At 39.6% G+C, this 57,671-nt stretch carries 41 protein-coding genes and 1 pseudogene (2 of these 42 cut by a window edge); 20 read left to right on the top strand and 22 right to left on the bottom strand.

Annotated elements, in window-relative coordinates; all coding sequences use genetic code 11:
• From fliB to ACSLUH_RS00475, 3 genes are all read left to right on the top strand, one after another.
• A protein-coding gene (fliB, locus tag ACSLUH_RS00485; RefSeq protein WP_448563465.1) for a flagellin lysine-N-methylase crosses the window boundary here: on the top strand, window positions 1–1,097 show its 3' portion. 169 nt of this gene lie to the left of the window's left edge; only the last 1,097 of its 1,266 coding nucleotides appear in the window; the start codon falls outside the window, past its left edge; the stop codon is at window positions 1,095–1,097.
• A gap of 352 nt (window positions 1,098–1,449) precedes the next feature.
• On the top strand, window positions 1,450–2,838 hold the full coding sequence (locus tag ACSLUH_RS00480; protein WP_448563463.1) for a Na+/H+ antiporter NhaC family protein: 1,389 nt from the start codon (window positions 1,450–1,452) through the stop codon (window positions 2,836–2,838).
• 311 nt (window positions 2,839–3,149) lie between these two features.
• Window positions 3,150–3,671, top strand: coding sequence for a hypothetical protein (locus ACSLUH_RS00475; protein WP_448563461.1), 522 nt, complete (start codon window positions 3,150–3,152; stop codon window positions 3,669–3,671).
• Window positions 3,672–3,677: 6 nt separating this feature from the next.
• On the opposite strand, the gene ACSLUH_RS00470 is transcribed toward ACSLUH_RS00475, so the two are convergent.
• From ACSLUH_RS00470 to ACSLUH_RS00460, 3 genes are read right to left on the bottom strand one after another with little or no spacing between them, the layout of a single operon-like run.
• Complete coding sequence (locus ACSLUH_RS00470) at window positions 3,678–4,049, bottom strand: hypothetical protein (RefSeq protein ID WP_448564000.1); 372 nt, start codon at window positions 4,047–4,049, stop codon at window positions 3,678–3,680.
• A gap of 35 nt (window positions 4,050–4,084) precedes the next feature.
• Window positions 4,085–4,501, bottom strand: coding sequence for a DUF3995 domain-containing protein (locus ACSLUH_RS00465; RefSeq protein ID WP_448563459.1), 417 nt, complete (start codon window positions 4,499–4,501; stop codon window positions 4,085–4,087).
• On the bottom strand, window positions 4,494–4,871 hold the full coding sequence (locus tag ACSLUH_RS00460; RefSeq protein WP_448563457.1) for a hypothetical protein: 378 nt from the start codon (window positions 4,869–4,871) through the stop codon (window positions 4,494–4,496). Before ACSLUH_RS00460 ends, ACSLUH_RS00465 begins: the two co-directional genes overlap by 8 nt.
• A 101-nt stretch (window positions 4,872–4,972) precedes the next feature.
• Here ACSLUH_RS00460 and ACSLUH_RS00455 point away from each other — a divergent pair, with 101 nt between their 5' ends.
• Entirely contained in the window at window positions 4,973–5,533 is a 561-nt protein-coding gene (locus ACSLUH_RS00455) for a TetR/AcrR family transcriptional regulator (protein WP_448563455.1), read from the top strand.
• 114 nt (window positions 5,534–5,647) lie between these two features.
• Here ACSLUH_RS00455 and ACSLUH_RS00450 read toward each other — a convergent pair whose 3' ends face one another.
• The 5 genes from ACSLUH_RS00450 to ACSLUH_RS00430 all read right to left on the bottom strand — a co-directional run bounded on the left by ACSLUH_RS00450 (window position 5,648) and on the right by ACSLUH_RS00430 (window position 13,025).
• The gene (locus ACSLUH_RS00450; protein WP_448563453.1) at window positions 5,648–6,997 is read right to left on the bottom strand and encodes a sensor histidine kinase; all 1,350 of its coding nucleotides are present in this window, start codon (window positions 6,995–6,997) and stop codon (window positions 5,648–5,650) included.
• Window positions 6,997–8,361 carry a sigma-54-dependent transcriptional regulator gene (locus ACSLUH_RS00445; RefSeq protein ID WP_448563451.1) on the bottom strand — a complete coding sequence of 455 codons (1,365 nt, stop codon included), beginning with the start codon at window positions 8,359–8,361 and terminating at the stop codon, window positions 6,997–6,999. Before ACSLUH_RS00445 ends, ACSLUH_RS00450 begins: the two co-directional genes overlap by 1 nt.
• Window positions 8,362–8,525: 164 nt before the next feature.
• Window positions 8,526–11,027: an FtsX-like permease family protein gene (locus ACSLUH_RS00440; RefSeq protein ID WP_448563449.1), complete on the bottom strand. Its 2,502-nt coding sequence runs from the start codon at window positions 11,025–11,027 to the stop codon at window positions 8,526–8,528.
• Window positions 11,028–11,045: 18 nt separating this feature from the next.
• Entirely contained in the window at window positions 11,046–11,768 is a 723-nt protein-coding gene (locus ACSLUH_RS00435) for an ABC transporter ATP-binding protein (RefSeq protein ID WP_448563447.1), read from the bottom strand.
• 9 nt (window positions 11,769–11,777) lie between these two features.
• Window positions 11,778–13,025 carry an efflux RND transporter periplasmic adaptor subunit gene (locus ACSLUH_RS00430; protein WP_448563445.1) on the bottom strand — a complete coding sequence of 416 codons (1,248 nt, stop codon included), beginning with the start codon at window positions 13,023–13,025 and terminating at the stop codon, window positions 11,778–11,780.
• A gap of 272 nt (window positions 13,026–13,297) precedes the next feature.
• On the opposite strand from ACSLUH_RS00430, the gene ACSLUH_RS00425 reads away from it, so the two are divergent.
• Together ACSLUH_RS00425 and ACSLUH_RS00420 are read left to right on the top strand one after the other, a co-directional pair.
• Entirely contained in the window at window positions 13,298–14,002 is a 705-nt protein-coding gene (locus ACSLUH_RS00425) for a hypothetical protein (RefSeq protein ID WP_448563443.1), read from the top strand.
• Between the two features lie 659 nt (window positions 14,003–14,661).
• On the top strand, window positions 14,662–15,342 hold the full coding sequence (locus ACSLUH_RS00420; RefSeq protein ID WP_448563441.1) for a hypothetical protein: 681 nt from the start codon (window positions 14,662–14,664) through the stop codon (window positions 15,340–15,342).
• 200 nt (window positions 15,343–15,542) lie between these two features.
• Here ACSLUH_RS00420 and ACSLUH_RS00415 read toward each other — a convergent pair whose 3' ends face one another.
• Window positions 15,543–18,056: a cadherin-like domain-containing protein gene (locus tag ACSLUH_RS00415; protein ID WP_448563439.1), complete on the bottom strand. Its 2,514-nt coding sequence runs from the start codon at window positions 18,054–18,056 to the stop codon at window positions 15,543–15,545.
• Between the two features lie 291 nt (window positions 18,057–18,347).
• Between ACSLUH_RS00415 and ACSLUH_RS00410 the strand changes: the two genes are divergently transcribed.
• The gene (locus ACSLUH_RS00410; RefSeq protein ID WP_448563437.1) at window positions 18,348–20,660 is read left to right on the top strand and encodes a S8 family serine peptidase; all 2,313 of its coding nucleotides are present in this window, start codon (window positions 18,348–18,350) and stop codon (window positions 20,658–20,660) included.
• A 7-nt stretch (window positions 20,661–20,667) separates the two neighbouring features.
• Entirely contained in the window at window positions 20,668–21,210 is a 543-nt protein-coding gene (locus ACSLUH_RS00405; protein WP_448563435.1) for a serine protease external chaperone, read from the top strand.
• 263 nt (window positions 21,211–21,473) lie between these two features.
• On the opposite strand, the pseudogene ACSLUH_RS00400 reads toward ACSLUH_RS00405, so the two are convergent.
• From ACSLUH_RS00400 to ACSLUH_RS00385, 4 genes and pseudogenes are all read right to left on the bottom strand, one after another.
• Window positions 21,474–21,614, bottom strand: a pseudogene (locus ACSLUH_RS00400) (transposase); the annotation flags it as partial.
• A gap of 473 nt (window positions 21,615–22,087) precedes the next feature.
• The gene (gene pepN, locus ACSLUH_RS00395; RefSeq protein ID WP_448563433.1) at window positions 22,088–24,769 is read right to left on the bottom strand and encodes an aminopeptidase N; all 2,682 of its coding nucleotides are present in this window, start codon (window positions 24,767–24,769) and stop codon (window positions 22,088–22,090) included.
• Between the two features lie 416 nt (window positions 24,770–25,185).
• Window positions 25,186–25,521, bottom strand: a complete 336-nt coding sequence (locus tag ACSLUH_RS00390; RefSeq protein ID WP_448563431.1) for a hypothetical protein — start codon at window positions 25,519–25,521, stop codon at window positions 25,186–25,188.
• 94 nt (window positions 25,522–25,615) lie between these two features.
• A complete protein-coding gene (locus ACSLUH_RS00385; RefSeq protein ID WP_448563429.1) occupies window positions 25,616–25,915 on the bottom strand; it encodes an EF-hand domain-containing protein in 300 nt (99 codons plus the stop codon).
• 352 nt (window positions 25,916–26,267) lie between these two features.
• Between ACSLUH_RS00385 and ACSLUH_RS00380 the strand changes: the two genes are divergently transcribed.
• The 6 genes from ACSLUH_RS00380 to ACSLUH_RS00355 all read left to right on the top strand — a co-directional run bounded on the left by ACSLUH_RS00380 (window position 26,268) and on the right by ACSLUH_RS00355 (window position 33,980).
• Window positions 26,268–27,755, top strand: a complete 1,488-nt coding sequence (locus ACSLUH_RS00380) for a HAMP domain-containing sensor histidine kinase (RefSeq protein WP_448563427.1) — start codon at window positions 26,268–26,270, stop codon at window positions 27,753–27,755.
• On the top strand, window positions 27,752–28,306 hold the full coding sequence (locus ACSLUH_RS00375; protein ID WP_448563425.1) for a hypothetical protein: 555 nt from the start codon (window positions 27,752–27,754) through the stop codon (window positions 28,304–28,306). Before ACSLUH_RS00380 ends, ACSLUH_RS00375 begins: the two co-directional genes overlap by 4 nt.
• A complete protein-coding gene (locus tag ACSLUH_RS00370; protein WP_448563423.1) occupies window positions 28,306–29,682 on the top strand; it encodes a sigma 54-interacting transcriptional regulator in 1,377 nt (458 codons plus the stop codon). The genes ACSLUH_RS00375 and ACSLUH_RS00370 overlap by 1 nt, the downstream gene beginning before the upstream one ends.
• 305 nt (window positions 29,683–29,987) lie before the next feature.
• On the top strand, window positions 29,988–30,833 hold the full coding sequence (locus tag ACSLUH_RS00365; protein WP_448563421.1) for a collagenase: 846 nt from the start codon (window positions 29,988–29,990) through the stop codon (window positions 30,831–30,833).
• 155 nt (window positions 30,834–30,988) lie between these two features.
• Complete coding sequence (locus tag ACSLUH_RS00360) at window positions 30,989–31,726, top strand: hypothetical protein (protein WP_448563419.1); 738 nt, start codon at window positions 30,989–30,991, stop codon at window positions 31,724–31,726.
• 601 nt (window positions 31,727–32,327) lie between these two features.
• Complete coding sequence (locus ACSLUH_RS00355; RefSeq protein WP_448563417.1) at window positions 32,328–33,980, top strand: M10 family metallopeptidase C-terminal domain-containing protein; 1,653 nt, start codon at window positions 32,328–32,330, stop codon at window positions 33,978–33,980.
• Window positions 33,981–34,105: 125 nt separating this feature from the next.
• Here ACSLUH_RS00355 and ACSLUH_RS00350 read toward each other — a convergent pair whose 3' ends face one another.
• The 4 genes from ACSLUH_RS00350 to trhO form a co-directional block, all read right to left on the bottom strand.
• Window positions 34,106–34,435, bottom strand: coding sequence for a hypothetical protein (locus ACSLUH_RS00350; protein ID WP_448563415.1), 330 nt, complete (start codon window positions 34,433–34,435; stop codon window positions 34,106–34,108).
• Window positions 34,436–34,492: 57 nt separating this feature from the next.
• Entirely contained in the window at window positions 34,493–34,942 is a 450-nt protein-coding gene (locus ACSLUH_RS00345) for a GNAT family N-acetyltransferase (RefSeq protein WP_448563413.1), read from the bottom strand.
• A gap of 54 nt (window positions 34,943–34,996) precedes the next feature.
• On the bottom strand, window positions 34,997–35,380 hold the full coding sequence (locus ACSLUH_RS00340) for a Clp protease/crotonase-like domain-containing protein (protein ID WP_448563411.1): 384 nt from the start codon (window positions 35,378–35,380) through the stop codon (window positions 34,997–34,999).
• Between the two features lie 77 nt (window positions 35,381–35,457).
• Window positions 35,458–36,429 (bottom strand): oxygen-dependent tRNA uridine(34) hydroxylase TrhO, encoded by a 972-nt coding sequence (gene trhO / locus ACSLUH_RS00335; RefSeq protein ID WP_448563409.1) that lies wholly within the window; start codon window positions 36,427–36,429, stop codon window positions 35,458–35,460.
• Between the two features lie 183 nt (window positions 36,430–36,612).
• Here trhO and ACSLUH_RS00330 point away from each other — a divergent pair, with 183 nt between their 5' ends.
• The 6 genes from ACSLUH_RS00330 to ACSLUH_RS00305 all read left to right on the top strand — a co-directional run bounded on the left by ACSLUH_RS00330 (window position 36,613) and on the right by ACSLUH_RS00305 (window position 47,277).
• Window positions 36,613–37,614: a hypothetical protein gene (locus tag ACSLUH_RS00330; protein WP_448563407.1), complete on the top strand. Its 1,002-nt coding sequence runs from the start codon at window positions 36,613–36,615 to the stop codon at window positions 37,612–37,614.
• Window positions 37,615–37,933: 319 nt separating this feature from the next.
• Window positions 37,934–40,303 carry a DUF748 domain-containing protein gene (locus ACSLUH_RS00325; RefSeq protein ID WP_448563405.1) on the top strand — a complete coding sequence of 790 codons (2,370 nt, stop codon included), beginning with the start codon at window positions 37,934–37,936 and terminating at the stop codon, window positions 40,301–40,303.
• Between the two features lie 318 nt (window positions 40,304–40,621).
• Complete coding sequence (locus tag ACSLUH_RS00320; protein ID WP_448563403.1) at window positions 40,622–44,293, top strand: collagenase; 3,672 nt, start codon at window positions 40,622–40,624, stop codon at window positions 44,291–44,293.
• Between the two features lie 284 nt (window positions 44,294–44,577).
• A complete protein-coding gene (locus ACSLUH_RS00315; RefSeq protein ID WP_448563401.1) occupies window positions 44,578–45,015 on the top strand; it encodes a universal stress protein in 438 nt (145 codons plus the stop codon).
• Between the two features lie 231 nt (window positions 45,016–45,246).
• Window positions 45,247–45,858 (top strand): LysE family translocator, encoded by a 612-nt coding sequence (locus ACSLUH_RS00310; protein WP_448563399.1) that lies wholly within the window; start codon window positions 45,247–45,249, stop codon window positions 45,856–45,858.
• Window positions 45,859–45,954: 96 nt separating this feature from the next.
• The gene (locus tag ACSLUH_RS00305) at window positions 45,955–47,277 is read left to right on the top strand and encodes an amidohydrolase family protein (protein WP_448563397.1); all 1,323 of its coding nucleotides are present in this window, start codon (window positions 45,955–45,957) and stop codon (window positions 47,275–47,277) included.
• A gap of 80 nt (window positions 47,278–47,357) precedes the next feature.
• Here ACSLUH_RS00305 and ACSLUH_RS00300 read toward each other — a convergent pair whose 3' ends face one another.
• The 5 genes from ACSLUH_RS00300 to ACSLUH_RS00280 form a co-directional block, all read right to left on the bottom strand.
• Window positions 47,358–53,369: an Ig-like domain-containing protein gene (locus ACSLUH_RS00300; RefSeq protein WP_448563395.1), complete on the bottom strand. Its 6,012-nt coding sequence runs from the start codon at window positions 53,367–53,369 to the stop codon at window positions 47,358–47,360.
• Between the two features lie 399 nt (window positions 53,370–53,768).
• Window positions 53,769–54,527: an alpha/beta fold hydrolase gene (locus ACSLUH_RS00295; RefSeq protein ID WP_448563393.1), complete on the bottom strand. Its 759-nt coding sequence runs from the start codon at window positions 54,525–54,527 to the stop codon at window positions 53,769–53,771.
• The gene (locus ACSLUH_RS00290; protein ID WP_448563391.1) at window positions 54,524–55,597 is read right to left on the bottom strand and encodes a M14 family zinc carboxypeptidase; all 1,074 of its coding nucleotides are present in this window, start codon (window positions 55,595–55,597) and stop codon (window positions 54,524–54,526) included. The genes ACSLUH_RS00295 and ACSLUH_RS00290 overlap by 4 nt, the downstream gene beginning before the upstream one ends.
• A gap of 166 nt (window positions 55,598–55,763) precedes the next feature.
• Window positions 55,764–56,387, bottom strand: coding sequence for a hypothetical protein (locus ACSLUH_RS00285; protein ID WP_448563389.1), 624 nt, complete (start codon window positions 56,385–56,387; stop codon window positions 55,764–55,766).
• An 81-nt stretch (window positions 56,388–56,468) separates the two neighbouring features.
• Window positions 56,469–57,671, bottom strand: the 3' portion of a protein-coding gene (locus ACSLUH_RS00280) for a serine hydrolase domain-containing protein (protein WP_448563387.1). 615 nt of this gene lie beyond the right edge of the window; 1,203 of the gene's 1,818 nt are visible here — the last part of the coding sequence; the start codon falls outside the window, past its right edge; it ends in the stop codon at window positions 56,469–56,471.

The following is a 57,671-nucleotide window of genomic DNA, read 5'->3' as shown; positions in this document are numbered from 1 at the left end:
CCAATGAGCATTTAGAGTACACCAGAGAGTCTGAACACTCTTGGGGTAAAATAAAACTCAAAGACAATGGCTTTTGTCCTTTTCTTGATCAAAAAGGTTGGTGCGAGATCCACAAACAGCTCGGTCATGAAGCCCTATCTAAAACCTGTCAAAATTATCCGAAAAGCATGCTGATGTTTGGTAACCAAATCGAACCGACGCTAAGTATTTCATGTCCAAGCGCTGCTGAAGCCGTGTTATTTAATCCATCGGCATTTATGTTTAAACGCACCGAACGCATGTTGCAAGATCTTAATCACAACACCCTCGGTGGTTACACAGAAGATACCCTCCCTGCATGGATGCCAATACTGAGAGATTTTTGTTTTTCCGTGATTTTGTTTGAGGAAATTCCTGTAGAGCACCGCTTGTTCGCTATTGGAATGACCTTAAAACAAGGTGAGCAACATATAGATGACGTTAATCGTTTAGTTGAGTTTCTCGGGACAGCAGAAGAAATGACCGCTGACGGTTCGTTCAGTAAAATGTATGATGACTTACCGGTAAAAGACCCATTTAAATGGGTGATGTTTGCCAACCAAAGTTACAAGCTTGATGAAGAAGCGAAACTATATGCCCAAGTACAAGTTGCGCCAAAAAACTCTGAAAATCAAACCCGATTTGATCAAGTTCGAACCCCCATGTTTGAACTCATTGAACAACGCAAAGCCGATCATCCAGATGTTAAAGAAGTCGATTTATTTTTAGATATTTTCAAAGCAGGTAACGAAAAGGTCGAAACGTATTTAGCTGATAAACCACATACGATAATCAACTATTTGATTTATTATTTTTTCCACAATCAGTTTATGTTCAACCACAATAAAACGCCATTCCAGTTCTTCAAAATTCTCAGTGTCGACTTATTCATGCAACGCTGCTACTTGGCGGCACTCGCCGAGAAGCATGGTGAAATGAATGACCAATGGTTTATTCAAATGTTTCAAACCTATGCTCGCAGACGCCAACACGATAACTATTTTGTCGAGAATATGGAAATCCAGTTAAAAAACTCTAACACCGATGGCGCTGGCGATATTTTTAGTTTATTAAAATAGGCGTAACTTAGACGAGAATTCCATACGAATGTGGCCCATTAGGGCAACGCAGAACGCAGTTGCCGAGAATGACCATTCTCGGCAATCAATGCCTTGCCTAAAAGTCATTAAATCCTCGCTAAGAGGCTTAATGTTTCTGCGGATGGTATAAATGCTATCTTCAGGGTAAAGCACACAATACTTTACCGACAACGTTTACTGCCTTGACGTTAAAATAACGACAAAGCATGCTCTGCGCTAGCCTTTCCTGCAGCAATATATTATGGTTACGCTTTAAAAATTCGTTGTTTTTACAACAAACCACCACATGAATATATATTGCCAACAATAACAATAATAATTAGGAGCACTTGTGTCTGATTGGATCACCATAATCCCCCCCATTTTAGCGATTGTTATCGTACTCTGGAAAAAAGAAGTCATCCTTGCTTTGTTACTTGCCATGGCAAGCTCTGAATTATTGCTGTTACTCAATACGGGTAGCTCAAGTCCCGTGGCGGAGTTTGGTTTGGCAACCGTAGAACGAGTGGTCAATGTGTTTAGCTCCGCCGGCAACACTCGTATCCTAGTGTTTTCATTATTGGTTGGTGCATTGCTTGCCTTTATGCGCTACTCAGGAGGTGTCACGGCAACGGTCAATGTTTTGATTGAAAAGGGGCTCAGTGGCAGTGCTCGACGATCACGCTTTTTAGCGTTTTTTACCGGTGTGGTAATTTTTATTGAATCTAACTTAAGCGTGTTGATGTCAGGTATACTCGCTCGAGGCTTATTTGATAAGTTTGGTATGAGTCGAGCAAGACTTGCTTATATCATTGATAGTACTAGCGCACCTATTTGTATTTTACTGTTGTTGAATGGTTGGGGCGCCTATGTATTAGGATTAATGGGTAGTTATGAGTTTGATGAGTCAGTGGTTTCTATCCTGATCCAAACCATACCACTCAACTTTTATGCCCTTATCACCTTACTGATTGTCGTTTATACCTGTTGGACCGATAAAACCCATGGGCCATTAAAACAAGCTGAGTTAACGCAACATAAAACCACGACTAAGCTTGAATTGGATATTCCAGCGAGTAAGCCTCGCTATATGCTTATCCCATTGTTGACCTTGTCGGTGTCTATGGTCGCCTTTATGTTTATTACAGGTAATGGAAGCTTTGTTGAAGGTTCTGGTTCAAAATCAGTACTTTACGCAACCGTTATGGCATGTCTTGTCGCTTATATTATGATGATAAGCAGTAAACGCTTTAACCATCAACAAATGACAAAAATAGGCTTTGAAGGTATGGCTGAACTACTGCCTTTAGTCGCCATTGTTTTGCTGTCATTAGCATTAGGTGCTAGCCTAAAAGCCCTTGGCACTGGTGCATTTATCTCTGGGTTAGTCGCAGAAAATCTGCCGTTATTTCTCGTACCGGCAGTATTGTTTTTAGCGGGTGGCTTAATGTCATTTACCACGGGAACCTCTTGGGGAACATTCGCAATCCTAATTCCAATTGGCATGCCACTGGTGATCAATTTAGGTTTACCGGCACCACTTTTACTAGCAGCTATTTTAGGCGGGGGAGTATTTGGTGATCATTGCTCACCAATTTCAGATACGACGGCAGTCAGTGCGGTAGCTTCTGGGTGTGATTTACTTGAACACGTAAAAACCCAATTACCTTATGCACTGTTTGCGGGTGGATTAACCCTTGGTTGTTACTTAATTAGTGGCGTGTTGTTTATCGGTTTTTAAATAACCTCAGGTTTGTATAAGAAATAGCACGAAAACAATAAAATCAAACGCTTAAGCTCACTGTCATTTTCTAGCTGGCTACTTTTTACTTAATTCAAGGGGTATTGTTGTAGGAATAGCCCGCAATTTCACCACAATATAACGCAGAAGTAAGTAAAATAGGCGTTAGAAATGCATTCCTTATGCAGAGCTGAGGTTAAATAACAATATTAAGGCCACAAACCGTTACAAATTTTTACAGACCTTCAAAAGGGTTTTAACGTACAGTAATGGTATTATCAAAAGTCTCGTTAAGGTGCATGGTGAATAAATTGAAACATCCACTGTTGATCAAGCAGTTAATATGGTTAACGATGCTTTTCAATGTTTCAGCATTCGCTGAGCATTTTGTCGGTCAGTGGCATGTTTTTGTGCATCAGAAGCAGGTCATTGCCCAAACCGTCGATGGCCATCATAAACTCCAATTAATTAAAGACCATAATGCTGATGTTAAGGTGGTATTGTCATTACACAACTTTCAAGGTTTTGGTACCAAACACGAAGTATTAGAATACCACTCCCCTACTTACGGCCTTATCCGAACGGTAGATTATCACCACAACGATCAACAAATTAGCTTGTTATCTTCCTATGAAACTAAACGCTTTATTGCCAACCTTAAAGATATTGCCAGCCATCCATTATTGTTAGATGAAAATTTAGCGGAGTATTTTAATGAAAGAAAGCTAACGATTAGTTTTGTTGATCACAAAAATTCCATCTCGTTAACACAAGCAAAGTTTTCAACCATCGAAATCGATGAAGTATTGCAAAAAATGGAGCAATTGCTATAGATTGCTCTAAAAATAGAGTCCCGCTCCGATTAACGCACTGACAAGCAAAAATGCTATCCAAGCGTAATGCTTCGCGCTCGAGCCACATAACGCGATGATAAAATGAACAAAAAACGTGATCATGATCACATGCCCCACTGAGGTTTTATCCACTTCTGGCTGTGCTAATTGAATAACGATTACCGCAAAACCTATCCACGCAATAGAGGTTAAATGCCAGGCAAAACGCAATGTTCTTTTAGTAAAATCATCACTACCAAACAGTTTCGGCAAATTATCTCGTCGAAATAAGCGCGTAAGAATATAACGCTCGCCTAAATATGTATGAATAACGGCAAGCGCAATTAATAAAAAGGCAGCGACATAAAAGGTTAACACCAATGCTATCTCCTAAAGGCTATTCACTAGCCAACTTAAATTAGTAGGCTCCATACACCTAAGCCAAGTAACAGAATCATAGGTGAATAAAAAGCTCTATTCATTCGGCGAAACACATGCTCTTGCGCTATATAGCGGTCAAACAGGTAAGGGTAAATCGCGCGCACAACCAATATCGCTCCCATAATCCACCCCGCTAAAACGGCATATTGATGAGCTACTAATAAAGGAATAAAACCAGAAAGCATGGCCACCAGTAAAACCCCGATAAATATAATCAGCGTTACTAACCAAGTTAACCATGCTGAAGGCATCTTTTCGATTCCTTTGATCCCAACCACGGCTTTAGCCAATGCTGCTTCATTTGCTATGGGCCACCATATTCTCATTGCCCATAAAAGGTGCAAGATAGCAACACTCAATAAAATAATGATCAATATAATCTCAAGCATGGCGTCTTCTCTTCCAATCAACGACAAGTAACAACGTCGGTACTAAAAACAATAACCACTGTGGCATTACCAGTACACTATTAAAAGTGGCGATACCGTAGTAAACAAACAAAACGCTAAAAGCGCCAAATATAGCTACCACTAATATTTCTAGTTGTATATTAACGTGCTTTGCACTCCAAAAAAGGCCAATAGCACAAAAGACAAGTAGCACGGAAACAAAATGCCAAATAACGGCTGACACCGCTTTAAGTTCAATAGATAAACTACTCGCTTGAATAAGATGATAAATCGCACTGCCGCCACCAATAATGTGAATTAAACAAATAACAGCCGATAACACAGCTGAAACCATGACTAACCTACGCATAAACACTCCTTCATTCTGCTTCTTTTACTTACCATACGGTTGCGTATGTTTACTCAAAAACGTTATCCTGTCAATACGCTAACGTATGGTTTATTTTTACGATGTCAAAAAAACTTTCCCCGGTAGATTGGATCAAAGCAGGTTTTAGGTCATTAACCCAACACGGTCCTGAGGCTTTAAAAGCCGAAAAGTTATCGCGTTATATTGGGTCAACCAAAGGAAGTTTTTATTGGCACTTTAAAGACGTAACCGACTTTAAAACCATGATGATCAATCACTGGATAGAGCAGGCATATACCGCTATCACGCATGACGTCGACGCCATCAGTGACCCTAAAGAGCAGCTGATAAGATTAATGACCTTAGCCTCACAAACCCCAAAAGAATATGGCGGCACACAAGTAGAAGTTGCAATTCGAGCGTGGGCGCGCTCAGATAAAACCGTACTAGATGCCGTTATCAAGATTGATAAACTGCGAATTAACTATCTCGATACATTACTAAAAAAAATAGGCATTCATGCTGAAAATGAGGCACAATTGATATACGCATCCTATTTGGGATATTTGTCGTTGGTTAATATTGATGAGAGAGAAATATATCAAGGCTTAACACTCTTAGTTAATCAGCTTTTATCGAGAGGTAAAAATAGGCAGAGTTAACGGATACAGTAACGATGACAAGTATTAATGACTATTCAATAAGTTCTTATCACTGTTTTAACCATCACGAACTAACGTGACACTGCGTTAAGTGGTATTAATATCAAAACTACGCTAAGCAGTAATAATAGGTAAAGTAACCAACGCAGTAGCACCAGGTTCTAACTGATTATTTTTTAGCGTTAAATCTCCATCGTGATTAAACATAATTTGTCGACTCAACACTAAGCCAATACCACTGCCTTGTTTTTTAGTAGTATAAAAAGGCACAAATAAATTCTCTGGGTTAGAAATCCCCTTGCCATTATCACAAATGCTGATGGTCAATGTTTCGTAATCTACTCGCCAATCAATAACAATTTCACCCGTGGTATCCTGAAAAGATTGTTGCGCGTTCTTTAGTAGGTTGACTAACACCTGCGCCAATTGAGTGCGGTCCGCATAAACTTCAATATCATCAGCGTTTTTTTTACTATCTATTAAGGAGACATTGGCTTCATTAAACAGGGTGATATGCTCTTCAAGCAGCCCTTTAAGCGAAAACAAGGTTTTAGTCGGTTGAGGTAACCGTGTTAGCGATTGATACTCTTTGATAAATCTATCGAGTGTCAAAGCCCTGTTGGTCATTATCGATAAGCCTTCAATCAATGATGTCTTTTGCTGTTCAGAAATTTCTGGCTGCGCAACGATTTGACCAAGTGACTCACCAATCGATGCAATCGGGGCTAGTGAGTTATTTATTTCATGACTCATAACTCTTAATAATCGCTGCCATGCTATTCGTTCTTCGTTTTGCAGCAATTGTTGAACATCATTGATGAACAATAACGTTTGAGCTTCACCGTGTAAGCGATAGGTATCAGTTTGCAAGTAAACTTTTTTTTCAATATGTTGCGTATTCAGTGTCACTACTTTTTGCTGAACGTTGCCTAATAACTTTTTATCGATTCCCAGCAGTTTTGCTGGCATACCAATCACGTCATCACCTACTTGCAGCAATTGTTTCGCTTTAGGATTAAGTAACGTCACGGCAGCATTTTGATCAAAACAAACAACCGCAACATTGATATGTTCTATTACTTTAGCCATCGCCAAGTGATGCTCTTTCGAGAGGAGTCGTTGCTCAGATAACTCGATCGCCGCTTTATTTAATAGTAGGTTTAATTCGGCCAATGCTCCGCTATTAACCTTTGAGTTAGGGCGCATACTGGTATCACCAGTGATCAACGCTTCAACGACGTTAGTTGTTGTTCTAAGTTGATTTCTTAATTTACGCCACAGCAGCAAATGGCCAATGGCAATGACCGTGAAAACAAAAAGCAATAGTATAATTTTTAAATAGATTGAGACGTCACTAATTAATAAGAAAATACAAAGCAGTAAGCTTGGCAATAAGGCAAGTATCAAACTAAATCGCGTGATATTGTCTTCAAAAGAAGTTGTTTTTATGGGGCGACTATTCATCAGTTTAGATGATACTTATCTAAACGCCGATAATATGCACTTCGCGATAATCCGAGTGATTTGGCGGTTAATAATGGATCTTTATCAAATTGCGATAAGCGCTCTAAAATAACTTGCTTTTCAATATCCGCTAAGGTCGGTTGTTGCTTAGACATATCAAGTGATACTTGCACTTTTGGAATGTTTAAGTCTTCAACGGTTATTTGCTCTCCTGTCGCTAAAAACAGCGCCCGCTCAATCGTATGAGATAACTCACGAATATTACCTGGCCATTGATATGCAACTAAGCTCTGCTTGGCATCAGTAGAGAAACTTAATATTGGTAAGTTATACTTTTTTGCAAATGAAATCAGAAAAGATTCTGCTAATGGCAAAATATCTTCTTTACGCTCTCGCAATGCAGGAATATGAATTTCAACAGTATTGAGGCGATACAATAAATCTTGTCGAAATGACTGCGCCTTAACGTATTCCCCTAAGTTAGCATTGGTTGCAGAAATTAAGCGAACATCTGCGGTTAAGGTAACATGGCTACCCACTCGCTCAAAATGCTTTTCTTCTAGAACGTGCAATAGTTTAGCTTGCTGTTTTAAATCAATATTGGCTATCTCATCAAGAAACAACGTTCCTTTTTCAGCTAATTCAAATCGACCGATGCGATCGTCTTTTGCATCAGTAAATGCCCCTTTAACATGACCGAACATTTCACTTTCAAAAAGTTGCTCGCTAACCGCGCCCATATTGACTGATATAAAGGTTTTCTCGCATCGAGGTGAATGTTGATGGAGATACTTTGCTAACATCGATTTACCGGTACCATTCTCGCCTGTGAACAACACATTCATATCACTTTTGGCGATACGTCGTATTTGTTCCAATACCTGAATCATTTTCGACGACTGAGCAATAACATCGATTTCTTGCTGCTTCTTCAATAATGCATTTTCTTGACTTAGCTTAGCGTTGCTGCGGCGAACCTCACCAACCGCTAGTTGTTGGTCAATTTTGGCCAACAAATTATTATTTCGCCATGGCTTTTCGATAAAATCATTAGCACCATTTTTTAGCATTTCAACCGCAATATCGATACTGCTATAACCTGTCATCGCGATAACAGGGACATCAGGATCTGATAAGCGAATACGCTTGAGCAACGATAAGCCTTCAGCACCTGACGTGGTGTCTTGGCTATAATTTAAATCGATAAGAATACATGAAAATTGTTTACGCTCAATCAAACGTAACACTTCATCTGGAGAGGATACAGTGTTCAAGTGATAGCCAGACGGCATTAATGCCAATTTTAGCGCTGATAAAACATCAGCATCATCATCGGCAATTAAAATACTTGGTTTTGGATTCATTACGTTAATTTACTTTACCTTGTGACCTTGTCTAGCCATTGTTCTGACTTACCTCATTACGATACGTACCGATTAATCGCACTCATCGATAAAACATACTTCTATGAAACATACATAGTCATGAAAAAACAGGTGGCAGTTGCCACCTGTTCAACTCATGTCAGTTAATCATAATGCAACGCATCGCTAGGTTCCATGCTCAACACCGATTTCGTTGGAATATAAGTTGCGATCATCACCATAAAAATAATTAAACTAGGAATACCCAATAGCGCGATACCATAGCTTTCAGGGTTGATAATCAGAGTATTCGACATATAGTTGATCAATATCATTGCCAGGCTAATACCTAACGCTAAACCTATCAGTAGTTGCCAGGAAGCTTGCTGAATAAACATATTCATCACGCGCCGATCGGAAGCCCCCACTGCACGGCGGATCCCAATTTCTTGCGTTCTTTGTAATATATTGTTTGACGCCATGGCATAAATACCACTAGCGGCTAAAACGACAGCAATGATCCCGCAAAATAAAAATATCTTACTGACCGACAACAATAGTTTCATGGGCTGTTCAATCAAACTGGCATAGCTTTGAATATGATAAATGCCAACATCGGGGTCGACATCAGCTACCGCTTGCGTCAGTTCGGCAATAGCTGCCTGTTCACTACCACTATAATGCGCAGCAACATAAATACGCATCATGCCAATATTATCATTTGGGTGGTAGGAGTTATAGCTAGCACTGGACGAGCGCATGGTTGAACCATGGTAAGTATCAGAGACAACACCGACGATAGTATTCCATGTGTCGCTGGCGCCATTTCTGCCAACTCGGCGGATACGTTTACCTACAGCATCGCCATTTGGAAAAAAATCTCGAGCAATTGATTCATTGATAATAAGGTTATAAACCCCGTCTTGGGTATCGCGATGATCAAAGTTACGCCCAGCCAAAAGCTTCATACCTAAAGCGTCCCAAGAGCCACGAACGATAACCTCGTTGTTACTGTAAGGGTTTTCATTAAAAACTTCAGCAGCTCGACCTTCTATTTCAAAAAAACTAGTGCCTTCACCCGTACCGGGTAATTGCGTCATCATTGCGGCAGCATGAAAGTTAGGCTTATTTTCAATCGCCGATTTAATATCAGCAAAAACTTGCGCTCGTTGCAACCTATCTTGATACTCATGCTCAGTATTGTTTCTAACCGGATACTTTTCTGGTGGTAATTGCAGTCGCGCCGTTAAGCGTGAGTCTGTCTCAACGCCATAATCAGCTTGGCTGGCAAAATAACCTGTGGTTAGCAAAACGGTTGCCATCGTTAAAACAACACAAGATAAGACAATTTCTGAAATAACCAAGGCTTTCCCCGTTGCCGCTGCTTTTTTCCCAAGCGCCCCACGAGTACCATCTTTAATTACCGCGTTAAAATCATTTTTCATGGCATTAACCGCAGGTACTAAGCCCGTCACTAAAATCATTGCCACAACCGAGAAGAATAAAATAACGATAGCGTTGGTATCTATCGATAAGGTCCACCAGAACGGTTTTTGTTGGTCAACCGCAAAGGTGTTATCAAAAAGGTTGTTAGTAATCTCAATACCATATGCTGCGAACAATAACGCTAATACGCCGCCAGTGATACATATGACCACGCTTTCCCATAGCATTTGCACAATAAGTTTTTTGCGCGGAATACCTAGCGCAACGCGAATTGCCACCTCCTTGATACGCTCATTAACCCGCGCCAATAGCAAATTGCTGACGTTGATGCACGCCAATAGCAAAATTAAAAACACCACCACCAAAAGTGCAACAAAGACATTATAGTATTGGGTGATACTCGCTTGCTTATAGGGTTTAACCTGTAAGTAGCGACTGCCAACAGGAATACGATAGCGAAACTGTTCGTCAATTGTCGCTTCAATCTCTTTATTGACAGCATCCAATCCTGCTTGCGCATCATTAACACTGACACCTGAAGCTAATCGAGCATAGCCATAAACGCTCGTGTGTGACGGCGCAGTAGGATTAATCATTTGCTCTGATAATGGCTGCCAAATTTGCGCGGTATCAGGAAAGGCAAAGCCTTGCGGCATTACGCCAATTATTCGCCCTTGCATTGCATCTAACGCTAGAGGTTGATTGATCACATTGATATCACCATCAAAATACCGTTGCCATACGTCGTAACCTAATATCACGACAGACTCTGCTCCTTCGACAAAGTCATCTTGAGTAAATGCGCGGCCAGCAACAGGTTGAACGTTTGCAAACGAAAACAAATTCCAACTCACATAAGAAGCATTCATTTTCTTTGCCGTATGCAACGCTTTGTGTTGACTATTGCTGCCACCAATAAAGGTCGTACCTTGGGTATAAAAACCATACTGCTCAAATATTCCTAATTTCTTCGCGGCAAGGTTGACATGATAAGGATCAACACTACTTCTAAATAAATGGCTATGATCAAATTGCCCTTCTATCGCAACGACTTCTTGTTCTCCGTTAAGATACATTGGTTTAAATACAAGACTACTAAGCAATGAATAGCTATAAACCGTTAACCCCAAACCGATTGCAACGATTAACACCGTAAGCGCTGTAAACAGTGGCTTTTTTAATAACATTCTAAGTGAATACTTTAATTCAATTGAAACCATAAGTTGTTCCCTACCCGACTAGACGGCAATTGCATTGCGAGTTTCAACGGCTTTATCTGAGACAACTTTACCATCAAAAATTTCAATAATACGCTCTGCTCGACTAGCTGAACGAGGATCGTGCGTGACCATACATATAGTTGCACCATTGGCATGCAGCTTATCTAGCAAGTCCATGACCGCATTGGCATTTTTTGAGTCAAGGTTTCCCGTCGGTTCATCCGCTAAAATAATATCGGGTTTACCAGCAATAGCCCTTGCAACCGCAACCCGTTGTTGTTGTCCACCTGATAATTGCGATGGAAAGTGATTGGCACGATGCTGCATATCGACTTGTTCCAATGCATCTTTAACGAATTGTTTTCGTTCAGACTTACTAATATCGTTACGGTATGACAACGGTAACTCGACATTTTCAGCAACCGTAAGATCGCTGATCAAATTAAATGCCTGAAAAATAAAGCCCACTTTTTCATTGCGAATACTAGCGCGCTGCTCGTTGTTTAGATGGGTGACATCGTGACCTGCTAATTCATACAAGCCCCCCGTTGGCGTATCTAGTAAGCCAAGAATAGAAAGTAAGGTCGACTTACCACAACCTGACGGGCCTGATATCGATAAGTATTCACCTTTATTTATCGTTACATTGATATTACTCAATGCATGGGTTTCAACATCGTCAGTATAAAAAACTTTCTCTAAAGCATTTAGGTTCACTAATAGGTTAGATTGTTGTTGCATTGCTGTTCCTTATTGTATCGCTTGTATTTGTTTTTCTTTCCACGACGACACGTCAGATACTACCACTTTATCTCCCGCGAAAAGACCGTTTTTTATTTCAATATGAGTTTGAGACGACCGCCCAAATTGCACTTCGGTTAATGACACTTGATTGTCATTATTAACAACATAGACTTCACCCAGCTCTTGTGGTTTTGCAAACATTGGACGCTTTACATAAAGAGCATTGCTGAGATTTGCGACATGAATAATCCCATCAACGCTAAGCTCTGGACGTGCTTCATCTGGTAAAGCTCCTGTTAACTCAATGTCCACTTGTACCGTGCCGTTGGTGACTGCTGGATCTATGCGGATCACTTTGCCAGCAACTTGATTGGTTTTAGTATCCACGGTGACTGTTTGATTAAGCGCGACTTGGTAAATGTGCTTTTCTGGAATACGTATTTCAGCAATAAATTCGTCTTTTCGCGCTAACTTGGCAACATTAGCCCCTGCTACAATCTGTTGGCCAAGTTCTAACGGCATTTCCTGAACAATGCTATCAATTGAGGCTTTTATCGTTAACCCATCAACTAACTGCTGCATTCGAGCAACACTGCGCTCCATTCGCTTTAGCCTAGCGGCAAACGCGCGTTTCTGAGCTTGCAGATTCTCGCGTGATTTTGCCAAACGTTTTTGCTCTAAATGCCAGCGTTGCTTTAGCTGTTCAACTTCTATTTTGACTTCTTCATGCTCAACTTTAGAAATGGCAACAATACCCTGATTTAATAACGTTTTTTGTGCATTTAACGTCAACAACGCTCGCTCATAGTTAAGTTGGCTATGAACAACGAGGGTTTCTTGATCCAGTACTTGTGATTCTAAAGCAACTTGTTGAGCATTGAGTTGAGCCTGTGTTTCTTCAAGCTCCCACTGACTTTCTAAAAATTGCTGGGTTAAATTAGGGTTACTCATTGCGATAATTGGATCGCCAGCTTTTACCGCTGATCCCGCTTTTATATACAAGTTCTCGACGCGACCATTAACTTCAGTCGCCACCCAATGCACTTCTTTGGGAACCAATACACCAACACCGCGAACATTGAGTTTTAAATCACCTTGCACAACAGTATCTAGCAATACGCTTTTTGCAGTAACCTTGTTTGAAGAGCCCTGTGCAACAGAAATAGCCAAGATAACCACGGCAATAACCGCAGTAGCGCCTAGTGCTTTCATCGGCAGTTTAGTTTTCTTGGTTGAGTTTCTAACAATATCCATAAATATTCTCTAATGAATTTTTCATTGATGTTGCAGAGCTAATGCCAAAAAAAATTAAAACAACAAAAACAAATGGTTATAATTATCAATTAAAATATTCGCCTAGGAAAATCTCGAAAATGGGATAAAAAGAAGTCTTAAAAATATCGATTTTGGGATGTTTGTTATGAGCAAGCTTTTTGATGGTAACGAGCGATAAACAGTTGTTGATAGTATTTTTCAAATGACTTTGTCATAATCTTTGCGATCAATTTTCCGTTAAATAGTGATATATGCTGAAAAAATTATTCAATAAACGTTATCTGCTCACCTTAATCCTTTCGGTTTTTATTGGTTTGGCTTTCTTTACGCAACGACAAATCATTGCATGCCATACAGTAACCTTGTCAGGCTACAGTGAAATTGCCCCCAATATTCTCATTTCTCCTTCAATTAATGACGCTGATACCATTGTACGAACAATCAAAAGCGCTAAAGAACGAATCGAGCAAACCTTCGGGCCTGTAACAGCGAATTCTCGAGTCGTTATCGTCAACAATGCCGAACAAGCCGCTTCTTTATGGTCTAATCAAACTGGCAGCACCATATATTCTCCCTTTGGTAGTTGCGTTGTCCTCGGCCCTAAAGGGCAAAATACCGATGTTGCCGCCCATGAACTCTTTCACGCCGAAGTGTTTCATCGAGCCGGATGGTTTACTCACTTTACACAAGTGCCTATTTGGTTTAATGAAGGGATTGCGTTACTCGTCGATCATCGTAAACCGTTTAAACAAGAAAATATCGATATCAGCGAACAAGATATTGTGACGGTTAAACAAGCGTTTTCTAGCCAAGCATTTTTTAACACTAACAACATAGTAAAACGTTACCAAAGTGCGCGCATGGCCACCGCTGACATCAACCCAGCAACGTTTTATCAAAATTTAGAGCGACTTGCTCACGGTGAACAATTTCAAGATGTTTTTAAGTCGCTTTGATATTCTCCTCTAAGCTGGAGTTTTAGCGGCTCTTTTGTCAACCTTAAGCTTAACTATAAACAACAGCGCATAGGCAACGGAATATAATTTTGCCTACCGACACTGTAAAAAAATTGTAAAAATATCGTAAAAATGTTACAGAAAGATATAACCGACTGTTTGAAAAGAGTTTTAAATAAACAATAAAATCCCAATTTTTAATTAACGCCAGCTAAGTAAACTACCAGCCGTCAATTTGTCAATGGACTCAGTTTTATGAGTCATTAACGAAAATAGAGACAAAACAGCTTTTATCTAATGATCTACTGTCTCAAATTTATTTAATGTTCAACAAACTGAAATTGGCTGAGACATGAATAAAATGGCGATATTTATCGGCGACAATAGGAGTAGTAAATACGTGATTTAGGCCTAATAGAAGCGGCACAACTCAATGGTGGTTAAATTGAAATTGAAAGAATTAGCGCGTTAGCAATCGTCTCATGGATTTTAGCTTGGCTGAAATACGTTTCATCATCAAAGAGTTGAATTAAAAAAAACAGAGCAAGTTGTTAGTGTCATTGCTGAAACGCTTGCAATCTACCAATGCGGCTTCAAGTTTTTTGTTGTAAAACTTAAAAGCAATCAATATTTAACGTAATTTAAGGTGCGATATAATTATGTTCAACTCTGTCATTTTATTTTTAACAGTTACCACTCTATTGCTTTTATCGGGTTGCTCGACAATGGGCACCTTTGCGAAAAGCACATTTGCCTCAGCTAAAAATGTTTATGCATTACAACCAGAGTCCGTTCGAAACAATTATCCCCATTTTGTGAAAAAGAAATTTTATACTTCTGAGCTTCTTACGACAGAATATGATTATTGGCGGTTGAGAATTTTAGCAAACAAAGAGCTCAATTTAGAAAATTGGCATGAACCAATTCTCGTAGAATTAGCGTATGAGGTTAACCAACAAAGGTTAAAGCAAACCGTTGAGCTCATTCTCATTGAGAAATCTTACGCAAAAAATTCAGAGGAATTGGTTGTTCAATATGATTTTTCATTTAGCAAGAACGGCGCATCATTTTGGCAAGAGTACCAACAGCAATTATTTGCATTCAATAAGCCATGGTTCAATTTTCCTTTATCACCGCAACTACCAATAAATATTAGAAAAAGCATCATTGCAATTCACTACAATTATGCGCCTAACTGGGGATACCTATCACTTAGAGAATTTATGGACTTGTATGACCTCATGACCGACAAACATTGGAATGAATTTTGTGAGTGGAGTGATTATCGCTACAACATGGCAACCGTATGTGGCAACATTTCATACATAGAAACCGATTGAAAAGTAAAACGTTATCAAAGTGCTCGCATGGCAGTGAACGATATTGATCCAAAAAGCGTTTACGAAAAGCTTGATCGCATTAGAAACGGTGAAGCATCATTCAGTACAGTATTTTAAACCTTAGCATAAAAAAGCCACAGCAAAAGCTGTGGCTTTAATAGTTTACGTTTACCTTTAAACGTTAGTTGACAAAATCTACGCTACCTAACATTTTTAAGGTTGAAAAAACGTGTTCTGACAGTGCTAACAATCCAAAGCAATAACAAGATATACGGCGAGCTTGTACCGCCTGAAGAATTTGAACTTTCGGTCGATGTAGTCTTTGGTTTTTCTGCAACATTGATGGTGACTTTAGCTTCCGATAAAGCTTGTGATTTATCTGTAACCCGAAATGTAAATGAATCACTTCCAACATAGTTAGCAGAGGATTGATAACTAAAACTACCATCACTATTCAATGTTAAACTTCCATAACTAACATTTTCAACCAATGTAAACGTCAGTTCATCATCATCAATATCATCAGCGTTTAACTGCCCTGATACCACTTGCCCTGAATGTCCAGAATAATCACGACTGATAGCTTTAGGGGCGTCATTGATATAATTCACAATAATAGCTATTTGTTTTTCACTATACCCGCCATATTGATCTGTAACTTTTACTTTTACGGCATCTTCACCAAAAAAATTTTCCTCTGGTACATAGACTAACTCACTGCCCTCTGTTACCTCAATTATTCCATTAAGCGGCTCTTCAACTATATCAAAAGACAAAGCGTCATTTTCCAAATTTTCAATGGTTAACGGTTCAACAATTTGAGTATCCTCGTCTAATGTTAATGTATCAGTCAAGATTTTTGGCGCTTCATTAATTTGGTAAGCAGTTAACTGTCCTTCATTAGACGACATAAGATTATTCTGGAAAACCGCTAAACTAAACCAATCGTAGTTGTTCACCTCTTTTACTATTTCTTTTGTAACATAAGCATTCTCAGGATCTGAGATATCAATAATGCTGGTTTTCTCAAAACTATCAAATATCAACCAATTTTTATATTTAACTTGGCTATATGCGTTATGCCAATTTAAAAAGTTTTCAACAGTTTGCACAAGTATCGGTTCACCTTCATTAGACAATTTCCAAACATTTAAATCATATCCATATGAGTCATTTTCTCTTGGCTCAAAAAGATAACTTCCCTCTATAAACGTTTTAGAAGAAGCTCCTTCACTTAAATACCTCTGCTCGATAATAGTTCCGCTATCATCAAACACAAAATAATAAAGACCTTTTAAGGAAGAGCCAAAAACCTGGTTTCCTTTAACTGAATAGTGGTGACAATAATCTAGGCAAATATTCGCTGGCGAACTAAACATTAGTTGAGGGGTTAAAGGAATGGTTAAATCAAAGATTTCTAAAACATTGCTTGCTTGACGGATCAGCTTGTTATCCTGCACCTGAAAAAAATAAACGCCATTGTAAGCCTCTTTAAAAGAATCTAAATATTCTAGTGAGTAACCTTCTGTGGCTTGATAAATATTGCCTCTGCCTGTGTAAATATAATCACTGTGTACATCCATTTTTTGATCGTGAACAAATGGAAAAACATCATCGATAGTATCTTTAAGCTGAAAAGAGTTTTCGTTAAACTCAAACAATAAAAGAGCGTCATTGTTTGCAATTAAAGAGTCACCGATAGCCTTTGGATTTTTAATATTTGATTGGCTATAACGACTTAACCTTTGGCCATCTTGATATAACGCAACTTCAGAATCTGATGTAAAAGCGGTTATACCTTGTCCAAGTGCAAAGTTTGGCAAATCAGGAGTGAATTCTGATGATAGTAATGATAAATAGTTATCCTTTTTCAAACTATATCGATTTAACTGATATTCCTTTTTAACGAATAACATATCATCGATAATATCAAAACTTAGATAATGAGGGTTAACCTCATCCCCCTCTAACTTTAAAACTTTATAAGAAACCGCATTTAGGTCGGAAAAATCCATTTCAAAAATGTTGGAGGGAGTAAAATAGTAAACAACGTTATCATATGATTTAGCCCTACTTTTAAAATCGTTAGCACGACCATCCCTTGCTGCACTATATATTGTTGACAAAAAGTTTTCGTCTTCCAGCGAGAGTAAATATTCAGTAGTTAAACCACCAACAAATAAATAATCTTTTGTTAATGCAATATTTATAAGACGAGAAATACCAAACTCTGACGATACTATGCCAGTCTTGGTTTTAATTGGTGTATCTAAGCTAGACATATCGTAAGTTAAAACTTGGGGTTGTTCACGCACTAATAAGAAAAGTTGTTGGTTGCTCATAGTATAATCGATAAAGCCATCGCCATCTTGATACGTGATACTAGATAGCAACCGAGGTTCACCCATTGAAGAAATATCAATAGTCACAAACTCTCTTTTAGTAAGAACAAACAGAATGTCCCCTATTTTTTCAAACTTTATAATGCTCTCATTTGAATTAATCGGTATTTTAGCTTGTTTCTGGAGTTTTGACGGTATGCTGACATCAAATACAATAATGCCATCGCTAGCAACATAAAGTTTGTCATCTTCATAAATGACATCACCATAAAATTTGTCGCCCCAAGTTCCTTTAAGAACAAAATTTACTTGATTCGCATAAAGCTCAATCGACAATAAACAAAGAACAAGGGCAAAAATAAATTTTTTCATATTAAATATTACTAAAATGTTAATAAGACTTTAACTTTAAATATACCATATACTGTATACAATTAAAAAGGGTTTACTCACGCTAATGTATTGACAGTGCATAGCCTTTGGTTCTACTCTACTAATGGTAATCACTTTAGCCATATCCCTTATAAATACTGACCAAGCCCCATTCCACCTCTCGACTTAAAAAATAATGTTACAGAGAAATAAAACTTTTGTGAACGCAGTGTTGTATCCCACATAGGTTTCGGTTATATTTTTTGTTTAAAATAATAATTAAGGAAACTTATGAAAAATAATAATCTGAAATTATCAGTGTTATCTACAGCTATCATGCTTACCCTAGCAGGCTGTGGCGGGAGTGACACTAAACCTAGATCTCCAATTAAAGTAGATAAAGCACCACAAGCTAGCAATATGACAATCACTGGCGCTCAACAATGGACCCCTACAACAGGCCAATTGGCTGCAAGCGATGCTGACAATGACAGCATTTCTATTGCGTTCTTCGAAGGTGGTGAAGAGGTTATCGAAGATAATGGGGTTTATACGTTCAGTCACGGTACACTAGAACTTACTAGTGACTTGGAGTATAGCTATGTTTCTTTCACTGGTGAAGCCGCTACCATTGAATATACCGCAACGGCAAACGGTAAATCTGCCTCTGCAACGATCAGCATTTCAGAAGTTTCTGGTGATCCTCTAGCTTATCAGCAATGGCACCTAAGAAATTCAGGCCAAAAAGCTTATGCCTTAAGCGACGAAATGAAAGCTGGCCTTATTGAACTTTACATTAATGAAGGTGACAGTGAAGAAGACGCAACAACCAAAGTAGAAGAGTGGTTTGCGGAAGAAGAAGCTAAACTTATCGCTGGTGAAGATATTAATGTTCTAGGCGCATATGCTCAAGGGGTAACTGGTGAGGGGGTAACGGCAGTTGTTGTTGACACTGGTTTAGAACTCGCGCATGAAGACTTAGAGCCAAATGTATTACCAAACCGCTCTTTAAACTTAAATGAGGGTGCTATTTATAAAACAGACCCAACGTCTACATCAAATTCTGGTGACCACGGTACGAGTGTTGCAGGTTTGATTGCGGCAAAAGCAGGAAATGGCTTAGGTGGTCAAGGTGTTGCGCCAGACGCGAGCCTTATCGGTATGAACTACTTAGGTAGTGGTAAAGTGTCGCAAACAGAATTTTTAATTCACGGCTTCCCTGGGAGCGGTATTAGTAAAAGTGAAAATGTTGGTGTATTCAACCGCAGTTATGGTTTGGGGTGGCCAACACACTTTAGTTATTCAGAACTTGATGAAGCCATTGAGTCTTACCCTAACCTTCAACTTCGTAACGGCAAAGGTGCTGTTTCAATGAAGTCAAGCGGTAACTCATTCGAATATGACGGCAATGAAGGATCGCTATGTGCAGAAAATGGTGCTCAAGATCTAGGCTTAACTTGTTACAATGCGTCATTCGAGCCTAGCCAAGTGCACCCTTATTATTTAAGTGTTGCAGCGGTAAATACTGACGGTAAACACACTAGCTACTCTGCAGCTGGCGCCAACGTTTTTGTCTCAGCACCATCTGGTGAATTTGGTCGTTGGGCACCAGCGATGGTTACTACTGATCAAATGACTTGTTTAAGCGGTTACTCAGGTTTCAACGGTAGTACTGTAGCGTTATGGGAACTAATCTATGGTACAGACTTTGCTAAATCTCAATACCCATTTGATTATCCAGGCCACGAAGAAAATTTAAGCTGTAACTACACATCTACGTTTAACGGTACTTCTTCAGCTGCGCCAAACGCATCTGGTGTTGTAGCACTAATTCTAGCAGCTAACCCTTCATTAACTTGGCGTGATGTTCGTCATATCTTAGCATCAACCAGTACAATGAACGATCCAGAAAATGAAGCTATTAGCTATAAAATTGGCGACGTTGACTTTATTGCCCACCAAGGGTGGATAGAAAATGCTGCTGGTTTCCACTTCAATAATTTATATGGCTTTGGTCGTGTAAATGCTGGTGAAGCAGTTGCTATGGCTAAGTCTTATGACAAAGATTTAGGCGAACAAGTAATCACTGATTGGATTGGAGCAGGCTCTGCGGTTGATGAAGATGCTATGACTAGCGAAATCCCAGATAATAGCGCTACAGGCTTAACTTATAAAGTTACTGTAACTGACGATTTAGCATTAGAGGCAATGCAATTTAAGTTCGATATCAGCAACGCAGAAATGTGGTATGGTGATCATAATGGTTACCAAACTACGGCAGGTATGGACTTAGCGATTGAAGTAACCTCTCCTTCTGGAACTAAGAGCGTTCTTTTGTCAGGTAAACAAGCCATCACCTATCCGGCATACTCATTTGAAAATGGTGAACAGCCGGGCTATATTCTTAAAGACGGTGTATTTTTATCTAACGCCTTCTACGGCGAGTCTAGCCAAGGTGAGTGGACATTTAGGATACTAGATACTTCAGCTGAGACCTTTGAAACCGAAAATGGTGGTGGAATGGGTTACCTAGGTTATAAAAACAATGCGGCTGCAAGTATCTTAGAAGGTATCGCAGTTAGAGCATACGGTCATGAGAAGTAGGAGAAAAATGATGAAATTTAATAAATTAACAGCGATAACGGCAAGTGTATTATTAACTACATCAGTTTTTGCTCACGCTAATCTAGATAAAGATTTACGCTTAGAAAAACCAGTAAATAAAGTGACAAAGTATAAGTATGAAAAAGCAGACTTTGGCTCTTATGTTGTCCAGAGAGATTTGGCTTATGTATCAGCGTCAGTAGCAGATACAGATAGCGTAATCTCTACAAATGGTAATATGGCCGTAGTTAAAGCTAATACACCTGTTGAATATATTGGGAAAGGTACCTTAGTAAGAAATACTTTTACCAATAAAATATCACCTTTATCGGGTAATATTTCAGTATTGCTTAAACCAGGTGTTACAGCACATGACGTTAGTGCCGCAACAGGTTTAGAAGTTGTTTCTGCTTATGCTGACACTCAAATCGCTGTACTTAAAGTAACTGGCAAGCAAGATTTAGTTGAAGCACGTAATCAATTAAAAGCTTCTGGTTTGGTAAAGGTCGCTAAAATTGAAGTATTAGAGATCTTGCATAAAGCACAATAATGCTCCAAATGGAACTAAAAAGTGCATCTAAATGATGCTCTTCAGATTACAGACAAACCCCGTCATTTTTGCGGGGTTTGTTTTTATGAGTAGCAGTAGGCAACGATCGGGATATTTTTCTAGCAGAGTCGTTTTCTACTCTATTTCGTTTTAGGAGCTTTTTGGCGCTTATCTGCTCTGATTAGCGTGTTAATTTCTCGAATTTTAGTTTTACAGGGGCATCCTTTACAGACTCCCCCTATCTGGGGAATACTTGATAGCGTCATTGCTATCTTCTTCATATTTTGTGCTGTCGCAACCATATATGCCTTAATTTGAAAATTATTTCTACCTCGGTATCTTACATATCGGTGACCATGGCGTTGTTTTGCATCGGCAAATCTTCTTTCAACGGTTTCGCATCGTTATTTGTATAGCTGTTTGTCAAGGCCCGCTATACCAACGAGTTTAAATAACTGGTCGGCGGACAAACATCCTCAATGCAGTAGATGCCTTATACTTCATCTCGAATAAACTCAACGCCAATATACTTGTTTAGTTTGCAAACTAGATGATTAGCTAGCATTCACATGTCTAGGCTAATCAATTCTAGCTCGTATTGGTGTGGGGAAGGCTCTCTTAACATGGCTTATCTTGGTAATTGTCCATGTTTTAATGAGCTCAAAGTCCTAGGGTCTGTTGACCTTTGTTTATCTTTTCTGCGAAAGGCTATTTTTGATAATAGCAAAGCATCATGAGCGATGTTTGGTTATTCCAAATGAGCAAGTGCTAATGTCGTTAGTATTAAAAATAGTCATTGCCCCTTTGGTTAAGATCTCGGGGCTAAGGCTAAAACCGCTACAAAAAAATAGCGGTTTTTTCGTTCTACTTATCGGTATTACTTAATGGTCATCTTATCTTTAATCATTAAACAGCGCTTATCGTTCTGATGAGTCACTAACAAAGCTCTGCGAGTTCCCGAAGACAAGTCAGTATAATCTGCGATTGCTTTTTCTAAACGAGCGACACTCTTAGCTGAACATGTTGCAGGGATCATTGAACCCGCGTAGGTGCGCATAAAGACATGATCATGGGCTTTATCAACTTCAGGTAACATGGCCAATCGACTATCTGCGGTTAACTCATCAAGTTCTCCTTGCTCTGAAAGATACATAGAGCCCATCGCTGAGCGCAATTTAGCATATGGCATTGCATTTTCTGTCGCATGAATATTGGCTAACCACTCTGCTTTAATTTCTGCGTCCGGGCGGCTAACTAGAGCCGATATCGCTGATTTTATTCCAGTATCTGAGTTATCACGCTGTTTTTCAGCCGTTAATAATTCATCAGCTTTCGGATGCTGATAACGGTTTAAATGGCTAACAATATTCCAACGTTGATCTTGATTGACAACTAGATTTTCAACAACTTGCTTGCCTTCCAAAATCGCCAATAAGTTATCGAGCCCTTGCTCAGAAACTGCAAATGAGCGGTAATAACCAAACCAACGACGTAATTTGTTTTTATCGTCAACATTTGCCAAGGTGTTTTCCCAAGTCATCTTCTCTAAACGTTGACCAACTTCTTTAACGTACGGATGAGACACCCCATAAAAAGTTTTCAAATAACCAAAGCTTTGTGCCAATTGAGATAAGGCTTGTCCCAAAATGGTGTAATCGGTTTCCAAAGGTGCATTAATAATGGCGGTGTCGATAAAATCATTTAATGGTAACTGACCTTCTCTGACACTATCCCATAATGCTTGCCATAACATGGAGCGCAATAATGGATCGCTGACGGTACTTAAATTACTTTGGGCAGTCTCAAAAGAGGTTTTATCTAAATTGACTTTAACAAAGCCCCAATCCTCATAGTTGGGATAAACTAGATCCGGACAGTCCTTCCCTATTAAATCTTCAACAGAAGTTGAATTACCTTGATAAGCTACGCCAACTTTATCAGACAACTCAACCTTGCCATCTTTCACGTTAAACAAACCTATTTGTACAAATTGCTCACGCAAGGTTGGGTAATTTTCATCTGCTGATTGCAACAAATCAAATTGACTTATTTTTCCATCACTACAACTAAAGTTTGCTTGTATGGTGTTTACCCCTGCTTTGTATAACCATTCTTGTTTCCATGTATCGAGATTTTTACCTGATGCACTAGCAAGGGCGTCTATAAAATCATCTAACTCTGCATTTTGGTAGGCATTTTTAGCTAAGTAATTGTGAATACCTCGTCTAAAGATTTCCTCACCTAGCATATGACGTAGTTGCTTAAGTACAGAAGCGCCTTTTTGATAGGTAATCGCATCAATGTTATCAAATGCATTAGCTGACGAAGGCACAGGGACTTCAATCGGATGAGTCGTTATTTGTTGATCTTGGCGATAAGCAGCTTGTTTACCATAAGCATAAAATGAACGCCATGCATCTTTAAATTCTGTTGCTTCTGCTGTGGCAAATGTCGCCATAAATGCAGCAAAACTCTCATTTAACCACAAGCCATTCCACCACTTCATCGTCACCAAATTACCAAACCATTGATGTGCCATTTCATGCATAATCACTTGCGCTAAATATTGCTTTTGGCTTTTACTCATTTCACCATTGGTTAAGAACCCCCCTTCACCAAAGGTGATCGCTGCTGCATTTTCCATCGCACCGTAGATAAAGTCAGGTACTATCACTTGGTCATACTTTCTAAATGGATAGTCGATACCATAATAATCTTCAAAAAACTTTAAGCCCTGATGGGTATATGTAAACCAGTCACTTGGAATAACTTGATCTTTCACCGACTGGCGAGCAAATAAACGCAATGGATATTTGCCAGAGTTATCTTCAAATTTATGGTAAGGACCCGCATGTAACGAAAAGTTATAGGGACTTAATTTTAACGTAGTATCAAACTGCCAAACTTTTTTGTCACCATCTAGACGAGCCGATGTCTCTTTCATCGCAGTAAATACCTGCCAATCTTTCGGGGCAGATACCGTCATCTCAAAATTCGCTTTAAGATCCGGCTGATCAAACAAAGCAAACATTTGATGTGCAGCTGCAGGCTGAAAGTGAGAATATAAATAAACGAGGCCGTCGCTAGGATCGGTAAAGCGGTGTAAACCTTCGCCATCCGTACTATGTAAACGATTAAAACTCACTTCAACTTTATTACGGCCTTTGATTAAATGAGCCGCAGGCAAGCTGATAAACCAGTTATTGTAATCAGGTTCAATTTGCTTACCATTGATAGTTAACTTAGTAATGTTAGCTTCATTAAGATCTAAGGTTAATGGATGGTCAGCATCGTTGAGATCAAAAATAACTGTTGATGTTGAAGAAAAGCTATCCCCACCAGTCAAATCAAAGGTTAATTGATAATCAACATTCGATACACGTGCAGAGCGTTTCATCGCTTGCTCTTCACTTAAGTAGGCATCTTGAGCTCTAGGAACAAATGTTGACGCTTTTATTGATGATGACGCGGTTTGCGTTGCATTATTTGCTTGTTCATCATTACCACAGCCCCCTAGAGTGAGCGCTGATGCGATGAGCAAAGAGATTGATTTTTTCACGAGATCTTCCTTTAGTAAGCACATTGCAAGGTCATCCCAATTAGCCGATGACGATGTACTTATTTTAATTATTGTTATAGGGGGATCGAACCTAACAACTTCCAGCAGGTTGTCAGCCAAATCATGACGTTATAAGATCTGGTGACCTTATTTAGCTCGATACCGTCTGAACCTTTAAAATAGGATAAAGGTTTATTGTTCAAGCATTCCACTATAAGGGATTTATTATCGAAGTTAAAGCAGTTGAAAGCACTTAAGCCATTGGTTTAAAACAAGCTGGGAATGATTTGCAAAAAAACAGGAAACATTGATAGCAATTAACCATTCATCGCAAAATTTAGTGATTTAGTCTTAGTTACTTAGGCTATTTTACACAAAGCGTTACAACTCTCTTTAGGCCGCAGAGATGCCAATCGTTAATTAACTAATTGCAATAACAGTGCTGAGCTTTTTTCTTTTAAGTTAACCACTTCGGTGATCAATTTATCCTGCTTGAAACGATCAAAACTCGCATTAGCAACACCAAGAGAGCGACAAAAATCCATAACGGTATCAAAATCTTTTCGTGTAAAACGATGATTTTCTTTAGTCATTAAACCATCGATATAGGCATTATCACCATTAATGGTAATTTGACTAATAGCTTGATAGGGTTGACCATATTCCTTTACTTTTAAGGCTCTTACCGCCTTAACTTCAAAAATCCAATTATCCATTTGAATATATCTGGGCATTGAAGAAGTTTTTTGCATCAGTTTCCCTTAAAAAAAAGCCAGTTACAAGGTTAGGGAATAACTGACTGTGAACAGAGAGTGAACAACGGTTGACGTTGGTAGTTTTATGGTTTTATTGTGTTTTTAGTGTATTTGAAAAAGCTTTTAGTTCTTGTTCATTCAAGCCCGCATCAGCATTAGTATCAATTGAATCAAAACGTTTGATCAACAATTCATCTTTGCTAACCGCAACCTCAGCTTTGCTCAATAAGCCGTTATTATCTTTGTCAAACTTTGCTAATAACTCAGAGAACTCAACTTGGGTAGTTTCAATGGTTTTTACAACATCATTGGCTTGCTCATTGGCACTGACATAGAAAGCAGCAATAGAACTCGTTACAACAAATAAGCTAACACTTTTTAAACTAATCATTATTTTTCCTCTTTTATTAATGGGACTCAATTGAAGTTAAATATTCTGAGACCAACTTAGTCGATTGAGACATTGCACAGGACGTGCCAAATCATAAAACATTGATTTATAATAATTAATTTATTTTTGAGGTGTCCTAACTGTCGTCAATTAACAACAGCTAAGAAAAATAAAAAATCATATTAGACGAGGCTTAGGTTAACATGATGATTATTTCATTTATTTTCATATAGTTAGAAAACATCACAACAAAACAGCCCACTGTCGCCAATAGGCGACAGTGTTGTATTTGTGATAGAGTTACTCTACAAATGCACCCACTAAGCGTATCAAAGCGAAGGGACTTATCTAGGTGTTACATTTTTATCAACGACTTAATTGGTCAATAAAGCGCATTACCTTACTGGGGTTTACTTTAGTCGTTATGCCGTTAATTCTTTCGATGATCATGAGCGCTCATCAAATTAACACCTTATCAAAACAAGGTACTGATGCAATTTTTAATGTCGCGAGCATTTTAGATAGTAGCCGAGCAGTGAGTCGCTCACTCGCTCGCACTGAACGTTTCGCTAGTCAATATATTGTTTTGCAATCACCCGATGTCTATCAACAGTTTCAGTCTCAGTATTTACTGTTGAACAACCATTTAACACATGATTTTAAAGCAATAGAAGATCCAATCTTTAATGATACGCGCGCTCAGTTAATTAGCGGCTTAGCTTCTTTTAATCAACAATTAAGCGTAACCGAAAACAAACAGATATCACTCGACAATGCTCAACAACAGTTTGCCCAATTAACCAAGCTTAGTCAGCACCTCGCAGAGCGAGCGGATTTGCTTATTGGAGAACAAGCTAAATTAGTTAATCAATCGGCGGAAAAAATCAAAGGTACTTTACTCAATAGCTTAGTCGTTATTCCGTTCGTTCTGATTTTAGCAGCAATATTTACCATATTGATCACGCGGCCGTTAAAACAATTAACTCGCCAGATTAATCAATTAGAGAAAGGTCGTTTTGAACAGCATATTCGAGCTAAAGGCTCATTAGAAGTTGTCGAAATCGCGAATGCTTTAGAATTGATGCGAGCGAGGTTGCAAGCTCTCGAATTGCAAAAGTCGAGCTTTATTCGACATATCTCTCATGAGTTAAAGACGCCTTTAGCGGCAATACGAGAAGGCACTGAGTTAATCTACGATCATAGTGTTGGCAAACTTAACAGTGAGCAACAAGAAATTACTGAAATCATTCGACTAAATGTGACTCGCTTACAGCAATTAATTGAGGATTTGCTTAACTTCAATATTGTTTTAGATTCAACAAGCCTACAAGATAGGGAAACGATTAATATTGAGGAAGAGATTGATAAGGCAATTGACCTACGCAAGCTCGACTTCAAGGTTAAAAATATCGAGATAATTCGTTTAAGCTCACCTATTAAGTTTGCATGTAATCGCAAACAACTGAGTGTCATTCTCGATAACTTGCTATCTAATGCCATTAAGTTTTCACCTAAGGACGGAAAAATTACCATTGATGTCTCGAGTGAGCATCACCGTCTCAATATTGCCATTGAAGATCAAGGTCCTGGTATACAAGAATCAGATCGACAGAAAATATTTGAAGCCTTTTACCAAGGGAACGATTTTAAGCAAGACAAAATTAAAAGTAGTGGTTTGGGACTAACGATAGTTAAAGAGTTACTGCTGCGATTAAATGGAACAATTAACGTTGTCAGCCAAACGAGCGCACCAACTATGACCCGTTTTTGCGTGTCTCTACCGCTTATTCTAACATCAGAAGCCAAGTTTTCTGACCTAACAAAAGAACAAATAGCATGACGAATAAACAGATAACATATCAGTATAGGTTAATTTTATTACTCGTTTGCAGCGCTTTCGTCACTGGATGCCAGCTAACCTATAATGAATCCAATTATTCACAATATGGTAGTTATTATCTATGGATAAAAAGCTTAGCGCAGCCTGAATTACTTGAAGAAATAAAAACACAACAACAGCTTGAACAGCAAGGTATCACTGGAGCTGAGTTTAATTTGTTGCTGTTGCACAGTTTACCGCAATCACCAATTCACAACCCATACACAGCGAAATCAACACTTAATCGAGCGTCATTGATTGAGCAAGCAAAGAATCGTTTTAATGTCGAAGATTATGCCTTTATCGTCATGTTAAAAGATCAACTCAATCAACAGTTGCTCTTGCTCAACAAGCTTATCGACAGAGAGAATCTCGTTAAAGAGAGCTCTATGCAACTTATCCAACAGCAGCAAAACTTAGAAAAATTAGAACAAAAATCTTTGAAACTACAACAACAAATAGAACAATTAAAAGCCATCGAACAATCCATTAATGAACGAGGAGGTGCATAATGAATACAGATAATATGATCAGTGGCGAAAAAGTCCTCGTTGTTGATGACGACCCAAGCCTTTTAAGATTACTTAGCATCCGACTCAAAGCAGCAGGTTATGATGTAGAAACGGCTGAAAATGCTAAACATGCATTAGGCATATTACAAAGCTTTCAACCCCATTGTGTGATTAGTGATTTGAGAATGACTGGCATGGATGGTATGGCACTGTTCGATAAAATTCGCGAGCGTTATAAAAATTTACCCGTCATTATTATGACTGCACACGGCACTATTCCTGATGCCATTAATGCAACCAAGCAAGGTGTGTTTAGTTTCCTAACAAAACCGTTTGAAAGTCAGGAGCTACTTGATACGGTAAAGCAAGCGATTCGGTTGCAACCTATCGCTAATCAAACCCAGCGCCAACCCTTAGATAGTAAATGGCGAGAAAACATCATTAGCCGCAGTACTTTGATGGAAGCGCTTTTAACGCAAACCTATCAAGTCGCAAAGAGTGATTTTAGCTTGCTGATCCATAGTGAGAGCGGAACGGGTAAAGAATTACTTGCCCAAGCAATCCATAAAGCGAGTAAAAGAGCCAATAACCCTTTTACTGCAATTAACTGCGCTGCGATTCCTGAACAACTGTTAGAGTCGGAATTATTTGGTCATAAAAAAGGGGCGTTTACGGGAGCCCAAAGTGATCATATTGGCCTATTCGAAGCAACTGATGGTGGTACGCTATTTTTAGATGAAATAGGCGATATGCCATTAAACTTTCAAGTAAAGTTGCTTCGAGCTTTACAGGAAAAGGAAGTTCGCCCTGTCGGCAGCACGCGTTCAGTAAAAGTCGACGTGCGTATTGTGGCCGCCACACACAAAAACCTTCAACATGCGATAAAAAACCAGAAGTTTCGAGAAGATCTCTATTATCGTCTCAATGTCGTAGAATTGGTCTTGCCCCCTCTTTCTGAACGAAGAGAAGATATTCCTTTACTCGTCCAACATTTTTTGGCGCAAGCTGCTAAGCATAGCGCAACGTCAATAAATGGCTTTACCCAAGAAGCTATGGAATTATTAATTTCAGCGCCTTGGCCAGGAAATATTCGCCAATTACAAAATGTGATTGAACAAAGTGTTGCATTAAGTACTGAATCTCTTATCGGAGAATCCTTAGTAAGACACGCCTTAAAAGGTCAACCATCTCAGCACCCCTCTTTCCAAGAAGCGCGCGATCAATTTGAACGTGATTATTTAGCGACCATTTTAAAAACAACGGCAGGCAATGTTTCTATGGCGGCAAAAATAGCCCAGCGAAACAGAACGGAATTTTATAAATTACTCAATAAGCATCACCTCGCCGCAGAAGCATTTCGCGAAGACCCAAATTAACACCACGATAACATTACAGATACTTATAAATTACAATCAAAATACAAACGTAAAAAAACCTTCAAATTTTTTCATCTTTTTTAGAGCAATTACTTAAAAAAATTTTCTTTAAAATACAAATTACTATGTAACATCTAAAGGCTTCCGCGCTACACCTCTACCAAACACAATTCAATATATTGTATACAAAATATTGTAAAAAAATATTTTATGTGCATTAATTAAACAAGATCGCTAACAAAGAGTAGCGACAGATAACAATAATAACTGGTAATAAAATACAAAAAGTTTATAGAGGAATAACTATGTTTTCGAAGAATTTACTCGCTTTAGCCTGCATTGCTGCAGTCGCTGCGCCTATCGCGATTGGTAACGCAAAAGGTAAACCAACCCCTGATCGTATCTTGCCATACAAGCATACCTGTAGTTCAACACTGAAATTCCAAGCACAGGATATGACAGGCCAGCAGTTTTCTGATTCATGTCAAATCTTAGGTGTTCAAGAGTCTTACTTTCACAATAAGCTGTCCACTAACTATCAACCAATCGTCAACGATGTTAACGACGATCTGTTGATGGTGATTTTTGACGACTATCGTAACTACAATCGTTATGGCTCGCGTTTATTTGGTATTAATACCAATAATGGCGGTATGTACATTGAAGGAAATGCGGAAGATCCAAACAACCAAGCGACGTTTTATGCGCACGAAGCCGATTGGGAACGCCCCGATTTTGTTATTTGGAACTTAGAGCATGAGTATGTTCACTACCTTGATGGTCGTTTCGATTTAAAAGGTAACTTTTCAGACTACCCACAATCTACGGTATTTTGGAGCGAAGGTTTAGCTGAATATATCGCTTTAAAAGATAACAACAATGAAGCTAAAGCACTCATTAGCACTAACGGTGGTAACCGCACATTAAGCCAAGTATTCGCAACGAATTATAGTAACTCTAGTGATGAAATCTATCGTTGGGGCTATTTAGGGGTTCGCTTTTTATTCGAAAACAATATTAACGATATTGCGACCATCAGAAGTTTAACAACCACCGGTGACTGGTCTGGTTATCAAAACGAACTTAATGCAATGGCAGCACAATATGAAACACAGTGGCAAAACTGGTTAATCTCACTCAAAAACAGTTAGCATTATCCAATCCTAAGTTTCATTTTTCACTGACAAGGATGTCATTGTTTTCATAGAGGTTCTTTATGTTTCGTTCCGCTATCTTGTCAATATTCTGGTTACTAGCTTCTTCTTTTACAACGAGCGCTAGTGAGCTCATTATCCAGCTCACAAAAATGAGTAATCAATTAGAACAGTACCACTTTAGTCAAAATAATCGTTATCATAATGAACTTAACAATACCGATGTCACCTATGTTAATGGCATAGGCGCTATTTTTAGCTTCGACTACCGTCAGCCACTTCAGTTATGGCAAGCAAACCAACCTGCAACCGTAGTTGAAAAACAGCCTCTCACCCCAGAACTCAACAATGAAAAAGTAAAGCAACAATTTAACGCTTTACGTGTGCAAGCCAAAAACCTCTCTCATCAAGCGTTTTCAACTGAACGAAAAATTAAATCGATAAAAAAGTCACTTAAGCAGCTTTCAGGTGAACAACGCATTAAACGAGAAGAACAAATTGCCCTGTTAGAAAAAGAACTGTTACTAATTGAAAACGAAAAACGTTTGCTAAAACCGAAATATGATCATGCGCAAGCTTTAGCCGAAAAGGCTAAAACTACGACTCTACCGAACGAAGCACTAGCAATGACAAATAACTACATTGAGGATATCGAAAGCTTTATTGTTAACAAGTTATGCGACGCTAGTGACTTAGCAAGCCTACTCAAATTAGATGACAAAATAGTATTTATCCTAAAAGGTGCAGGGCAAGAGCAAACACTTAATGAAGGTTTTACCCACTTTCAGGATATTAACCTCACCATAAGTTTAAAGAGTGTTCTTGCATGCCAGCAAGATGAAATATCAATTAGCGAACTAATAAACTCAGTAACGACGGATTATTTTTAATCCTGTCCTAGGGTTTGTTGACCCTCAGTAAAGCGCATTATTTTACCTATACGAAAAGTGCTTTCATAATCCAGAAAGCACTTATCAGCCATTTGTATTACTTGACAGCGTTAGTTAGGCACATTCATTCACTCACCCAAGGCATGAAGTAATAATAAACTGTAAGAAAACCTAACACTTCTGCATCTCCCCCCGTTACTTTTCGAATGTTTTTTGTCTAAAAGCACCGTTTAAAGAGGTAAATCACTTAAAGCCATATTTTTACAAAAGTACAACATAATCAAGAGACTACAGATACCCCCTCACCCCCCTTCACTATGTAACTTATTGATTTTAATTAACAATAACCACAACCTTTGCATAGATACTTATAAAACAAGCTAAGTTCATGTTTTTAAAAATCAATTGTTATTAATTGTCAAAATTCTTTACAAACATGGTTAATAGATTGTATTGTTTTTGCACAAGCGTATGAAGAATATATAAAAAACTTTCTGGTATTAATATTGCTCTATACGCCACGTTGCCTTCTTGGAGTCACTTTAATGTGGCATCAAGAATTAAAAAATCTAATAAGTTCTATAAAAAAGAGAAGTAAAACATGATTGGACACAAAATAAATAAAACAACACTTGCTTTATGCATTACCTTGGGAGCGACATTAACATCTACAGCTGCAATGGCTGATGTACAAGATAAAAGCGCTGACGCTTTAATTGTACCGAATGATATGAGTTTAGACCCTTATGCAGGTTATAACTTTGCCAATAAACCAATTGCTGACTTACCACAAGTAATCAATCAAATTTGGACTGGCTATGTTAACTCAGCAAATGGTGGTGTGGTTACCTATAACTTCCCAAAAGGTAAGCACTTAACCGGCCTTTACAATAATCCCAAATATGGATTTACTGCAGGTGAAGGGTTAAATGGCTTTTCTGAAATGCAAAAAGAAAGTGCGCGTAAAAGTATCCAATTATGGGATGATATAATCGCACCTCGTTTTATTGAACGAGGCAATCAGGGTGCAGATATTCAATTAGTCAACAGTGACGATCCAGGTCAAGCCTATGCGTATTATCCAGAGTTCGGCTTCACTAATGCCAAAGGCTGGAAGTTTTTTGGCGACGTTTTTGTTGCCTCTCCAGATTTAAACTGGACTAACAATTGGCTAACTTTTGGCGGTTACGGTGTCACTACCGTTATCCATGAAGTCGGACATTCTTTAGGGTTTAGTCACCCTGGCAATTATAATGGTTCAGGCGCAGTTGATTATGTAACCCAAGCTGATTACGCACAAGACAGTAAACAATACTCAATTATGTCTTACTGGAGTGAAGAAAACACTTCATGGCAACCATATGGTGGTATTGTTGATTGGTCATCTGCATTTTATAATCAACCACAAACCCCATTAGTGCATGATATTTTGGCGGCGCATGAGGCGTACGGTGCCAACCCAAATACACGTAGTGATGATACGGTTTACGGTTGGAACTCAACCGCAGGAAATGAAGTTTATGATTTTTCTAAAAACTATTTTCCTTGGTTGTCAATTTATGATGCCGGCGGCAACGACACTATTGATATGTCAGGTGCCAATGCCAGTGTCTTTATTGACTTAACCCCAGGTTCTTTCAGTTCAGGGGCTTCTGCGGTACCGAGTGAAGACGTTGTTAATGCTAAAAGACAAACTATTACTACGATGACAGGGCTTGCTTTAGACCCTGTGCCTGCAGGTTGGAGCGCATTTAGAAATGCTCAAGCAACAACGTTACATGAGCCGGTACTAGCAGCTGAAACAGGCGTCAATGGTTTAGGTGTTACTTCACACGATAATTTATCAATTGCCTACGGTACGATCATCGAAAATGCGATTGGTTCAAGCAAGCGTGACTACTTAAAAGGTAACCATGTTGCTAACGTACTAACAGGTAACGGCGGTGATGACGTATTAAACGGATTTGCTGGTGCAGATACCTATGTTGGTGGTGAAGGCGCTGATACATTCGTTTTCTCTAACATCGAAGCTGGTGACATGATCGCCGATTTTGTTAGCGGTGAAGATATGATTGTTTTATCAACCTCAGGTATTGCATTTACCTTTATTAATGGTGCCGAATTTAGCCAAGTAGCAGGTGAATTACGTTACGCAGATGGCATATTAATGGGTGATATTGATGGCAATGGTGTTGCAGATTTGTCTATCGACTTAAATGACGCTGCATTGTCTGGCGCAGACTTAATATTATAATCAACTGATATTGAAGCAAAAAAAAGCCCCGCCCGGGGCTTTTTATATTTTTTACTAACACATTACTTAAATATCTGAACCGAAAAGTAATAAAATATCTAAAATATCAAGCGTCAGTTAAAGGTTTATCGCACCTGCATTAATTCAATCGTAAAGTGAGACTCATCTCCGTTATGGATAAACAACTTGCCATGTCCTGTAAACGGAGTTTCAAATTCAATTTTTCCACGACCACTAATCGGTCTGCTTGCGTCGCTTCCTACCCAAGAAAACTCCATCTCAGGCATTCGATGACTCACTCGTAAGTCTAGCCATCCCTCTACCGCACAAAATGCTAATCGACCTTGATTTTTGTCTTTATAAAACTCAAAACAGCCAAGCTCATTCATATCAACCATATCCTGCGACCACATTTCCATTTCAGTGATACGCCATTTCCCAACGAAATCATGCATAGTTCTATACCTCAAATACTTCAAAATCTGCAATAATCTAATACTGCTTCTGATTATTTAAATCTCAACAGACATCGCAAGTTTTTCGATACCATGCTCTGGTACCCAACGCTTAAACTCTTTAAAACCATGTTTTTGATATAATTCAATCGCAGGTATATTTGCTGTAGCTGTTTCAACCAATGCCGTGCCCTGCTCTATTAGCGAAAAAACATAGCAGATCAGCTTTTGGGCAATACCTTTTCGAAAATGCTTAGGGTCAACGGTCAAGCTATGAATTTCGAGGCGCTGACCTGAGTGCTCCACTTCGATTACCGCTGCTAGTTGGTTTTGCTCAAAGTAGCCATAAAACTCAAAAGGTGATTGCACAATGCTTGCAGCTCTGCGAGAGAGTGGCGGAAAATCACTAACACCGATAAGCTCTGCTTCAATGACATAAGAACGTTGAAATATTTCATCTATCTGCATTGCACAGGATAACTGCGAATGAACTAATCGTCGGATCATGAGTCTCTCTTTGCTTTTATTTTACTTTTAAATCAAAAGGTTACTAAATAAATCTCAGTTAACGTTGAATTTACTTAGCCATGCTTGTGCTTTATCGACAGTAGTAAAGGTTTGATAGTTTAAGCTTTGTTTTGTTGGCACCATTTTACAATCTAGATGCTGAAGCATTGGATTAGGATAAACCGTTGCTTTTGCAATTAAGTTTTGCTGACTAAGCCATTGGTTATATTCTTCAGACACTTGATAAGCAGCAGGCGTTGCTCCCAGCAATTGGCTGTTATCTACCAATACCATAAATGGTTGACCGTTTAGTTGATTAATGGCACTTTTCATCGACGCGACATAGGCCGCAACGCCTTGCTCATTAAAATCACCAAACAAAGTTAGGCAAAAAATACTACCTCTTTGCTCTAACGTATAATTTCCGTGCTTTTCCATTGAAGCTACCGAATTTTCTAGTCAAAATCTGTAATGCAGCACCAAACAATTTTAATGGGTACTGCGAATACCAACGGTTAAGTGTCTGCAACTTTCTTAAGTTGCTTGGCAATACGGCGTTGTTCAATGTGTTCTTGAACCTCACCACCAATATGAACGTCACCGCGCTCTTTAGCAAGTTGAATTTGACGCTCTCGTTCCGCAAAACGTGCTTTTTGCTCATCGGTCATTCTGTCATGACATTTAGGACAGCTAACTCCTTTGATATAGTGGGGGCTTAATTTATCTTGCTCTGTTATCGGGTGCCTACAGCCAAAACATTGATCGTAACTGCCTTGCTCTAAATTATGGTTTACTGCGACACGACCATCGAAAACAAAGCACTCACCTTGCCACATAGTTTCTTGTTCTGGCACCTCTTCGAGATATTTTAAAATACCACCCTCAAGGTGATAAACTTCCTCAAAACCTTGTTCTTTTAAATAAGCTGTTGATTTTTCACAACGAATACCACCGGTACAGAACATCGCGACTTTTTTATGTTTGGTTTTATCCAAATTGTTTTTTACATATTCGGGAAACTCACGAAAGTTTTCCGTATTCGGGTTAACCGCATTTTTAAACGTACCAATCTCAACTTCGTAATCATTTCGTGTATCAACCAACAATACTTCAGGATCAGAAATTAGCGCATTCCAGTCTTTTGGCTTAACATAAGTACCCACCACTTGATTAGGATCTATTCCTTCAACTCCCATGGTGACAATTTCTTTTTTCAACTTCACTTTAGTGCGTTGAAAAGGGTTTTCTTGATGATAAGAGAGTTTGAAAGAGATGTTAGCTAAACGCTCATCGCGCTGAAGAAAGCTTAATACCGAGTCAATTGCTGGTTGAGTGCCAGCTATTGTGCCATTAATGCCTTCGTTGGCGAGTAACAAGGTACCTTTAACGTCATTTGCCAACATATGATTTAATAAAGGCTCTTTAAGTGCTTCAAAGTTTTCAAGACGCACAAACTTGTACAGCGCACAAACTGTTATTGAATTCATATTTATTTTACCCATTGAACTAACTATATCGTAAATATAGTGCTGTAGACTATTTTTCGCGGCGTAGTATACCAAGATTATTTAGAAATGTTGATATATTAAACAACATAACGGCTACAAATGGACTACACTACTAATTAAAGTGATTTCTCTAGAATATTTTTGACAACAAGGATGTAACCAATGAAAACCTTTCATCTTGTAAAATCATGCTTTTACGTTCTAGCCTATTTGAGCATCACTAACTTTGCATATGCAGGCGTTATTTTTAATAGTAATGGACTATCGGGGGGCTCTCGATGGGATGCTGATCAACGTACAATTTTTGGAGCAGGCGATCGTTCCTTAGTTGATGGGCTCAGCTATTCAATGGAAGGAGGTAGCTATCAAGCATTTCGCGATATGTTTTCTTGGGATGTATTACCTTCTGTCGCCGCTTTTACTTATACCGTCGATAGTGCATTTAATGTCTGGTCCTCGATAGATCCCGAGTCTGGGTTAGGTACAAATTTATCTTTTTCACCCGACTTATCAACTGCTGTCGTCGGTGTCGAAGGTGGTGGTATCGATAGGCGAGGTGCTGAAATTGACTTATTTGCGGCCGATAATGCATTTTATTGGAATCCTGGTAACAACGGTCGTCAAGGTGAAACTTGGTTGAGCGTTTTTCCTAGCCCAGTAACGTTAACGTCAGGTACTCAGGATTACAGTGGCTCATCTGCTATTGTTGGCGCCGATATTATTCTCAATAATAATGCTGGTGCAGTCTACTCTTTAGATCTATTTTTTCGACTATTAACCCATGAAATCGGACACGCTCTAGGGTTAGGCGACGTTGATATTTTTAGCAACCGCTTTATTGACGATAATTTTGATGGTAGTGCGGCGTCGCTAAACAATTCGTGGGCTCAAAAGGTTAATGTTTATGATCCAGCAAGCTCACCATTGCAAGTATATAACATTGGTTCAGCAAGCCAACTGAGCGGTGTCGACATTTTAATGGAATCTCGTGGTTTAGGGATTTCAGCTGGTAACCCCGTATATAACCCTTTACCTTTAACCAACGATGACTATGGTATGCGACAGTTTTTATATCCATTTATTAATATTCCAGAGCCGACATCAATCATATTGTTATTAACTGGGTTATTTGCCCTTATTTTGCCTAAACCGAGTAAGCTTTGATAAAACATCGCTTTATTAGATCACTGTCGTCTTACCAAATTGAGCATAAAATACATAAAAACAGGAGACTAACCATCTTTATGTAAAGTTAATGTTGAGAGATTAAATGAGACTGAACAAGGCAAATTCAGCAGTATTGCGTTTTTAACGATAATTTTTTAACGAAGTGAAACTGCATTTTAATTTTTGCAGATAAAAATAAAAGTTATCTGTTCATCGTGATAAGTTATTGAATTATTGGTGTCTAGTGATATTCATTTGAGCTTATTTACGTTAGAATTTTACGATGAACAATTTCATTTCAGTAAGTTAACTTTTGATGAAGAACAAGCTTTTAGCTGCTAGTAAGTACATTGCCATTACATTATTTTCACTGTTAATGCTTATTTGGCTTTTATCTCCGTTTATTGCTCAATACGCAGCTCAAAAATACCTAACGCCTTTAAATTTAACATTATCCGGGCAGAGTAGCATTCGCTATAACCCTTTTACGTCGGTACTGTCGGTTAGAAAATTGGCAATTACCAAAGCAGGAAAAATTGTTTTCGCACTGAATCAGGCGGATTTGGGGATTAGCCTTTATCAGCTATTGTTTGATCGCATTTACCTAAAACAGTTTGACGTGGATGGTGTTTATGCCAAGGTAATACAACAGCAACAAACGTTATCCGTTGCCGGTGTTGAACTTGCAGGAAGAGATAGTGCAACCGAGCAGTCGAGTGCAGCGAGTTCAAACCAAAGTAATGACTACGAACTTGTCTTGCCAGAGCTTCGTTTAATCAATAGCAAAATCGAAATCATCAAAGATCAGAAGCTACTAACCGTACTGACACCCTATTTAACCATTAAAAATGCAAAGCTAACGGAAAATAGCCTAAGTTTAAATGCAGTAAATAAAAATACCATCAACCAAGGCAGTTTGATCGTAAACGCTGACATAAACTTGATGAAACAACAAGGCAAGATTATTAGCAATATTGAAGCGCTAAATCTTGATCTGAGTCTATTGAGTCCATGGCTACCAAAAGCACTGATTGTGTCATCAGCCCAACTTTCTTTAGATAGCCAGCAAGATATAACCTTAATCGGTGACCGCAAAGAACTCACCTTTAAAAATAACAAAATATTGCTAGAGCAACTTAATATAAAAAATCCACAACTAGCAATTTCTGCTGATGCATTTGACCTTTACTCGCCAAATTGGGTAGTCAGTATCAATGACGATGATCAGCTTAACCTTGAAGGTCAGGGAAAGCTGTTGACTAAGTATCTTGCCGTATCAAACGCAAGTGATGATAAAAAACTGCTAACAAGCATTCGTAAGATACAATCTGATCATTTTGCTGTTAGCACCCCTAATTTAAAGCCTCTGCTAGTGATAGATAACCTAAATATTGATAAAGTTGTGGTCTCAGATGATACATTGACTCCCGAGCCACCATTAACAACCCTTGAGTCTATTACCCTGGACGATGTAAGAATTAATCAAGATAGCCTTGCAATTAATCTCATAGGTCTAACTGATCTTAAGGTAAATACGACAATAGCCAAGGATAAATCAATCGCTAACCTAGCCTCTATAGCGTCTTTAACTGATGTGAATAAAGAAGCTGAAACAGCTCCCAAAGATCGAGAACTAAACGAAGGGCAACAAAATAATGTTGATTTTTTACTTAATCAATTACGTTTATTGTCACCAGCCATCATTAACTTACATGATACGAGTGTTTCACCGAGCTACCAAAGAAGCTATCGCTTAACTACGGTAGAACTCGGCCCATTAGATACCAGAAAGCCCAACCTAGAAACAAGTCTTTTAGTTAAAGGCGAAAGTGACCACTTTGAAAAGTTTAACCTTAAAAGTACCAACCAATTATTTACCAAGACCCCCAGCTATAGTTTATCTGGCGATATAAAAGAAATAGATTTGTCTGCGTTATCACCTTATATAAAGCAAGCGTTAAAACACGAGATAAAAAACGGTCACCTAGATCTTAAATTGAATACGAGTGTCAATAACGCTCAACTATCGGGTAATGCCGATTTAACCTTAAGGCGAGTCGATTTCATGGCAAATGTTGATATTGAAGACCATGCGGTTAAAACCACTGCTGGTATGCCATTAAATTATGCTCTCGGTATGTTGAAAGACAATAAAGGTCATGTCGATTTATCGATACCGCTTTCTGGAGATCTTAGCGACCCTAAATTTGGTCTTGTAGATATAACCACGCTATTAATCAAAAAAGCGTCGATGATGGCCGCGAAAGATTACCTACTGCAAACTTTTGTGCCTTATGCCAACGTAGTGTCTATCGCATTAAGTGCCGCCGATCACGTGCTTAAAGTCAGGTTCAATGATTTAGAATATCAACCCAAGCAAGTGGACGCAGCGATCACCAATAGCGCTTATTTAGAGCAGTTTGCTAAATTGCTCCAAGATAAACCAGATACACAGGTATCTATTTGCCCTATTGCCGTGCCACAAGATATTAATTTAACCGCAGGTAGTGAAGTAAAAGATCCAGCCATAGTTGCACAGCTAAAGGCTATTTCAATGCAGCGTTTTAATGCGTTTAAAAAGTTAATGATCACGCAATATAATATCGAAAGTGCAAGGTTGCTGTTATGTAGCCCATCTATTGATACTAATAAAAACGCCCAGCCTAGGTTAACGTTTTCAAGTTAACTTGAAACTTCAGAGAACTACTAACTAGCGGTGGCGAATTCATCGCTAGTTAGTAACGATAACTCATCATTTCAACCAAACCATCGATTTACAATTATCTTTCTTTTCTTATCAAATACTTACTTTTGATTTGGTCAAAAACCAACCGGTTATATTGTATACTTAATACACAGTATGTTACATTTTCATGACCTAACGTTAATAGTAGGTAAATTGACTATCTACGCTCAGCTTCAAATACTAGCGCCTAATCGAGAGAATCAGTCAGTTATTAATATGATTCAAGAATTACTATAAATAAAAATAATGAAGGCAATTATGAAAATAAATCAATTACTTGTAGCATCATGTTTGCTACTAGTCGGCGGTAATGCTTTTGCAGGACAAAAGCAAAGCGCACCTCAACCCCCAAAATATGTATCAGATCTCCCCCATGAACATCATGGCATTGAAAAAGTAGCAACAATTGATTCAGGTCCTAACAGAAGGCGAATCATTCACCCTAGAAGAAAAAGGGTTATCACCAATAGTCCTATCCAATCGTTTACAGCTACTCACAGTAAATTCAATTCCATAAATTCGATGACCGTGAATGCCATTGCAAGCTGTGACTTAGACGCATTAATGACATCAAACACCGCAACGTTAATCTCTGAATTAAAAACTCAGGGTTCCGATTGTATTAATAGTCTATTTTCTGCAAGTTCTGATATTCAAAGTGGAACCTATAACTCAAGCAACATGACCGCCGTAGCAACCCACGTCCAAGGATTGTCTCAAACCTACACTGGTGGTGGAAACGACGATATTGAAAGCTTATTTCTTTATCTACGCGCCGGTTTTTTTGTTGAGTTTTATAATGATGCTGTAACTTTCCAGTCATCCGTTAAGCCAGCAGTGCAAGCCGCGATTGATAGCTTTGTTAATAATGCCAATTTTTACCAAAACAATGATGCCCATGGTAAAACCTTAAGTGAAGTTATCATCACCATGGATAGTGCTGAACTTCAAGACGTTTATTTGCCAGTTGTGAAAGAATGGCTTGTGCGTTGGGATCAAAGTTATGCCGATAAATGGTATATGCGCAATGCTGTCAATGGTATTTTCACTATCTTATTCCGAGGTCAGTGGAATGACAAATTTGTCGCCTTGGTTGGCAACGATACTGAGCTAGTTACACGTTTAAAGAATTTTGCCTTAAAAAGCTGGATGCTTGATAGTGAGTCTGAGTTTATTGTCGCCAACGCAGCAAGAGAGCTAGGGCGTTTAAAAACGTATTCCGGTACTGCGATTCAACCATCAGTTGACGCCGCACTTAATGAAATATTTAATTCTTCTTATCAACTTTATGGATACGGAGATGCCGTTTGGTTAGGAGCCGCAGACACCGCGACCTATTTTGCAGATTGTAGCGACTTCGGTATCTGTGGCTACAAAGCACAACTTGAAGCACAAGTATTATCACAAATCTATACTTGTAGCCCTACGATTAAGGTTCGATCGCAAGATTTAACCCAAGCACAACAAGTGTCGGCATGTAGCACCATGGGGGCAGAAGAAACCTACTTCCATAATCGTTTAGCAACTAACAATCAGCCAGTTGCAGATGATAACAATAGTCAACTGCAAGTTAATATTTTCAATAGCAGTGATGATTATGGCAAATACGCTGGTCATATCTTCGGTATTGATACCAATAACGGTGGTATGTATTTAGAAGGCGATCCTTCAAACGCAAATAACATTCCGAATTTCGTCGCTTATGAAGCCGACTATGCTAAACCCGATCATTACGTGTGGAATTTAGAGCACGAATATGTGCACTACCTTGATGGTCGATTTGACTTATATGGCGATTTTAACGCACCAACAGAAGCCATCGTTTGGTGGACAGAAGGTGTTGCTGAGTATATTGCTAAACAAAACAACAACCAAGCGGCAATAGATACGATTACCGATGGCTCTACTTACACGCTAGCAACGGTTATTGAAACCACTTACGACGGCTTTGACCAAGATAGAATCTATCGTTGGGGCTATTTAGCGGTTCGCTTTATGTTTGAAAAACATTTTGACGAAGTACAGGCCATGCTAGCCGAAACACGTGCTGGCAATTGGAGTGCTTACAAAACCAGAGTCAGCAGTTGGGCGACTAGCTATGGCAATGAGTTCACTCAATGGACGCAAGCTTTAGCGAGTGGTTCAGAAAATATTGCACCAACAGCTAATGCCAATGGTCCTTATAATGCGATAGTTAACACCGATATTAGCTTCTCAAGCGCAAATTCGAACGATAGCGATGGCTCAATTATCAGCTATGCATGGGATTTTGGAGATGGTAACAACTCAACCGAGGCAAACCCTACTCATCGCTACAGCCAAGCAGGAACTTACACCGCAACGTTAACGGTAACCGATAATGAAAATAGCACAGGCACCAGCAGCGCTATAGTTACCATAACATCTGACAATACAACGACTGAACTTGATAACAATAGCTCAGTTAGCAATCTATCGGCAAGTGCTGGTCAATGGCTCTACTACACTTTAGCGGTGCCACAAGGAGCAACCGATTTATCGATAGCAACCGCTGGTGGCAATGGTGATGTTGATTTATATACTCAACTCAACAGCCAACCCACAACAAATGCTTATCAATGTCGTCCTTATCTAGCAGGCAATACAGAGTCTTGTACTAATGCTTCTCCACAGGCAGGTGTATGGCATATTGGCCTTTACGCATACAATGATTTTGATGGGGTAACCTTATCCGTTAGCTACACAGATGATAGCACCAGTAACGAAGCGCCAGTAGCGGTCATTAATGGCCCCTATTCAGCAAGTGAAAACCAAGTGATTAATTTCTCAAGTGAAGGCTCTTCAGATACTGACGGCACGATCACCGCATACTTGTGGAACTTTGGTGATGGTAACACGGCAACCGATGCCAACCCCAGCCATAGCTACAGCGGTGCTGGTAATTATACGGTAACGCTAACCGTTACCGATAACTTGGGTAGTAACCATAGTGTTAACACAACTGCACAAATTAGCGCGGTTAATCAAGCACCAATTGTTGAAATAAACGGACCTTACACTGGTGAACAAAACATCGCCATTAACTTTAATAGCAACGGCTCTTATGACGCTGATGGCACTATTGCTAGCTACTTATGGAACTTTGGCGATGGCTCAACAAGCTCACAAGCAAACCCTACGCATAGCTATAATACCTCCGGTAGTTACACGGTTAGCTTAACGGTCACCGATAATGAAGGGCTTACCAATAGTACGACAACCACAGCAACCATTAGTGGTGATGAAATTGTCACACTTACCAATGGTAGTAGCCTTAACATCAGTGGTCAGCAAAACCAGCAGTCAATGTTTCAATTTGATGTGCCAGCCAATGCCACTAACTTATCGTTTAGGATAACAGGCGGAAGCGGTGATGCGGATATTTACGTCAGTTTTGGTGAGCAACCAACATTATCAAGCTACGATTGTCGTCCATACTTACAAGGTAATGAAGAAAGCTGTGAAATCAGTAATATCCAAGCAGGTACTTACTATGTCATGGTTCGAGGCTATAACAGTTACAACACTAACTTAATCGCAAGCCACAACGGTAGCTCGACTAACGTTCCTAATGCATGTTTAAGTCAAGGCGCTGTAACAAGTGGCCGCCTAGAAACCGATACAGCCTACTGTATGGGCACTACAGATCCTATGTGGTTTAGTGTTGCTGGTGCAAATGAACATACATCAATTGCCATAACCATCGCTCATGGAACAGGAAATGCTGCGGTTTTATTTAGCAATTATGGCTGGCCTGATAGCAATAACACTCAAGCAAGCTCTGATAATGCCGGTAATAATGAGTGTATTTACTTAAGCAATTTAAGTGAATACTGGGGTTATATCAAAGTCACAGGTGGTGCAGAGAATGCGAGCATCATTGTTGACTACGACACCGCAGGTTGTCGATAACGACTTTCAGTGAAATAAAGTAAGCAAAGGCAGCACCCATGTTGAGTGCTGCCTTTACACTATCGTTTAATCTACCAATGACCAAACAAGCCATGCAATGAGTTTATTCAGACTACATTAAGATACTCACCGACTTAAAATAACATGGTTTTACTAAGACAAAAGTCTTTAACTTAGCTTAAAGCTTGATCTACCTCATAAAGTTAGCTGATTCACCTGCAAGAACTCTAGTTTTATTCTATGCTTGAGGTAACTCACTGTTTACGAAACATAAGGATAATTTTATGAGCAAATTGGTATATCTTGTTGGAATTGATGGAACTGAATGGTCTGAACGCGCTACTGAGCGCGCAGTAAACTTAGCCAAAGACACCGGCGCTAGTGTTAAGCTTGTTTACGTATTACAAACTCCCAACATTCACCCTTATGCCATCGAAGGAATCGTTCCACCACCATTTGACGATAAACAAGAAGAAAAATTTGCACAAGAGCATGTCATAGCTCCTTTGATGAAAAAATTTGCCGATGATGGTGTAAAACTTGAAAGTCAATTATCGTGGGGAGACCCAGTAGATGTTATTCACAAACTTGAAAAGCAAGAGCATGCCAACATGGTCTTCCTAGGTCGACGAGGCCGTTCGACCATAGGCGATTTATTACTTGGCAGTGTTGCCAATAAACTCGCTCATCATTGCGGCGTACCTATCGTATTAGTACCCTAATAAGCCAAAATCATTTAAAAAAGCAATGGCAATTATTTACTCGATGCCGTTGCTTTTTACTTCAAATTTCTTCTTTTAATGTAAACCCAACAAATAGAAACTACTCACTATTCTATTGTAGCTTTTCGTTTGGGGCTGTCGTACTATCAAGATCTTCTGCTAACGCTCTCGTATATTATCTTAGTCGCATTTTCTCGATAACTGGCTCGACGTGATAATTAAGGACTCGATATGGAATATCTTGCGCTGATCTTATTTATATTTTCAACATCAGGCACTCCAGGCCCCAACAACGTCATGATTTTAACGTCCGGCGTTAATCATGGTATACGCTTAAGTCTACCTCATGTCATGGGTGTTAATGTCGGGTTTACGCTAATGATCATCTTAGTTGGCATGGGAATAATGCAAATTTTTGTCCAGTGGCCAGTACTCCATCAAGTGATCCAGGTTATCGGGATACTATATTTAGTCTATTTAGCTTTCAAGATAGCAACGATGGACGTTAATGCTAATCAGGTTGATAAGAAAAAGCCTTTTAGCTTTTTACAAGCGGCACTCTTCCAATGGGTCAACCCTAAAGCTTGGGTAATTGCCTTAAGTGCATTGGTTGCATTTTCAAATACAACGAATAACGTTTGGCAACAGTTACTTACTATTGCAGGCTTTTATTTTGTTTTTGGTTTACCTTGTTCTTTTGCATGGCTATTTGCTGGCAAATGGCTACAAAACATTTTAACCAAAAGTTATTACATCAAAGCGTTTAATATCTCAATGGCAATCTTGCTGCTAGCATCCTTATACCCGCTGGTCACAGAGGCGATTACGACATACCAAGCCTAGAAAATATTTTTGTAATTACCAAAAATATTAAAACTTTTTCAGGTTTTTAGACGACACTATTGAATAGTGCCATTTTTTAAATATGAGGAATTGCTAATGAGACTATATTTGGTATTGATCGCTTTATTGCCTTTCACCAGCGTGTGGGCAAATACATTACTAATCTCTAACGTTAATGTCGTTGATGTTAAAAAAGGAATGATACTTCCTGCAAAAGATGTTCTTATCAGCGATGGTAAAATCATTAATATTGCGACAAACATATCAGTAGCTAATCAAACCGAAGTCGTTAATGGTAATGGACGTTACCTTATACCTGGCTTATGGGATATGCATGCTCATTTGCAAGATTTAGGCGAAAGTTCCCTAAACCAGTTTCTTTATTATGGTGTCACGCAAGTCAGGGATATGGGGGGCGATCCAACCCTTTTATTGAATTACAAAAATCAAATCAATAATCAAACACGAATCGGTCCTGATATCTATAGCGCATTGTATATGATTGGCAGTCCACGCTTTGCCGATATTATGCAAAAGTTTATGCCAAGTGATGATTGGCAAGCAGAGCAAAAGCGCCGCATCATCGTAGGCGATAAAGCGCAAGCAACAGCTGCTGTTGATAAGATAAAAAACGCTGGCGGCGACTTCGTGAAACTTCATTGGAATCATAATAAAGAAACCTTAACAGCTATTATCCAACGTGCTGAACAACTCGGCTTAGATGTCGTTGGCCACGATCCTGGCCCTAATATCTCGTTAATCGATATTGCCAAATCCGGTCTTCGTAGTTATGAACATGTTGACGGTGATTTTTTTTACAAGTTATCTCAACTCAGCGATGAAGAATTTACACAAACGGTCAATGCCTTAAAAGCTAATGATCTGCATATTTCGTCGACTTTGGTGATGTGGACAGCATTTACTCGACTCGCGGCAATTGAAGACAAAGCACAAGCGGCTGAAATATTAGCAAAACACCCTGATGGTCTCAAAGTAGATGACAAGTTAGTCACCTTTTGGAAAAAAATTATTCCTACTTTCGGGCCGAGGTTAATTACATGGGAGCTGGTCGATAACGATATTCACTATTTAAAAACCCTTTACGAAGCTGGAGTCAATATACTCGCCTCAACCGACTCTGGAATTCCAGGTTTATATCCCGGCTACTCACTTATCGAAGAGCTTTTGTTATTGCAAGAAAAAGTCGGCGTAACACCAGCCGATGCTTTAAAAATGGCAACATTAGATGCCGCAAGATTTTTGCATGCCGATAGTAAGTACGGCTCTGTTGAAATAGGGAAGATAGCTAACCTTGTTTTACTGGATGAAAATCCACTCTCCTCCGTGAAAGCACTATATCAAGTATCTGATGTGATTAAACATGGTAAACACTATCAAAGAGCTGCCTTAATCAATTGATGAGTAACTTTAAATTGAACGAATAAAAAACACCGCCTCAGCGGTGTTTTTTATTCGTTCAGTTTTAGATTACATCAACGCTATACCTGTCGTCGGTTAGTAACCGAGTGTTGCACTCTTCGCCACAATACAACCATGCTTGCCAACAGCAACCAGCTAAAATTAACCGCGCCGCCCGACGACTTTTTCGGTGTCACTACGATAACTTCCGGTGCTTCAACGGTAATCACCAACTGTCCAGAAGTATCATCAAAGCCATCATAAACAAAGTAAGTTACAGTATCTGTTCCAACAAAATTTGCCTTGGGCGTATAGGTTATTTCGCCATCGCTAGTAAAGCTAATACTGCCTTGTTCAGCAATTGCTGTAATTAGCACTAAGTCATCACCGTCAGCGTCGCTATCATTGGTTAAAACGTTCAACGTTAGTGTTTCGTCATTCGCTAGTGTTGCCGTTTCATCGACAACCTGAGGAGCACTATTAGGTCTAATGGTTACCGTCACTTCACTGGCTGCCGCACCACCGTTGCCATCAGAAATGGTATAGTTAATGGTATCTGTACCAAAGTGATTATCTGCTGGTGTATAAGTAATGGTTTGATCACTGTTGATTTCAACCGAGCCAAACATTGCACTGACATTGAGTAACGTCAATGAATCACCAACATCCTCATCTGTGTCGTTGGCTAATACATCAATCACAATAGCGGTACCAATTTTAGTTGTTACGGCATCAGGCTCTGCAATAGGTAAATGGTTACCTGATATTGCAACTGCCACACCACCTGGGTCATCAACCGCTTGGTTGACTTCGCCATCAGCATCATTAGGGCCACCATCTTCAATGGCTAATTGCACACACCAATGACCTTCCGTTAATCCAGCTTTGTATGCCACATCACCTGGCGGTGGACAAAAACCCTCACTACCCAAAGCAGAAGATACTTGATTGTTATCATCAATAACAAAGTCTTGCCACCCACTTGGCATCAGCTTACGGTAAACTGCATTATCTGGAATAGGTGAAAATTGCGCTACGACCATGCTAACCGATTGACCAGCAACGGGTAACTCTTCAACATCAAAATCAAACAATCCACTATTGTATTCATATTGGTCTTCATCTGTCAGAACACCTTGCCCATCATTACCATAATTGACAATATCATCTGATGATACTGCAGCTTTTGAACCATTGGCTCTAAATGCTACGTCGCCTAACGTCAACACAAGTCCGGGCTCTGTTTCTATTAAAAATTGATTACTTTCGACTTGATTCTGCTGAATGATGTTTCTCGCTAGATTCGCTGAATCTAAATAATCAGGAATACCATCGTCATCTTTATCTCCTATCCCTTCATCAAGATCAGAGATACCGTCATTATCTGAATCGTTAGAAGCACTTAACTCTGGCAAAGATTCTTCAATTCGTATTTTGAGCCTATCCTTAGCTTGCTTATCACCGTCACTAACTTCAAGTCTCAGTTTATAAAAACCTGGCGACAGGCTTGAAGGATCAAAAGTAAAGGTAGTATCGTCACTATCGACATCAACTAGGGTATTATCAGTTTTTGACCAATCATAGCTATGGCTATCATTTGTGTTTGGATCCGTAACCTTGGCTTTTACCACGACCATGCCGCCATCTTGAGCGATGATACGAGTTGCTTTGTCGCTGCTATCTTGCTTAGCTTCCAAAACAACATTTGGCGCAATGTTCTCCTCAAAAATACCGATTTGATGTCGGCTTTTAGTGCCTACTACCGCATTTATCGGTTGCCCCATTGTCACGATCAGAGACTCCCGCCCTTCTCCTGCGCCGTCATTTACAATATCTACGGTAACTGACGATTCTAATTGACCTTGCTCAATGATGGCTTGACCGTCAACTAGGTTATGATCTGAGCCATCGGTAGCAGCCGTGCCGCCAACGGTATACGGTACAACAACAGGGTAGCTAACCGCTGGGCCGTTTAATAAGACTTTAAAGGTTACCGTTGCTCCTTCTGAAGTAGATTGATTCTTATTAAAGCTTACCAATGGTACTACATGAACAGTTTGAGTATCATTTGCTTGCAAACCATCTTGGTCAACCGTACTCCAAGTCACGGTGTGTGAGCCTGGGCTAAAGAAGCCATTCGAGTCAACGGTTACGGCAAGACTGCCATCTTCCTCATCTGTAGCTTGCGCAAGACCAAGATCTACTTCCGTAAACAACCCTGAGGCATTAACCGTAACATCATCTGGTGCGGTTATCACAGGTCGATTATTGCCATCAACCACATCTTCAACTTCAATAATTAACTTGACTAATGCTGAAGATTGAGCATCGGAACTATCGGCAACAGTGTAATAAAACTGCACTTCGCCAGCAAAGTTCTCGGTGGCGGTATAACGAACTTTACCATCAACAAACAACGCTGAACCCGAGCTATTATTATTGATAGCAACCCCCACTAATTGCTCACCTTCTTCACCTTCAACGTCAGGATTTGATAAATCCACGTCATTATCATTTGCTAGTACATCAATTAAGTAAACGTCATCTTCAGCTTGAGCTACCGTTAAGCTATCTTCGTTGGCTATCGGTGCATCATTAACATTGGTGACAGTTAACTGATAAACAATCGCCTCAGAATTAACCTCGCCATCATTAGCGATAATGGTAAAGCTATCTTGTCCAACAAAATCATCATTAGGCACGTAGGTGAAACTGCCAGCATTAACGGTTACCGACCCATTAGCTGCATCCTCTGTAATCTGATAAGAAAGCTCGTTACTTTCATCATCGACAATATCTAAGCTTTCTGTTAACGAGGTGTCTTCAGTTACTTCAAAAATCTCATCGCCTTCACGATATGGAGCGGTGTTATTAGCAATAACTTCAAAGGTAAACGTTTTAATGTCGGTAGTAATGCCATCCGTAGCTGTAACAGTTACTGTAGTAGTTAAGCCAACCAGTTCTGACAAACCAAAAGGAGTGAATTGCCCTTGAGTATAACGGTATGGTCGATCGTTTTCGTCAATATCATAAATGTCACCAAAACGAGTAAAATTCATTTGGCCATCATAATCGTAGCTTATGCTTATGCTACTCGCATTCATATACGGGCTAAAAGCCACTTCGTAGTCTACATAAGTGCTACTACCTTCCGTTATTTGAATAGACGGTCGCGTAAAAGTAATAGAAACAGGGTAATAATTATCTTCAACAGTTATCGAGACAGTTGCCGTATTTGACCACTCTCCATCATCATCTTGCACTCTATAGGTCAATGAGTCAGGGCCACTATAATCTGCCGTCGGCGTATACACGATTTGACTTGACGAAATAGATGCCACCCCATTCGTCGGCAAATCAATCAACTCAAGAGTGCTGTTGTTTAGCGAACCATCACCATCCGCATCATTGGCAAGTACATTAATAGAAACAGAACTATTTTCATTGACGGTGACAGTATCATCAGTCGCTACAGGTGCGACATTAGCAGCAAATACAGTAACCGTTACCGTTGCAGAATTTGATAACGCACCATCGTTATCGCTCACTCGATAGGTAAACGTATCGGTGCCAACAAAGTTGCTGTTAGCAGTATATACGACTTGGCCATTGCTCACTGCAGCTGAGCCATTACCAGGTTGCGTAACCGTTATGCTATTGCTGTTTAATGTGCCATCACTATCAGAATCATTGCTAAGCACATTAATGGAGACGCTCGCTCCCGATTCTGTATTAGCGGTATCATTAACAGCGGTAGGAGCAACGTTAGAGGCGCTCACATTTACAGTAAAGGTGTTCGGCGCTGAACTAAATACCGTGCCATCGTTTACAGAGAAGGTAAATGTGTCAGTTCCAATCGCTGAAGGCGTATAAACTAAGTTCCCGATATTCGCGGCGGTAATAACATCTGCTGCGCTGACATCGACACCAGAAAGTCTTAATGTGCCATTATCAACAGTTAACGTGTCAATACGCACTGAGGTAAGAACATCTCCTGAATCAACATCACTAAAACCAAAATCAGCTGCTGCAAAAACTTTCGTTGCAGCATCGGTGATTGTTGCAGAATTATCTGCGCCAGTTGGCGCGTCATTAACACCGGTAATATCAATGTTAACAACGGGGTTTGAAGAAAGGTTCAATCCGCCATCGCTTGCACTCATAGTAAGAGTAGCAACATCATTACCTGCGGCGTTTGCAGCACCAGTATATTGAAGGTTAGAAGCTGTATCTAAATAAGTATTTATGTCTAATGCAAGCCCCGACAAAGTCACTTGAGTTACATTAACTAACGTTTCGGTGACACCACTACCGACGCCAGCACCATCAGCAGGGGCAGAAAAAGTACCTGCGCTGACTGTCAAGGTTACCGTTAAAGAATCCCCGTCTACATCAGCAAAAGTCACTGCCGATAGATCAACATTTGATGCAGTATCCTCTGTGACGGTAATATCGGTTGGCGCTCCGCTGACTGTTGGTGCATCTGGTTGGGCGGTAATATCTATATTAACAACGGGATCCGCTGCTAAAGATCCTACCCCATCCGTTGCACTAATCGTTAGGGTAGCGACATTATCCCCAGATACATCGGTTGCACCGGTATATTGCAGGTTAGCAGCCGTATCTAAGTAGGTGTTAATTGATGCTGCAGTACCTGCTAAGGTAATCTGTGTTGGACTGACAAGTGTTTCGGTGACACCGGCGCCATCGGCAGGTGACGAGAACGTCCCCGCACTAATATTCAACGTGACCGTTAATGAATCTCCATCGGCATCAGCAAAAGTAACAGCAGATAAATTAACATTGGATGCGGTATCTTCCGTGACGCTAATATCCGTTGGCGCGCCGGATACGGTTGGCACATTGTTGGTTGTCGCCGTAAACTGAGAGCTAGTTGCGGTGGTTAAACCACCTGACGATGCTTGTAAATTAAAGGTCTCGTCACTGCCGCCAGACGCGGTGTAAGCAATTTGCATACCGCTATACGTAACAGAACCAGAACTTGGTGCAACGGATACGGTCTCAGGGTTAGCATCAGTATCCCCCATTCCCACCAAAATAACACTGCCCGCCCCATTAACTTCGGCCAAGGTGATATCGGTTACATATCCAGTATCAACAATATCATTGGCATCACGCGCTGAAACAACCGGCACCGGGTTTAATGCCGTAGCTTCACCTGAGGCCACTGTTAATGGCGCTGGCTGGGTATCAAACACCAGTTTAGTAGCGACGACATCAGAGGTTACTGCATTAGCATCGACAGTGGCGAGATCTGTGCCAACGCCGTCTTGATCATTGGCGGTTAAGGTAAAGCTTTGCTGATCTGCTGTTGCCGCATAGTTAACATTGGTAAATGTCGCAACGCCAGAGACCGCAGCGATTGAGCCACCTGTTAACGTACCTGCACTTGCTTCGGTTAATGTTATCGTTTCAGTAAAATCACTATCGGTATTGCCAAAAGCATCTTGTGCAGTAACCACGGGCTGTGTTGTTAAGTCGCTACCTGAAACCGAGCCAGCGGGTTGAGTAGTAAACGCAAGTGCCGTTGCCGTAACATCAACGGTTGAGCCACTGCCATTGGTTACCGGACTGGTAGCGCCCATCGTCGTACCAGAACTTATCGTAACGTCAGTATCACCATCAACAGAAAGAATATATGTACCGCCTTCTGTGAGGCCAGTATTATCATTATAATAAGCGTTGACGGTATAGGTTTCATTTCCCCCATCCGCTATGGATATCGATAAACCAGAAAACGTGATGGTACCGCCACCTACTACACCTGTAACATTGGCAGCATCAGGCCCAGTTAACCGCCAAGTAACTTTGTTAAAGTCTCCTGTTCCCGAAGTGTTCAAAATAATTTGACTGATGTTCATAGCGGTAGCATCACTTGTGCCACCGTCAGATATAGTAAAGTCAAATACATTAATCGCTTCTCCAACACTATCGATTGTAGTGTCGATGCTTATTGGTTCTGTAACTCCAGCTGACGCTGTTAAGTTGCCATCTGCTTCAAACAGAAAGTAAGCTTTGACCGGTAAACTGATCAATATCAGCGGGATGAATGAGGCGAAAATTGAATTCATGATTAGTTTCTTCATTTTAAATCTCGCTTATAAATGGTAAGCAGGTATAGGTCTATTTGGCTATATCCACAGGTATTATTAGAACAAAATACAGTTCTTAAATATTGTTTAAACAAATGGAAATGACAGTAAAGCCGTTGAACACTTTGATTGCCATAGACGCCAACTAAAAATGTTGACCTAGAGTATGAGAAGCCCGAAATAAAGTGTTCCCCCATAAAAGCCTTACTTGTTTACTTAGTTTTAGATATGCCCTTAGTCTCACTTTAGTACAAGATAAAAAAAGCAACAACTTCAATCAAAAAAGTTTTTCAGCGAACCTATAGTTTCGCTTGAAATAATCTTAATATAAGGCTTTCACTCAAAACTAAAATAAACATATAAAATCAATATGCAAAATTATGCATCATGTATTGTCTCTATGAGCTGCGCGATTAACCAATCAGGATCATCTAAAGCAATGTCATGCCCTGCCCATGGGTGTGTAACAAGATGACTGTTTATCCGTTGGTGCAAATCAAGGCTTGCTTGATGAGCAACCAATTTATCCTTTGGGCTACAAATAATGAGCATTTTTGCTGTGATAGGTGAGCGTAAGGAAAATCGTGAAGCGGCAATTAATTGGCGAAGCAGGTTTTTGCGTGAGGTTGCCGTGTGCTCACGCAAAGCCACCCACTCGTTTAACATGGGATGAGGTGATGCTTGTTGATTAGAGGTTAACGCTAGAACAACCCGTTCGACTGCCAATGGTTTATTGTTGATAAAAACTGCCTTTATTAACTGACTAAGAGAGGATAACTGAATGCGCTGATACCAAGGTGTTAAATTGGCAACACTGGTGTTGATCAGTGTCAGTGAGTCAATTTCATCGGGATAACGCTGCGCCCAATCTAATGCAATCATCCCACCGAGTGAGAGCGCAACAAGATGAACGCGGTGATCAGGGGTTAACTCTAATGCATTACTGAGCTGCTGACGGCAGTGCTCGGTAAATTGATTTATTGTTAACGGGCTTTTTTCTTCGGCAAAGCGTCCATTTCCTAGCGTATCTAAGGTAACGACGTGATCACCGTTAACCGCATTCGTAAAGTCTTTTAGAAACACTCCCCAATGACGAGCATCTCTGCCTAATCCTCTGATCAACACCCAAACATTCATTGTTGTTTATACCAATGTTTTATTGCCGCCTTGCGAATTGGATGAACAGCATCGTTTATTGGTAACCAATTTGCGTAGTTAAGGCAAGCCTGAGTGAGAAAATCAAATAACACAATGTGACGCCGCTGTACTCTTGCCCATCGGTGTTTAACACTTGGGTTAAATAAGCCTTGATATGAAAATAACTGCCTTGGCCTTTTTTTTACCCAATTCCACGAGCCCATTTCTAAGGTGATCGACAAAAATGGCTGATTAAACTCATGTTTAACTAGCTTAGCAACGTAATCCCACAAATCGCCATGGGTAGTATATTTTCTCGATTGCGGTTCAAAAAGATAATTATTGTGTGGATAGGTTCGTTGCCACAATTGATATAAAGCAAAGTAACTGGCGACATTAAAAGGAGGACGTTTGCGATAGGCATAAGGTATCCACAACCTATCTTTAAAACCAAAGCCGGAATGACAATCAATGACCAAATTAAATGGCCGCTGCAAGCACTCATTTTTCAGTACGTCGATCAATATTTGGTTTTCGCGCTCAAGCCGATCTCCTCGATACCAAGGTAAGTGTCGACTTAACGTTTGTCCACCGACAAACCATGGCACTTTATCTTTCGCATTAATTGGCGCATTACGCATCAAATCAACACCATTGGCGTTTGCGCGAGAATTTATTAGCATGCCCGTAGGATTCATCACTGGCAAAACGTTAAATCTAACCTTGCTTAATAATTCGCTAAAGTGACTATCCCATTGCATCCGTTGCACTAACGTATGTAAATAACTGAGCACGACCTGAGAACCTATACGCTCGATACCGTGAATACCACCAACAAAGGTAATAGCGGGGGCATTTTTTTGTTGACTGCCAAATGAAAAACCAACCAAAGGCACCTGTTCAACCGCATGATCAATATGGGAAACATTAAAAACATCATACACTTTCGGTATCAACCAACCTTGGCTTTGCTCGATAAGCTCAACCATACTGGCGTATTCTGGCAGTTTTAATAATAACGCATCACTGAACTCAGCGAATCTATTATAGTTGCCATAGGGTCTATGCATATTGTCGGTTTATTTGTGGCAAGTGACTTAGGTAGATAATATTTCAGTCTAGCTGATTGAGAGACGTCGGTTGATGATCTTTTAATGACAAATTTAAAGTTGCAGCCTCAACTTGAAAAAGCTGAAGCTGCTTAACAATAGAGAATGGGTTTATCGGTAAAGAAAGTTAGAAGCTCGAGCCAAAAGATAAGCCTACTGATGAATTTAGCCCATCACCAGTTAGATAGTATTTAACGTACAATCCCATGTTGAACCCTTGAGATACTTTTTTAATACCACCTTTGACAAATACCCCTCCATCAAGATCAATATCTTGCTCTGAACAGTTTGAACATCCTGGAATAGTTCGCTCAGAGCGGGTCATAATGTCAATACCACCTTGTCCATAAACAGCAATATCTTGATTTTCACCATAATACTGAGCCATCCCAGAAGCAACGCCAATCAACAAGCCTGAAGCATCTGAACTTTTGGTTGAGCGATCGCCTTTATTAGCCCATCCAGTTCCAACCACCTCTTGCTTAAAACTCGCATTGTCATCGTAAGATAAATAGCTCGCTGAAAGTGTTGTTATCCATTGGTTCTTGATGTAATCCAAATCAATACTAAAACCGGTAGCGCTTTCTTCAATGCCTTCACTTTTAACGCTCTCATCAAAACGATTGGTATTGACTGAGATTGACCAACTCCAGCTTCCTTGCTCGTCTTCTTGAATTTCCATCGGTTCATTAGCATAAACTGAAGCATTAAACGCGAGCATTAAGCCTGCCACAAGAGATAATTTTCTCATATAATTCCCTTTTGCAAATGTTATTAAATTGTAAAAATCGCGAACTATAGTAGAGAAAAGCAAAACATGTCAATAACTTAATTAATGGTAGTAACCAATAACGTTATAGCGGTTAAAAAATCCAACAAACAAAATAGCAACCACTAATGACATTTGCAGCAATCTAGACTGTTTTACCACCTTGAAGTGTTTAAAAACTAGCATAATCAGACTCATCAAAGCCAAAAGCGGCAAGGTCAGTAAAACAAATAACAACGGGATATTTCCCGTTCTAACATCAACAATATCAATGGTGTAGAAAAAACCAATTAACCCTACAGTAAATACGCACATTAATATGTTCGGCAACGCAAATCCAGCCGCAGCTTTAGCTGGCAACTGTTGTTGGCGCTTAAATCTAGTCATGGTTGCAATCACCATTGCCAAACTTAGCACTAATAGCACCAATACCAATATTTGTTGACTGGTACTGGCATTAAACCAATTGCGCTTTTCAAGTGCTCGAGGTGCGCCCCCCCAATCTAAAAACAAATGCGTAACTTGGCCATTGTCTGTAGCAAACTTTAACGTATGACCAATACTTTCTTCTCTAAAGACATTCTCCGATACCGGATAATATTTATTGCCATGAAAGACAAGATAGTCATTGCCAGCAGTGATTTCTTCGTCTTGTTTAAATAACGCTGAGATCGCTTCAAATGTCGTTTTATTTTGGCGGGTTGGTGTATAAGTACCTGCATACTCACTTAAATTGTTAACGGTTATCTTATCCAACGTCAATGGTGCTGGTTGCTCGAACAGCGCCTTAAATAAACTATAATGCATTCGACCAGTAAAGCTTGAGCTACCGCTATTTACCGCCGAAAAGTAGCCCATCTTCTGCTCAGGTAAAATAGCTAAATGAGCAGAAAAGCCAATATGTCGCCCGTCATGCCACCATGCGGTTTGACCTGAACGTTTATATTGCATAAACGCTAGCCCCATAGCGCCAGTATTATCTCCATGACTAAACTGCTCTGAGAACAATAACGATTGCATTTCAGTGGTGATCACCGAATTGTCAGAAACCAACGCTTTGATTAAACGTTGCATATCTTGACCCGTGGTTAACATTGACGTTGCCGGGTAACGATGAACATAAGTATATGGCTTTGCTTTATAGGGCTGTTGGCGTTCGGTATAACCTATCGCCAAATACGGTTTATGCTCTTCGGTTAAGATGAAGCTCGAATTATTCATCGCCAGCGGCTGTAAAATGTTTTCATCGACATATTGATAAAAAGG

The sequence above is a fragment of the Thalassotalea ganghwensis genome, from assembly GCF_053485795.1.
Note: the sequence above shows the minus strand (reverse complement) of the source record. Positions and strands in the feature narration are given on the sequence as shown.

Excerpts from the sequence above, each read along its gene's own strand:
- ACSLUH_RS00325 (WP_448563405.1), top strand. The coding sequence starts at position 37,934 with ATGAAGAACAAGCTTTTAGCTGCTAGTAAGTACATTGCCATTACATTA.
- ACSLUH_RS00440 (WP_448563449.1), bottom strand. The coding sequence starts at position 11,027 with ATGGTTTCAATTGAATTAAAGTATTCACTTAGAATGTTATTAAAAAAG.
- ACSLUH_RS00315 (WP_448563401.1), top strand. The coding sequence starts at position 44,578 with ATGAGCAAATTGGTATATCTTGTTGGAATTGATGGAACTGAATGGTCT.
- ACSLUH_RS00420 (WP_448563441.1), top strand. The coding sequence starts at position 14,662 with ATGTTCAACTCTGTCATTTTATTTTTAACAGTTACCACTCTATTGCTT.
- ACSLUH_RS00310 (WP_448563399.1), top strand. The coding sequence starts at position 45,247 with ATGGAATATCTTGCGCTGATCTTATTTATATTTTCAACATCAGGCACT.
- ACSLUH_RS00320 (WP_448563403.1), top strand. The coding sequence starts at position 40,622 with ATGAAAATAAATCAATTACTTGTAGCATCATGTTTGCTACTAGTCGGC.
- ACSLUH_RS00405 (WP_448563435.1), top strand. The coding sequence starts at position 20,668 with ATGATGAAATTTAATAAATTAACAGCGATAACGGCAAGTGTATTATTA.
- ACSLUH_RS00330 (WP_448563407.1), top strand. The coding sequence starts at position 36,613 with ATGAAAACCTTTCATCTTGTAAAATCATGCTTTTACGTTCTAGCCTAT.
- ACSLUH_RS00365 (WP_448563421.1), top strand. The coding sequence starts at position 29,988 with ATGTTTTCGAAGAATTTACTCGCTTTAGCCTGCATTGCTGCAGTCGCT.
- ACSLUH_RS00385 (WP_448563429.1), bottom strand. The coding sequence starts at position 25,915 with ATGATTAGTTTAAAAAGTGTTAGCTTATTTGTTGTAACGAGTTCTATT.
- ACSLUH_RS00415 (WP_448563439.1), bottom strand. The coding sequence starts at position 18,056 with ATGAAAAAATTTATTTTTGCCCTTGTTCTTTGTTTATTGTCGATTGAG.
- ACSLUH_RS00290 (WP_448563391.1), bottom strand. The coding sequence starts at position 55,597 with ATGCATAGACCCTATGGCAACTATAATAGATTCGCTGAGTTCAGTGAT.
- ACSLUH_RS00455 (WP_448563455.1), top strand. The coding sequence starts at position 4,973 with ATGTCAAAAAAACTTTCCCCGGTAGATTGGATCAAAGCAGGTTTTAGG.
- ACSLUH_RS00410 (WP_448563437.1), top strand. The coding sequence starts at position 18,348 with ATGAAAAATAATAATCTGAAATTATCAGTGTTATCTACAGCTATCATG.
- trhO (WP_448563409.1), bottom strand. The coding sequence starts at position 36,429 with ATGAATTCAATAACAGTTTGTGCGCTGTACAAGTTTGTGCGTCTTGAA.
- ACSLUH_RS00300 (WP_448563395.1), bottom strand. The coding sequence starts at position 53,369 with ATGAATTCAATTTTCGCCTCATTCATCCCGCTGATATTGATCAGTTTA.
- ACSLUH_RS00460 (WP_448563457.1), bottom strand. The coding sequence starts at position 4,871 with ATGCGTAGGTTAGTCATGGTTTCAGCTGTGTTATCGGCTGTTATTTGT.
- ACSLUH_RS00450 (WP_448563453.1), bottom strand. The coding sequence starts at position 6,997 with ATGAATAGTCGCCCCATAAAAACAACTTCTTTTGAAGACAATATCACG.
- ACSLUH_RS00345 (WP_448563413.1), bottom strand. The coding sequence starts at position 34,942 with ATGATCCGACGATTAGTTCATTCGCAGTTATCCTGTGCAATGCAGATA.
- ACSLUH_RS00445 (WP_448563451.1), bottom strand. The coding sequence starts at position 8,361 with ATGAATCCAAAACCAAGTATTTTAATTGCCGATGATGATGCTGATGTT.
- ACSLUH_RS00295 (WP_448563393.1), bottom strand. The coding sequence starts at position 54,527 with ATGAATGTTTGGGTGTTGATCAGAGGATTAGGCAGAGATGCTCGTCAT.
- ACSLUH_RS00355 (WP_448563417.1), top strand. The coding sequence starts at position 32,328 with ATGATTGGACACAAAATAAATAAAACAACACTTGCTTTATGCATTACC.
- ACSLUH_RS00285 (WP_448563389.1), bottom strand. The coding sequence starts at position 56,387 with ATGAGAAAATTATCTCTTGTGGCAGGCTTAATGCTCGCGTTTAATGCT.
- ACSLUH_RS00430 (WP_448563445.1), bottom strand. The coding sequence starts at position 13,025 with ATGGATATTGTTAGAAACTCAACCAAGAAAACTAAACTGCCGATGAAA.
- ACSLUH_RS00390 (WP_448563431.1), bottom strand. The coding sequence starts at position 25,521 with ATGCAAAAAACTTCTTCAATGCCCAGATATATTCAAATGGATAATTGG.
- ACSLUH_RS00350 (WP_448563415.1), bottom strand. The coding sequence starts at position 34,435 with ATGCATGATTTCGTTGGGAAATGGCGTATCACTGAAATGGAAATGTGG.
- ACSLUH_RS00370 (WP_448563423.1), top strand. The coding sequence starts at position 28,306 with ATGAATACAGATAATATGATCAGTGGCGAAAAAGTCCTCGTTGTTGAT.
- ACSLUH_RS00375 (WP_448563425.1), top strand. The coding sequence starts at position 27,752 with ATGACGAATAAACAGATAACATATCAGTATAGGTTAATTTTATTACTC.
- ACSLUH_RS00425 (WP_448563443.1), top strand. The coding sequence starts at position 13,298 with ATGCTGAAAAAATTATTCAATAAACGTTATCTGCTCACCTTAATCCTT.
- ACSLUH_RS00360 (WP_448563419.1), top strand. The coding sequence starts at position 30,989 with ATGAGTAATCAATTAGAACAGTACCACTTTAGTCAAAATAATCGTTAT.
- ACSLUH_RS00465 (WP_448563459.1), bottom strand. The coding sequence starts at position 4,501 with ATGCTTGAGATTATATTGATCATTATTTTATTGAGTGTTGCTATCTTG.
- ACSLUH_RS00305 (WP_448563397.1), top strand. The coding sequence starts at position 45,955 with ATGAGACTATATTTGGTATTGATCGCTTTATTGCCTTTCACCAGCGTG.
- ACSLUH_RS00435 (WP_448563447.1), bottom strand. The coding sequence starts at position 11,768 with ATGCAACAACAATCTAACCTATTAGTGAACCTAAATGCTTTAGAGAAA.
- ACSLUH_RS00340 (WP_448563411.1), bottom strand. The coding sequence starts at position 35,380 with ATGGAAAAGCACGGAAATTATACGTTAGAGCAAAGAGGTAGTATTTTT.